Origin of the sequence: Streptomyces sp. NPDC059743 (assembly GCF_042732975.1) — a bacterium.
Classification (GTDB): Bacteria; Actinomycetota; Actinomycetes; order Streptomycetales; family Streptomycetaceae; genus Streptomyces.
On the sequence record NZ_JBHWGS010000003.1, the window covers coordinates 450898 to 508568 of the forward strand.

General features: G+C 69.4%; 53 protein-coding genes (1 of these 53 running past the window's edge). 31 read left to right on the forward strand and 22 right to left on the reverse strand.

Going from position 1 to position 57671, the window contains the following annotated elements; all coding sequences use genetic code 11:
• Positions 1 to 75: 75 nt before the first annotated feature.
• Positions 76 to 1290 carry a hypothetical protein gene (locus ACFV6H_RS07735; RefSeq protein WP_385539570.1) on the reverse strand — a complete coding sequence of 405 codons (1215 nt, stop codon included), beginning with the start codon at positions 1288 to 1290 and terminating at the stop codon, positions 76 to 78.
• Positions 1287 to 2204 (reverse strand): phosphatase PAP2 family protein, encoded by a 918-nt coding sequence (locus tag ACFV6H_RS07740; protein ID WP_384975232.1) that lies wholly within the window; start codon positions 2202 to 2204, stop codon positions 1287 to 1289. Before ACFV6H_RS07740 ends, ACFV6H_RS07735 begins: the two co-directional genes overlap by 4 nt.
• Positions 2205 to 2403: 199 nt before the next feature.
• Here ACFV6H_RS07740 and ACFV6H_RS07745 point away from each other — a divergent pair, with 199 nt between their 5' ends.
• Positions 2404 to 3003 (forward strand): TetR/AcrR family transcriptional regulator, encoded by a 600-nt coding sequence (locus tag ACFV6H_RS07745; protein ID WP_384975233.1) that lies wholly within the window; start codon positions 2404 to 2406, stop codon positions 3001 to 3003.
• Between the two features lie 520 nt (positions 3004 to 3523).
• Complete coding sequence (locus ACFV6H_RS07750; protein ID WP_385539573.1) at positions 3524 to 4624, forward strand: hypothetical protein; 1101 nt, start codon at positions 3524 to 3526, stop codon at positions 4622 to 4624.
• 142 nt (positions 4625 to 4766) lie between these two features.
• On the opposite strand, the gene ACFV6H_RS07755 is transcribed toward ACFV6H_RS07750, so the two are convergent.
• From ACFV6H_RS07755 to ACFV6H_RS07790, 8 genes are all read right to left on the reverse strand, one after another.
• Positions 4767 to 6272, reverse strand: a complete 1506-nt coding sequence (locus ACFV6H_RS07755) for a cytochrome P450 (RefSeq protein ID WP_385539575.1) — start codon at positions 6270 to 6272, stop codon at positions 4767 to 4769.
• Between the two features lie 134 nt (positions 6273 to 6406).
• Positions 6407 to 7033, reverse strand: coding sequence for an ATP/GTP-binding protein (locus tag ACFV6H_RS07760; RefSeq protein WP_385539577.1), 627 nt, complete (start codon positions 7031 to 7033; stop codon positions 6407 to 6409).
• Complete coding sequence (locus tag ACFV6H_RS07765) at positions 7014 to 7388, reverse strand: DUF742 domain-containing protein (protein ID WP_385539579.1); 375 nt, start codon at positions 7386 to 7388, stop codon at positions 7014 to 7016. The genes ACFV6H_RS07760 and ACFV6H_RS07765 overlap by 20 nt, the downstream gene beginning before the upstream one ends.
• The gene (locus tag ACFV6H_RS07770) at positions 7385 to 7801 is read right to left on the reverse strand and encodes a roadblock/LC7 domain-containing protein (RefSeq protein WP_093592176.1); all 417 of its coding nucleotides are present in this window, start codon (positions 7799 to 7801) and stop codon (positions 7385 to 7387) included. Before ACFV6H_RS07770 ends, ACFV6H_RS07765 begins: the two co-directional genes overlap by 4 nt.
• Positions 7798 to 9477 carry a sensor histidine kinase gene (locus ACFV6H_RS07775; RefSeq protein ID WP_385539582.1) on the reverse strand — a complete coding sequence of 560 codons (1680 nt, stop codon included), beginning with the start codon at positions 9475 to 9477 and terminating at the stop codon, positions 7798 to 7800. The genes ACFV6H_RS07770 and ACFV6H_RS07775 overlap by 4 nt, the downstream gene beginning before the upstream one ends.
• Before the next feature lie 345 nt (positions 9478 to 9822).
• Positions 9823 to 10221: a roadblock/LC7 domain-containing protein gene (locus tag ACFV6H_RS07780; protein WP_384975237.1), complete on the reverse strand. Its 399-nt coding sequence runs from the start codon at positions 10219 to 10221 to the stop codon at positions 9823 to 9825.
• Between the two features lie 137 nt (positions 10222 to 10358).
• Positions 10359 to 11237 carry a hypothetical protein gene (locus ACFV6H_RS07785; RefSeq protein ID WP_385539584.1) on the reverse strand — a complete coding sequence of 293 codons (879 nt, stop codon included), beginning with the start codon at positions 11235 to 11237 and terminating at the stop codon, positions 10359 to 10361.
• The gene (locus tag ACFV6H_RS07790; RefSeq protein ID WP_384791388.1) at positions 11234 to 11593 is read right to left on the reverse strand and encodes a hypothetical protein; all 360 of its coding nucleotides are present in this window, start codon (positions 11591 to 11593) and stop codon (positions 11234 to 11236) included. Before ACFV6H_RS07790 ends, ACFV6H_RS07785 begins: the two co-directional genes overlap by 4 nt.
• A gap of 169 nt (positions 11594 to 11762) precedes the next feature.
• On the opposite strand from ACFV6H_RS07790, the gene ACFV6H_RS07795 reads away from it, so the two are divergent.
• Both ACFV6H_RS07795 and ACFV6H_RS07800 read left to right on the forward strand, forming a co-directional pair.
• Positions 11763 to 12128, forward strand: a complete 366-nt coding sequence (locus ACFV6H_RS07795; protein ID WP_384791385.1) for a hypothetical protein — start codon at positions 11763 to 11765, stop codon at positions 12126 to 12128.
• Positions 12129 to 12249: 121 nt separating this feature from the next.
• Entirely contained in the window at positions 12250 to 13161 is a 912-nt protein-coding gene (locus ACFV6H_RS07800) for a helix-turn-helix transcriptional regulator (protein ID WP_385539587.1), read from the forward strand.
• An 84-nt stretch (positions 13162 to 13245) separates the two neighbouring features.
• On the opposite strand, the gene ACFV6H_RS07805 is transcribed toward ACFV6H_RS07800, so the two are convergent.
• On the reverse strand, positions 13246 to 13410 hold the full coding sequence (locus ACFV6H_RS07805) for a hypothetical protein (RefSeq protein ID WP_385539589.1): 165 nt from the start codon (positions 13408 to 13410) through the stop codon (positions 13246 to 13248).
• A 145-nt stretch (positions 13411 to 13555) separates the two neighbouring features.
• Here ACFV6H_RS07805 and ACFV6H_RS07810 point away from each other — a divergent pair, with 145 nt between their 5' ends.
• A complete protein-coding gene (locus tag ACFV6H_RS07810; RefSeq protein WP_385539591.1) occupies positions 13556 to 14710 on the forward strand; it encodes a D-alanyl-D-alanine carboxypeptidase family protein in 1155 nt (384 codons plus the stop codon).
• A gap of 61 nt (positions 14711 to 14771) precedes the next feature.
• Here ACFV6H_RS07810 and ACFV6H_RS07815 read toward each other — a convergent pair whose 3' ends face one another.
• The 6 genes from ACFV6H_RS07815 to ACFV6H_RS07840 form a co-directional block, all read right to left on the reverse strand.
• Positions 14772 to 15605, reverse strand: coding sequence for a pentapeptide repeat-containing protein (locus ACFV6H_RS07815; RefSeq protein ID WP_385539593.1), 834 nt, complete (start codon positions 15603 to 15605; stop codon positions 14772 to 14774).
• An 81-nt stretch (positions 15606 to 15686) separates the two neighbouring features.
• Positions 15687 to 18353 (reverse strand): ATP-binding protein, encoded by a 2667-nt coding sequence (locus ACFV6H_RS07820; RefSeq protein WP_385539595.1) that lies wholly within the window; start codon positions 18351 to 18353, stop codon positions 15687 to 15689.
• Between the two features lie 171 nt (positions 18354 to 18524).
• Entirely contained in the window at positions 18525 to 19622 is a 1098-nt protein-coding gene (locus ACFV6H_RS07825) for a HesA/MoeB/ThiF family protein (RefSeq protein WP_385539597.1), read from the reverse strand.
• A gap of 47 nt (positions 19623 to 19669) precedes the next feature.
• The gene (locus ACFV6H_RS07830) at positions 19670 to 20956 is read right to left on the reverse strand and encodes a M14 family zinc carboxypeptidase (protein ID WP_385539599.1); all 1287 of its coding nucleotides are present in this window, start codon (positions 20954 to 20956) and stop codon (positions 19670 to 19672) included.
• A gap of 470 nt (positions 20957 to 21426) precedes the next feature.
• Positions 21427 to 22632, reverse strand: a complete 1206-nt coding sequence (locus ACFV6H_RS07835) for an esterase-like activity of phytase family protein (protein WP_384790638.1) — start codon at positions 22630 to 22632, stop codon at positions 21427 to 21429.
• A 192-nt stretch (positions 22633 to 22824) separates the two neighbouring features.
• Positions 22825 to 23766 carry a hypothetical protein gene (locus ACFV6H_RS07840; protein WP_385539602.1) on the reverse strand — a complete coding sequence of 314 codons (942 nt, stop codon included), beginning with the start codon at positions 23764 to 23766 and terminating at the stop codon, positions 22825 to 22827.
• 421 nt (positions 23767 to 24187) lie between these two features.
• Between ACFV6H_RS07840 and ACFV6H_RS07845 the strand changes: the two genes are divergently transcribed.
• The 14 genes from ACFV6H_RS07845 to ACFV6H_RS07910 all read left to right on the forward strand — a co-directional run bounded on the left by ACFV6H_RS07845 (position 24188) and on the right by ACFV6H_RS07910 (position 38560).
• Positions 24188 to 25279: an amidohydrolase family protein gene (locus ACFV6H_RS07845; RefSeq protein WP_385539604.1), complete on the forward strand. Its 1092-nt coding sequence runs from the start codon at positions 24188 to 24190 to the stop codon at positions 25277 to 25279.
• Positions 25280 to 25285: 6 nt separating this feature from the next.
• On the forward strand, positions 25286 to 26338 hold the full coding sequence (locus tag ACFV6H_RS07850) for a hypothetical protein (protein ID WP_385539606.1): 1053 nt from the start codon (positions 25286 to 25288) through the stop codon (positions 26336 to 26338).
• Positions 26335 to 27021: an RraA family protein gene (locus tag ACFV6H_RS07855; RefSeq protein WP_385539609.1), complete on the forward strand. Its 687-nt coding sequence runs from the start codon at positions 26335 to 26337 to the stop codon at positions 27019 to 27021. The genes ACFV6H_RS07850 and ACFV6H_RS07855 overlap by 4 nt, the downstream gene beginning before the upstream one ends.
• Positions 27018 to 27704, forward strand: a complete 687-nt coding sequence (locus ACFV6H_RS07860; protein WP_384790652.1) for an RraA family protein — start codon at positions 27018 to 27020, stop codon at positions 27702 to 27704. Before ACFV6H_RS07855 ends, ACFV6H_RS07860 begins: the two co-directional genes overlap by 4 nt.
• Positions 27701 to 28336, forward strand: a complete 636-nt coding sequence (locus ACFV6H_RS07865; protein WP_385539611.1) for a 4-carboxy-4-hydroxy-2-oxoadipate aldolase/oxaloacetate decarboxylase — start codon at positions 27701 to 27703, stop codon at positions 28334 to 28336. Before ACFV6H_RS07860 ends, ACFV6H_RS07865 begins: the two co-directional genes overlap by 4 nt.
• 6 nt (positions 28337 to 28342) lie before the next feature.
• Positions 28343 to 29326 carry a PDR/VanB family oxidoreductase gene (locus ACFV6H_RS07870; protein WP_385539613.1) on the forward strand — a complete coding sequence of 328 codons (984 nt, stop codon included), beginning with the start codon at positions 28343 to 28345 and terminating at the stop codon, positions 29324 to 29326.
• A 101-nt stretch (positions 29327 to 29427) separates the two neighbouring features.
• Positions 29428 to 30603, forward strand: coding sequence for an ABC transporter ATP-binding protein (locus ACFV6H_RS07875; protein WP_385539615.1), 1176 nt, complete (start codon positions 29428 to 29430; stop codon positions 30601 to 30603).
• Entirely contained in the window at positions 30600 to 32483 is a 1884-nt protein-coding gene (locus ACFV6H_RS07880) for an ABC transporter permease (RefSeq protein WP_385539616.1), read from the forward strand. The genes ACFV6H_RS07875 and ACFV6H_RS07880 overlap by 4 nt, the downstream gene beginning before the upstream one ends.
• A 17-nt stretch (positions 32484 to 32500) precedes the next feature.
• Positions 32501 to 33598: an ABC transporter substrate-binding protein gene (locus ACFV6H_RS07885; protein WP_384790666.1), complete on the forward strand. Its 1098-nt coding sequence runs from the start codon at positions 32501 to 32503 to the stop codon at positions 33596 to 33598.
• 18 nt (positions 33599 to 33616) lie between these two features.
• Positions 33617 to 34726 (forward strand): ethanolamine ammonia lyase-activating protein, encoded by a 1110-nt coding sequence (locus ACFV6H_RS07890; RefSeq protein ID WP_385539619.1) that lies wholly within the window; start codon positions 33617 to 33619, stop codon positions 34724 to 34726.
• 2 nt (positions 34727 to 34728) lie between these two features.
• Positions 34729 to 35067 (forward strand): hypothetical protein, encoded by a 339-nt coding sequence (locus ACFV6H_RS07895; RefSeq protein WP_384790672.1) that lies wholly within the window; start codon positions 34729 to 34731, stop codon positions 35065 to 35067.
• Positions 35057 to 36214, forward strand: a complete 1158-nt coding sequence (locus ACFV6H_RS07900) for a Rieske 2Fe-2S domain-containing protein (RefSeq protein ID WP_385539622.1) — start codon at positions 35057 to 35059, stop codon at positions 36212 to 36214. The genes ACFV6H_RS07895 and ACFV6H_RS07900 overlap by 11 nt, the downstream gene beginning before the upstream one ends.
• Positions 36214 to 36954 (forward strand): class II aldolase/adducin family protein, encoded by a 741-nt coding sequence (locus ACFV6H_RS07905; protein WP_385539624.1) that lies wholly within the window; start codon positions 36214 to 36216, stop codon positions 36952 to 36954. Before ACFV6H_RS07900 ends, ACFV6H_RS07905 begins: the two co-directional genes overlap by 1 nt.
• A gap of 4 nt (positions 36955 to 36958) precedes the next feature.
• The gene (locus ACFV6H_RS07910) at positions 36959 to 38560 is read left to right on the forward strand and encodes an ethanolamine ammonia-lyase reactivating factor EutA (protein WP_385539626.1); all 1602 of its coding nucleotides are present in this window, start codon (positions 36959 to 36961) and stop codon (positions 38558 to 38560) included.
• A gap of 69 nt (positions 38561 to 38629) precedes the next feature.
• Here ACFV6H_RS07910 and ACFV6H_RS07915 read toward each other — a convergent pair whose 3' ends face one another.
• Positions 38630 to 39439, reverse strand: a complete 810-nt coding sequence (locus tag ACFV6H_RS07915) for an IclR family transcriptional regulator (protein ID WP_385539628.1) — start codon at positions 39437 to 39439, stop codon at positions 38630 to 38632.
• A gap of 57 nt (positions 39440 to 39496) precedes the next feature.
• Here ACFV6H_RS07915 and ACFV6H_RS07920 point away from each other — a divergent pair, with 57 nt between their 5' ends.
• The 10 genes from ACFV6H_RS07920 (at position 39497) to ACFV6H_RS07965 (ending at position 51715) form a co-directional block, all read left to right on the forward strand.
• Positions 39497 to 40765 carry an FAD-dependent oxidoreductase gene (locus ACFV6H_RS07920; protein ID WP_385539630.1) on the forward strand — a complete coding sequence of 423 codons (1269 nt, stop codon included), beginning with the start codon at positions 39497 to 39499 and terminating at the stop codon, positions 40763 to 40765.
• A gap of 57 nt (positions 40766 to 40822) precedes the next feature.
• On the forward strand, positions 40823 to 41986 hold the full coding sequence (locus ACFV6H_RS07925; RefSeq protein WP_385539632.1) for a cupin domain-containing protein: 1164 nt from the start codon (positions 40823 to 40825) through the stop codon (positions 41984 to 41986).
• Positions 41983 to 42873: a fumarylacetoacetate hydrolase family protein gene (locus ACFV6H_RS07930; protein WP_385539634.1), complete on the forward strand. Its 891-nt coding sequence runs from the start codon at positions 41983 to 41985 to the stop codon at positions 42871 to 42873. Before ACFV6H_RS07925 ends, ACFV6H_RS07930 begins: the two co-directional genes overlap by 4 nt.
• 155 nt (positions 42874 to 43028) lie before the next feature.
• A complete protein-coding gene (locus tag ACFV6H_RS07935; RefSeq protein WP_384975264.1) occupies positions 43029 to 44189 on the forward strand; it encodes an ABC transporter substrate-binding protein in 1161 nt (386 codons plus the stop codon).
• Between the two features lie 88 nt (positions 44190 to 44277).
• Complete coding sequence (locus ACFV6H_RS07940) at positions 44278 to 45339, forward strand: cupin domain-containing protein (RefSeq protein ID WP_385539637.1); 1062 nt, start codon at positions 44278 to 44280, stop codon at positions 45337 to 45339.
• 45 nt (positions 45340 to 45384) lie between these two features.
• Complete coding sequence (locus tag ACFV6H_RS07945) at positions 45385 to 46500, forward strand: hypothetical protein (protein ID WP_385539639.1); 1116 nt, start codon at positions 45385 to 45387, stop codon at positions 46498 to 46500.
• Positions 46501 to 46700: 200 nt separating this feature from the next.
• Complete coding sequence (locus ACFV6H_RS07950) at positions 46701 to 46910, forward strand: ferredoxin (RefSeq protein ID WP_093594174.1); 210 nt, start codon at positions 46701 to 46703, stop codon at positions 46908 to 46910.
• The gene (locus tag ACFV6H_RS07955; RefSeq protein WP_385539641.1) at positions 46900 to 48267 is read left to right on the forward strand and encodes an NAD(P)/FAD-dependent oxidoreductase; all 1368 of its coding nucleotides are present in this window, start codon (positions 46900 to 46902) and stop codon (positions 48265 to 48267) included. Before ACFV6H_RS07950 ends, ACFV6H_RS07955 begins: the two co-directional genes overlap by 11 nt.
• A gap of 82 nt (positions 48268 to 48349) precedes the next feature.
• Positions 48350 to 49573 carry a cytochrome P450 gene (locus ACFV6H_RS07960; protein ID WP_385539643.1) on the forward strand — a complete coding sequence of 408 codons (1224 nt, stop codon included), beginning with the start codon at positions 48350 to 48352 and terminating at the stop codon, positions 49571 to 49573.
• Positions 49574 to 49660: 87 nt separating this feature from the next.
• Positions 49661 to 51715, forward strand: a complete 2055-nt coding sequence (locus tag ACFV6H_RS07965; RefSeq protein ID WP_385539645.1) for a heavy metal translocating P-type ATPase — start codon at positions 49661 to 49663, stop codon at positions 51713 to 51715.
• 30 nt (positions 51716 to 51745) lie between these two features.
• On the opposite strand, the gene ACFV6H_RS07970 is transcribed toward ACFV6H_RS07965, so the two are convergent.
• The 4 genes from ACFV6H_RS07970 to ACFV6H_RS07985 form a co-directional block, all read right to left on the reverse strand.
• The gene (locus tag ACFV6H_RS07970) at positions 51746 to 52984 is read right to left on the reverse strand and encodes a GDSL-type esterase/lipase family protein (RefSeq protein ID WP_385539647.1); all 1239 of its coding nucleotides are present in this window, start codon (positions 52982 to 52984) and stop codon (positions 51746 to 51748) included.
• Positions 52985 to 53092: 108 nt separating this feature from the next.
• Positions 53093 to 53839 carry an FAD:protein FMN transferase gene (locus ACFV6H_RS07975; RefSeq protein ID WP_385539807.1) on the reverse strand — a complete coding sequence of 249 codons (747 nt, stop codon included), beginning with the start codon at positions 53837 to 53839 and terminating at the stop codon, positions 53093 to 53095.
• Positions 53840 to 53933: 94 nt separating this feature from the next.
• A complete protein-coding gene (locus ACFV6H_RS07980; protein ID WP_385539650.1) occupies positions 53934 to 54371 on the reverse strand; it encodes an FMN-binding protein in 438 nt (145 codons plus the stop codon).
• Between the two features lie 44 nt (positions 54372 to 54415).
• A complete protein-coding gene (locus ACFV6H_RS07985; RefSeq protein WP_385539652.1) occupies positions 54416 to 55855 on the reverse strand; it encodes a ferric reductase-like transmembrane domain-containing protein in 1440 nt (479 codons plus the stop codon).
• Positions 55856 to 56155: 300 nt separating this feature from the next.
• On the opposite strand from ACFV6H_RS07985, the gene ACFV6H_RS07990 reads away from it, so the two are divergent.
• Positions 56156 to 56890 carry a response regulator transcription factor gene (locus tag ACFV6H_RS07990; protein ID WP_385539654.1) on the forward strand — a complete coding sequence of 245 codons (735 nt, stop codon included), beginning with the start codon at positions 56156 to 56158 and terminating at the stop codon, positions 56888 to 56890.
• Between the two features lie 59 nt (positions 56891 to 56949).
• Positions 56950 to 57671: the 5' portion of a sensor histidine kinase gene (locus ACFV6H_RS07995; protein WP_385539656.1), read on the forward strand. The gene runs 754 nt beyond the window's last position; the window shows 722 of its 1476 coding nt (coding positions 1-722); the start codon lies at positions 56950 to 56952; its stop codon lies beyond the right edge, outside the window.

A 57671-nucleotide genomic window follows, 5' to 3' on the forward strand; every position in this document is an offset into this window, starting at 1 on the left:
TGGTCGGACACCAATCTGCCGATCACCGGCCGTACAGTCCATCGAGGATTTCTTAAGCGGCCCGACAGCGCAGCTTCACGGCTCGGCTCGGCAGCGTCTTCGGCGCCGCCGAGCGCGTGGTTCGGGTCCGGGAGTCCCGCCGTCAACGGGCCCATGAGGGCTGGGGATTTGCACGACGAAGCCGCCCGGGAAGAACATCATGGGAGGCGGCACGGCCAGGAAGGTGGCCACCGGCTCGGCCGACCGGGTGAGGGCACTGTCCGGCGCGGGCATCGCGGGCATCGCGGGCATGACGGGCGCGATCCGTTCGCCGGAAGCGGTCTGTTCACCGGAAGCCGTCAGCGCGGCGGGCCCGGACGCCGGCTCCGGCTCCGACTCCGGCTCCCGCTTCGACACCGGCGCCGTCTCCATCAGCAGCCGTGCCGCCGGCGTATGCGTCAGCAGTACGACTCCGCGCGCCGCGACCACCGCGCCGACGAGCGCCGCGGCGATGCCCAACGCGCCGCCCTGGAGGCGTTCGCCCAGCAGTGTCAGCCCTATGACCGCCGCGCCGACCGGATTCGCCAAGGTCAGCACCGCGAGCGGAGCGCCCAGGCCGCCGTGGTAGGCGGTCTGGGAGAGCAGCAGACCGCCGACCGCGAAGCCCGCGACCAGCACCGCCACGATCATCACCTGCCACAGCACCAGCCCGTCCCCACCCGATCCCGGACCGCCCGGCATGCTGCCTCCGGCGGCGGCGACCGTGATCGTCTGGGTGAGGGCGGAGGCGACGCCCGAGGCTATGCCCGAGGCCGCCGCGTGCGGAAGGCCGGGCCGGGCTCCCGGCCTGGCCAGCAGTGCGACCAGCGTCAGCGCCACGCCCCCCACGCCGAGGGCCTCCGCCAAGCTGAGCGACTCGTTCGGCTCCGTGCCCGTGCCCGCCGCCGTCAGCAGGATCGCCGCGAGGCCGACGAGCGTGAACGCCGTGCCTCGCCACTCCTCCCGGCTGACCTGCCGCCCGGCGCGGCGCGCGCCCAGCGGTACGGCCGCGACCAGCGTGAGCGCGCCCAGCGGCTGGACCACGGTGAGCGGCCCGTACGCCAGGGCCACCACATGCAGCAGCCCGCCGCTCGCGTTCAGCCCGACCGCCCACCACCAGGCGCCGCTGCCGAGCAGGGCGCGCAGTCCGGCCTTCGGTGCGGTACGGGCGGCGAGCCGCTCCTGGGCGACGGCCGCGGCGGCGTACGCGACGGCGGAGAGCAGCGCGAGTGTGACGGCGACCACCGTCGCACCGCTCATCGGGCTGCTCACGGCGCCGTTCCCGACGCGGCCAGCGGGACACCGGACATCCGCGCCGGCGCCGGTGCCGGCGCTGGTTGGATTTCCTTCGCCGCTCCCGGCCACCCGTCCGCCGCCGTGCCCTGGACGCCCGGACCGGACCGTACGCCGTGGCCGGACCGTACGCCAGGACCGGACCGTACGATCCGGGAGCCGCGACGCCGGCCCGGCGCCCGTACGCACACCAGCACGACGGTCAGCAGCGCGACGGCCACGACCGCGTCGAGCCAGTAGTGATTGGCGGTGCCTATGACCACGAACAGCGTCGTCAGCGGATGGACCAGCCAGAGCCAGCGCCATCGGGAGCGGGTGGCGGCGATGAGACCGACCGCGACCATCACCGCCCAGCCGACATGGAGCGAGGGCATCGCCGCGAACTGGTTCGCCATGGAGTCGGTGGCGGGCGCCGCGCTGTAGGCCGTCGGCCCGTACACCCGGCCCGTGTCCACCAGACCGGTCGCGGTGAGCAGCCTCGGCGGCGCGAGCGGCATCAGCACATGCAGGACGAGCGCGGCACCGGTGAGCGTGGCGAGCACCCGGCGGGCCCAGACGTAGTGGCCCGGGCTGCGCCAGTAGAGCCAGCAGAGGAAGAGCAGCGTCGCCGGGAAGTGCACCACCGTGTAGTAGGTGTTCGCCCACTGGACGAGCGTGCCGCCATGGAGCAGCACGCTCTGGACGGTGCCCTCGTCCGGGAGCCGGAGCGTGCGCTCCCAGTCCCAGACCCGGTGGGCGTTGCGGAACGCCTCGGCGGTGTGGCCGGTGGCGGCCTGCCTGCCGAATTTGTAGACGAGGAAGAGTCCGGCGACGAGCAGCAGTTCGCGTACGAGGGGCGGTCGGGCGGGAGTGTCCTGCTCCCGTTCGGCGGGCCCAGTGCGGGCGTGTATCACCCGACCCCCTTGCAAGGACAGCACGTCGCGCATGACGGCGTGGTGGTGCGGCGACGCGGTGAGGACCACGCCCTATCGATACGCCAGTGTACCGATACGGATTCGTATCGGTACACTGGCGTATCGGAACCCTCGGAAAGGCAGCGGAAAGGCGGTCCGAGGGCGGGAATTGGACGCGGGAACGGGACAGGGAGAGACGATGAAACCGCAGCGCCGCTCCAAGATCACACCGGAACGGGAGCTGGAGTTCTACGAGGCCGCTCTGGATCTGCTCAGGGAGAGCGGTTACGAGGCGCTGACCATGGAGGGCGTCGCCGCGCGCTCACGCTGCGGCAAGTCCACGCTCTACCGTCAGTGGCGCACCAAGCCGCAGCTCGTCGCCGCCGCGCTCCGTGGCACGAGCTGTGTGAGACTCGCGGACATCGACACCGGCACCCTGGCGGGTGATCTCCGGATGGCGGTCTGCACGGCGGCGACCGGCGCGGGACGCGACACCGCGCTGCTGCACGCGCTCAGCCATGCCGCGCTCCAGAATCCGGAGCTGCTGCGGGCCCTGCGCGAGGCCGTCATCGAACCGGAGGTCGAGGCGATCGAGACGATGGTCCGCCGCGCCGTGGAGCGCGGTGAGATCGCGGCGGACAATCCCGCGAACGAGTTCGTGGCCGCCCAGCTCATCGGTGTCGTGCGCGCACGGCCGATGCTGGCCGGCCGGAACGCGGACGAGCCGTATCTCATCCGCTTCCTGGAGGCCGCGGTCTTTCCCGTGCTCGGGCTGGAGGTCACCACCTCGCCCGCATGAACGGCGGACCGTCGCCCGAACGGATGACGACGGTCGGCCCGCGCCGCACCGTGGGGACGGGGGCGGCGCGACTCCCGGTCCGGTGGGCCCCTCACTCGCTGAGGGGCCCACCGGCATATGGGTCCGCGCGACGCCCACGCAACGCCCGCGCGACGCCCACGCGGGCAGTCGAGCCCGTCGGGCCGTACATCCGTCTCATACCGGCCGTCTCCTGCCGACCCCGCGCAATGGCGTACCGGGAACGATCCGGACATGTCCGCGTCCCATACAAGCCGTTACGGGAGCACTTCCCGGCCGGCGGGACTTTCACCACGTCGGCGGCGCCCGCCCGCCGACGGCCGATCCGAGTTGATCGACTCAGCTCACGAGCCGTCAATTCCGGCCAGCCGGTGGCCAGTTGCATAGTTGTTGACGATCCGACATGGGCATATACGCTCCTCCCGAACGCCACCACGCCATGTCCGTACGTCGTTTCTCCGCACGTCACTTTTCCGCCCCTCGCCGTACCAGGAGGCCGATCATGACCTGTGTCTCGGATGTTTCGAGCGTCTCGGAACAGCGCTTGGTCCAGCAGCTTCCGGCCGTACCGTTCTACTGCCCGGTCCCGCCCGCCCGGCATCCGTCGGTGGAGGCGCTCAACGACCGGACCGTACGGTGGATGCTCAAACAGCGGCTCGACAGCGACGAACATCAGCTCAAACGCCTCGCCGTCTGCGACTTCGGCGGTCTGACGGCCTCGACGATGCCGTACGGAGAGCTCGGACCGCTCACCCTCATGGCCAAGTTCCACGCCGTGCTCTTCTCGCTGGACGACGGTGTGTGCGACGAGTCCGAGGCCACGGCGGATCTGCTCGCCCAGGAGACCTCACGGATCATGCGCGCCGTGGAGGCGCCGACGGCACAGGGACCGCGTGACTCGCCGCACACGGCGGCGCTGCGGCGGCTGCGGCTGGAGGCGGAACGGTTCGCGTCACCGCGCCAGTTGCGTCGGCTGACGGAGGCGATGCGTGTCTACACCTCGGGCCTGGTGTGGGAGGCGTCCTGGCGCCGCAATCCCGAACTGCCCTCGCTGGACGACTACATCACCCTGTGGATGCGCGCCATCGGGATGGCGCCCTCCACGGCGATGATCGAGGTCGTCGGCGGCTTCTCGGTGGCCGACGAGGATATGCAGGATCCACGGATACGCGCGCTCACCGAGATCACCTGGACGCTGGTGAGCTGGGACAACGATCTCTACTCACGGAACAAGGAGCTGCTGCGGGCCGGTGACAATCTCAATCTGATCGATGTCCTCTGCCAGGAGGAGGGACTCGACCCACGGCGTGCGCTCGTCCGTGTGGTGGCGATGCGGGACCGGGTGATGGTGCTGTTCGAGCGGCTGGCCGCGCAGGTGCTGAAGGAGGCGGACAGCGATCTGCGCCGGTACATCAAGGGACTCGGCCAGTTCGTCCGCGGCCATCTCGACTGGGCGTCGATCTGTCCTCGCTACTCCGTGCCGTCGGGACCGAAGGCGGCGCCCGGCGGCTGGTGGAAGCAGCGGCCCGCCGACGACAGCCAGGAGCCGCTGCCGATCCCCACGATCTCCTGGTGGTGGGATCAACTGGACCCGGCGTACTGACCGTACGGCTCGCACCGGTCCGTACGGTCAGTAGCGCCGGCCGTACGGCAGCGACACCGCCGTACGGGTCTGTGTGACGGACCGGGCCTTAGCTGAGCGCCTTAGCTGAGGCCTTAGCTGACGGTCCGTCAGATATGATCGGTCAGTGTCCGCGCCACCAGCGGATCACCGCTCGCCAGGCGCGCCGCGGCGCGTTGGCCGGAGCCTGCTCCGGACGGATCGCGGCGGTGGCCGGGACCTCCTGCGGCACCTCCGCCTGCTGCGACTGCGACTGCGATTGCAGCAGCGGCTGAGGTTCGGAGACCGGGACCGGCCTGGGCGAGTCCACCTGCCACTGCGGACGCCGGGCGCTGGGCGTCGCGTTCGGCGGACCGGTGACATCCTGCGGCGGCCGAGGAGCGAATGTCACGGGCAGTTCGAGCAACTGACGGGACATCAGCGCCGCCGAGTAGCGCAACTCGCGCTCCTCCACGGCGAGCTGGAGATCGGGCAGCCGCAGCAGCAGCGCGTCGATCCCGGTGTCGGCGATGGCGCGTCCGATGTCCTGGCCCGGGCACTCGTGCGGGCCGCCGCTGAAGGCGAGATGCGCGCGGTTGCCCTGCATGGAGGCGGTGGGATCGGGACGTACCACCGGGTCCGCGTTGGCCGCCGCGATACCGACGATCAGCGCGTCGCCCGCCTTGATGCGCTTGCCGCCCAGCTCGGTGTCGCCGACCGCCCAGCGGCCGAAGATCGTGGTGAACGGAGGCTCGTCCCAGAGCGTCTGCTCGACCGCCTCCGGCAGCGTCATATGGCCACCGCTCAGCCGCGCCCGGAAGCGTGGATCGGTGAGCACCATACGGAGCACATTGGCGAGGAGATTGGCGGTGGTCTCGTAGGCTGCGATGAGCACCAGCCGCAGATGCTGGCCGACCTCGTCGTCGGTGAGCCCGGCCGGATGCTCCGTCAGCCAGGTGGCGAAGTCCTCCTCGGGAGTGTCGCGCCGGCGGGCCACGAGCCTGCGCAGCACGGCCATCACATACTCGTTGCTCTCGTTGGCTGTCTCGGTGCCCTTGATCATGTCGCGAGCGGCCTGCACCAGGCGCTCGTTGTACTCCTCGGGCATACCGAGGATCTGCGCCATCACCATCATCGGCAGATGCTCGGCGAAGCGGCTGACCAGGTCGGCCCTGCCGTCCTGGCAGAACTCGTTGACCAGCCGGTTGCTGTAGCGGTTGATATGGCGGCGGACACCACGGTGGTCGATACGGGCGATCGAGTCGGTGACCGCGCCGCGCAGCCGCTCGTGCTCCGCGCCGTCGGCGAAGACACAGATGGGCTGCCAGGTGAAGACCGGCGCCAGCGGATGGCCGGGAGGCGCGGTGCCGTCGTGCTGGGCGCGCCAGCGCCGTGAGTCCCGGGAGAACTGCGACGGCGTACGCGTCATATGGAGATTCTCGCTGTGCCCGAGGACGAGCCAGGCCGGTACATCGCCATGGAGCAGTACGGGCGCGACGGAACCGTGTTCGGCGCGCAGCTTCTCGTACAGACCCATGGGATCGTTCTCGGCCTCGGGCCCGTACAGCCGGCGCAGACCATGGGCCGGGCAGCCGGGCGGCGGCGCCTGGTGGCCGTCGGTTCCGGACGGATGGGAAAAAGGCGTGGTCACGGGCGTTCACTCCAGGGAGCGGGCAGAAAGGGATACGGGTACGGGGACGTGCCGGACCGGGCCCGGCAGGTCAGGTCAGGTCAGGTCAGGTCAGGTCAGGTCAGGTCAGGTCAGGGCACTGCGGCGCGCCTCGGTCAGTCCGCGGGCATCGCCAGCGCGTGCAGATAGCGCATCAGTGTCAGCAGGGCATCGCGGCAGGAGGCCCGCTGCCGTGCGTCGCAGTCGACCATCGGGACCTCGTCGGGCAGGTCCAGTGCCTTCCGCAGCGCTTCGACGGGATGGTGCGGCGCGTCGGGAAAGGTGTTGACGGCGACGACGAACGGTACGCCGCGCTCCTCCAGCCGTCCGATCACATCGAAGCTCACTTCGAGACGGCGCGTGTCCACCAGCACCACGGCTCCCAGGGCGCCTTCGAAGAGGCCGTTCCAGAGGAACCAGAACCGCTCCTGGCCCGGAGTGCCGAAGAGATAGAGCACGAGCCGCTCGGTGATGCTGATCCGGCCGAAGTCCATGGCGACGGTGGTGGCGGTCTTGCTCTCGACACCCGAGTTGTCGTCCACGCCGACGCCGGCCTGCGTCATGGTCTCCTCGGTGGTGAGCGGGCGGATCTCGCTGACCGAGCCCACCATCGTCGTCTTGCCGACGCCGAAGCCGCCCACGATCACGATCTTCACCGCGGAGGTGGCCGTGGTGGGCAGGAGGTCCTCGCTCCTGGGGCCCGTGATCGTGGCCGCGGTCGCTTCACAGTCTCTGGAGTCCATGCATCACCGCTTCGAGAAGGGACCGGTCGGGAAGCGCCGCGCGGACGACGGGCGCCCGCGACTCGACCAGTCCGGCCGCGAGGAGTTCGGTCAGCAGCGCGGTCACCACGCTGAACGGGAGAGTGAGATAGGCCGACAGCTCGGCCACGGACAGCGGTGCCCGGCAGAGCCGCAGAATGGCGGCCTGTTCCGGCTGCACCGTCGGTGACGGTTCGTCACGTGCCACGATCATGGTGACGAGATCGAGCGATGCGCGTTCGGCGCCGTCCGGTCCTCCGGTGATCACATACAGCCGTTCCGGGTCCCCCACATCCGCCTCGGGGTTTCTGCGTTCCCGCTGAGGAGGCGTACTCATCCGGCCTGCCCGTCGTGTCCCTCGTGGCGCGGCGGACTGGTGAGATGGGCGCCGATACGGACGACCATGTCCCTCATCCGGGCGCCCACCAGGCCCGCGTCGACCGTCTCGTCCGCGAGCACCGCGAGATACGCGCCCTCGCCGGCCTCCATCAGATAGAAGAAGCCGCCGCCGACCTCGATGACGACGAGCCGCATCCGTCCGTCGCTGTGCGGGATCTCGGCGGCGACGGCGGCGGCCAGGCTCTGGAGTCCCGCGCAGGCCGCGGCGAGCCGGTCGGCGACATCCGGGTCGCCGCCGTGCCGGGCGATCCGGAGGCCGTCCGCGGAGAGCACCACGATCTGCTGGATCTGCGGTACTCCGTCGGCCAGTTCCTTGAGCATCCAGTCCAAATTGGCCCGCTGCTGGATCACTTCAGCTCTCCCTTGCCCCGCACGTCATCGGATTCGCCACGGTCGCCGGGCCCGGCCGGCGCGTCTCCCGCTGCGGCGGGAGGCTCCTGCGGAATGCCGTTGACCGCCTTGGTGAACGCTTCGAGCCAGACGCCGGGCCCGGGTTCGCCGCCTGGCCCGGAGGCACCGCTCTGCCCGTTGCTCCCGTTGCTCCCGTTGCTCCCGTTGCTCCTGGGCGCCGGGCTGTGGCCCGAGTTACGGTCCGGGCCGCGACCCGGGTCGCGTCCCGGGCTGCGGAGGCCGAGATTGTGGGAGCCGAGCGGTGCGCGGCCACGGCTGCGCCGCTGCGGCAGCCCGTTCTCCGTCCACTCCGTCACCACCGGAATGTCGTCCTCCGTGGCCGACGCGACCGGCGGGAGCGGCGCGGACCGCTGTGGTCCGGTGACCGGCCTCGGCACCCGCTTCTCCGGGCGCAGCATGTCCTTGGTGGGCAGATCGACGGAGCTGCCACGAGGCCCGGCGGTGGCGCCGATGCCATGGGCGATACCGGGCGCGGGCCCGGTGGTGACGACATCGCGCGGCACGATGAGTACGGCCCGGACACCGCCGTACGCCGACTGCCGCAGCGAGACCTGCAAGTTGTACATCTGGCAGAGCCGGCCGACGACGGCCATACCGAGCCTGGGCGTCTCACCGAGGTCGTTGAGGTCGATCCCGGCCTGGGCCTGGGCGAGCATCCGTTCGGCCCTGGCGCGTGCCTCCTCGCTCAGACTGACACCGCCGTCCTCGATCTCGATCGCGATTCCCGTCTGCACCTCCACCGCGGTGACATGGACACGAGTCTGCGGCGGTGAGTAGCGGGTGGCGTTGTCGAGGAGTTCGGCACAGGCGTGGATGAGCGGTTCGACGGCCGTGCCGATGATGGCAACCTTCGCGATGGAGTGCAGATCGACCCGCTGGTACTCCAGGATCCGGGACATCGCTCCGCGCAGCACGCTGAACAGCGGTACGGGCCTGGGCCATTGGCGGCCGGGACGGGCCTTGCCGAGCACGGCGATACTGTCCGCGAGCCGGCCGATCAGCGCGGTGCCGTGGTCGATACGCAGCAGATCGTCGAAGACATCGGGATTGCGGCCGTGGTGCTCCTCCATCTCCCGCAGCTCGCTTGCCTGTTGGTGCACGATCGCCTGGACGCGGCGGGCGATGTTGACGAAGGAGCGCTGCGCGGAGTCGCGCATGGCCTCCTCGTCGTCCACGATCTGGAGTACGGAGCGGAGCAAGGAGCGCTGCGCGGACGGGAGTTCGCGGTACCGCTCGTCGCCGTCCACGACCGCGCGCATCACCTCCGCGGGTGACTCGCCCTGGCGGAGCCGGTGGATCGCGGCGGGCATCAGCTCCTTGCCCAGCCGTACGGTCTCCTCGTCGTGCTCCGCGAGCCGCCGCTCCAGCATCGTGAGCCGGTGGGCGTAGTGCTCATGGAGTGCGCCGATGGTCCTGCGGCGCCGGGACAGTCCGACCGCGCACCAGCTGACCAGGACCGTGGCGGCCGTCCCGTACAGCACGAGCGGCAGCCGCGCGGTGTCCGCGGACAGGACCACCACGACGGCCGTCGCCGCCGCCATCAGGGCCGCGGGAAGCAGCAACGCGCGGACGGCGGGAGCCGCTTGATCATTCGGGGGTGCTTCGAGACGAACCATGTAAGCCCTCTGGCGGTCGATTCAGATCGGGTCATTCGCACGTGTACTTCACATGGCGAACATATGCCTGATTACGTGTCAACTCGGCGCGCTCCGCGAGAGCTTAGCCCGATCGGATAAGAGCCTCGGCATATTCCCGTAACCGCCTGCACGCGCCACCGCCTCGGGCATAGACTCGCGCGTTTACACGCTGCGCTCCGTCGGGCGCACAGCGAGTAATGGCTTCGGTGCGTGCTTCGCGCGGGCTTCCGTGCGTGCTTCGTGCGTGCTTCCGTACGGGAACGACAGCGGGGCCGTCCCCCGTAGGGAACGGCCCCGGCTCTCGGATCACTCTTCTCGACAGGATCAGGCAGGCACATCTCCTTCGAGAAGGCCCGCCAACTCCTCGGCTATCGCCGGAGTCTCCCGCTGGAGCGCGGCGACATCGAGTCCCTCGTCGCCCAGGATCGACAGCAGGGCCCGCTCCCCCACCGACAGGACGACGACATGACCGCCGCCACAGCGGACGACCACATCACGCAGCGCGCCCGTACCGGCCTGCTCCGCCATACGCGCGCCGAGCCCCAGCGTCGCCGCCGCCAGCGCGGCGACGGCTTCCGGCTGGGCCGTGTCCGTATCGGCGGCCACCAGCAGCCCGTCGGTGGTGGAGAGGACGCTCTCGGACACTCCCATCACCTTCTCCCGCAGCGACGCCAGGACATCAACGAGTGAGGCAAGTGAAGTGACGGACGGACCTGCATACATGGTGTGCGCTCCTTGATGACGTTCCGGCTGGGTCCTGCCGAGGTGCTGCCAAGGTCCTGCCGAGGGATACCGCACGGAGGCTCCGGGTTCTCAACTCCGCACAACTCACTCAAACATGGGCAAGTACGGTTGCGTTGTCAGGAATCTAAGCCATCGGAATGCCCGGATTCCCCTGAACGACGGGCGACGGCGGTACGTCGTGGCAGTGCGCCCGGTGGTGTCCGGGCCGTGGTGGTCACGCGCTGCCCGCCGGGAAGGATGCGTGGCGCGGTGCTCGGGCGGTCGGCCGGGAGCCCGTTCTCCCACTGGACGAGCTCAAGACCGTTCATACGGATCAGGTCCACCATGACTCCGAACAGGCCGCGCCCCAGAGTGAACGCGAGATCCCGTGGCGTACGGCGGCCGTTGGCGATGGCGAGCAGGGCCTGATAGCGACCGGTGAGCTGGCCCGCCACCCGGTCCGCGCGGGCCGAGGGCCGCATCCTCGCCCTGGCGAGATCGACGGGCGAACCCCACAGCCGGGAAACGAGCGCCAGCCGGCGCGTCGTCTCCTCCGCGACGGTCCGCGGCTCGATGCCGCGCGGAGCGAGAACGGCCGGCGCGACCGCGCCCACCTCCCAGCCCTCGGGCCGGGCCAGGGACATCGCGAACGCGCCCTCGAAAACCGTTGCCACACAGAGTATTTCCAGTTCGGCGGCGCCGATCAGGCCCTGCCCGACCAGTGCCGCCGCATGATCGTCCCCATGCCGGACGGCGGTCAGCCCGGCCGCCCAGCCCTCGTCGTCGATACGGCCCGACTTCAGCAGGACGGACTCGGCCGACGGCGTTCCCGGCGTCTCGATCGCACCGATCAGCCCGTCCCGCAGATGGATCGTGCCGCCCGGCGACGCGGAGACCGTCACCGTGCCGCTGAATCCCTCCCGTTGGAGCCGCAGCAGCAGCGCGGGAACATTCCGGGGCGGCGCGCCCTCCTGTGGCGAACCGTGGCCGTCGAGGCCGTCCGGGCCGCCGGTCATGCCAGCACTCCCGCCGCGTGACCGTCGAGCTGCCGCATCGCCAGCGCGAGATTGGTACGGCCGCGGTCCAGCGCGGCGACCAGAAGCAGTGGATCGCCGGTGCGCCGTACGGACTGGATCACGTGGTAGCGGCGCGCGGTCGTCACGATCACGCTCTCCAGTTCGCTCCCGGCTCCGGCCTGTCCCACCCGGTCGGTGATCACGGCCACCAGCTCGGCCGTCCCCACGCCGTCCCCGGTCTCCAGCGCGTCTCCGACCACGCAGTAGGTGAGCCCGGTGACCGCGTCCACCAGAGCGGCTCCCGTGACACCGGGAGTCCCCAGAAGCCGGGAAAGGGACGCTTCGATCGCTGACACGTGTACCCCTTCATTTTGAGCCACATCCATCAGTATCCTAGACCGCAACTTGCGCTTTAGTGACCGATCTTGACGCCTTTGATCCCTTGGCTTTCCGCCAAGGACGGGCGACCGCCGTCTGCTTGAAGAACCTGAAGAACTCGAAGAACTTGAGGAAAAGGACCACGCCATGAACCTGGAAACCGCGCTCAAAGAGGCCATGACCATCGACGGCGCCCTCGGCGTGGCACTGGTCGACTACGAGAGCGGTATGTCGCTCGGCACCCTGGGCGGAGGCCGTGGCCTCGATCTGGAGGTCGCCGCAGCGGGCAACACCGAGGTGGTACGCGCGAAGGCGCGCACCCTCGCCACACTGGACATGGACGATGCCGTCGAGGACATCCTGATCACTCTCGGCAAGCAGTACCACCTGATCCGCCCGCTCGCCGCCAGCCGCGGCTCGCTCTTCCTGTACATCGCGCTCGACCGCGCCCGCGCGAACCTGGCGCTGGCCCGCCATGGCCTCAAGCGGATCGAGACAGCTCTGGACATCTGACGCTCGCCTCGGGCGCTCCTCTCGGGTGCTCACCTCGGGCGCTCTCTTCAGGCGCTCTCCTCGGAAAGACCGGGCGCAGCGCTGTCGGGCGAGGGCCGACAGGCGCGCTGATACTGACCGTATGACCCGACACGGAGAGCTGGGCACGGCTCTGCAGCGCTGGCGTGAACGCATCGCACCGGCCGAGGCCGGGCTGCCCGCGGGCGGGAACCGCGAGGCGGGCGGGCTGCGGCACGAGGAGCTGGCCCGGCTCACCGGACTGTCGGTGGACTATCTGGTGCGGCTGGAGGAAGGGCGGGCCACCTCGCCCTCCGTCCAGGTCCTCACCTCGCTGGCGCGCGCCCTGCGGCTGTCGGAGGACGAGCGCAGACATCTTTTCCTGCTCGCCGGACAGTCACCACCAGGTCTCGGACGCGTTCCGGAGGCCGTGCCGCCCAGCGTGCGGCGGCTGCTCGGCCGGCTCACGGGAACTCCGGTCGGTGTCCATGACGCGGCCTGGAATCTGATCACCTGGAATCCGCTCTGGGCCGCGCTCCTCGGGAACCCGTCGGCGCTCCCCGGGCGCGATCGCAATGCCGTCTGGCAGCACTTCAGAGGTCTGCCCACCAGAATCAGCCAGACCGAGGAGCAGGAGGCGCGGTTCGAGGCGGCCCTCGTCGCCGATCTCAGAGCCGCCACGGTGCACTACCCCACCGATGTACGGCTGCGGTTTCTGATCGGCGAGCTACGGCGCGTCAGCGGCCGGTTCGCCGGACTGTGGAACTCCCGTATCGCCGGTTTCCATGACACGGGCATCAGGACCGTCCACCATCCCGATGTCGGACAGCTGACGCTGGACTGCGACACGCTCACCGTTCCGGGATGCGATCTCCGAATCTCGGCCTACTCCGCCGCGCCCGGGACCGCCGCCGCGGACAAGCTCAGGCTGCTCGATGTGATCGGCACCGAGCGGATGCCCGACCGGGCTCCCGATCCGGCGTGGCACCCCGGGCAGGACCCGGCGTCACCCGATCGGGTGCCTGGAGGTCGTTGAACGCTCATCGGTGTTCGGGCACCGGCCGAGGGCGGGGATACGGCCGGTCGGCTCATGCGGCGATGCGCCGGGCGCGGTCCGTTCCTACCGTGGCGGAATGATCACCAGATCCGTGACGCGCTCCGCGTTCTCCGCGACGGTGGCCTTCGCCACCGGTTTGCTGGTCCTTTCGCCCGCGCCCGCACCGGCCGTCGCGGATTCCCGAACCGAACCCTCCGTACGGGCCGAAGGCCTGCCGGGCGCCGCCACAGCCTCCGCGTCTCCAGCGTCCTCAGCCTCTCCAGCGTCTCCCCCCGCGTCACGGGCCTCCTCTTCCCCGTCTCCCACCGCGTCCTCAGCGTCTCCCGCGTCTCCTTCGCCACGCCGCTCGCCGCGTCCCTCGAAGCGCTCTTCGGTGGTCCCCGCCGCTCCGGCCGCTCCCGCGGGCGCCGTCGAAGGCACTCTGTACCGCTCGGGCACACAGGTGCGGCCCAAGCGCGGCACTCCGGCGCCGCCCAATGTCTCCGCGCTGTCCTGGCTGGTCGCCGATGCCCGTACGGGTGATGTGCTCGCCGGGCACGAGGCACACCGTCCGCTGCCTCCGGCCAGCACCCTGAAGACACTGTTCGCCGTCACCGCCCTGCCTCATCTCCCCAAGGACGGCGAACACGAGGTCACCGAGGCCGAGCTGGACGATGTCGGCGAGGGCAGCAGTGAGGTGGGCGTCGTCGCGGGCGAGACGTACGCGGTGGAGGACCTGTGGCGAGGTGTCTTCCTCAGCTCGGGCAATGACGCGGTGCACGCGCTCGCCGAGATGAACGGCGGCTGGGAGGCGACGGTCAAGCAGATGCGGGTGAAGGCGAAGCTGCTGGGCGCGTACGACACCCATGTGGTGTCCCCGGACGGCTATGACGCCGACGGGCAGGTGTCCTCCGCGTTCGATCTGGCGGTCTTCGGCCGTACGGGCCTGACGCTGCCCGAGTTCGTCGAGTACAGCTCGACCGTCGACGCCCAATTCCCGGGCTACGGAAGCACTTTCGGCATCGTCAACACCAACCGGCTGCTCACCGGCGAGGACGGTGTCGAGGAGTATCCAGGGCTGATCGGTATCAAGAACGGCTACACCTCGGAGGCCGGCTACACCCTGATCGCGGCGGCCAAGCGCGGCGGCCGGACCATTCTGGTCACCGTCATGAACCCGCAGTGGGGCGGCGTGCACGAGGTCTACGAGGAGGCCAGATCGCTGCTGGACTGGGGCTTCCGCGCGGTGGGCCGGGTAACTCCCGTGGGCTCGCTCAACCCGCCGCCCGCGCCGCTGCCGCCGAGGCTGCCGATGAAGGACGGTCCTGTTCCCGGTCCGGTCGCGAGGGCGCTCGCCGCCGCCGCGGCACCGGTCCCGACGCCCGAGCCGTCACCGAAGCCGGCGGCGGCCCACGCCGCGCCCGCGCGTGCGGCCGAGGAGGAGCCCGGGTACGGGTACTTCATGCCCGTGCTCTTCATCGGCTCGGCCTGTCTCGCGGCCGTCGCGCTCTACTTCCTGCGCCGTGTGACCCGGCGCCGGGCGCTGTGAGGGCGGAGGGCGCGCCGTCGCCGGAGGGCACACCACCACCGGAGGCCACTGCCACCACCGTTTACCAGTGTGCGGGCCGGGTGAGGGCCGTGGGCAGTGCGGTGGTGGCATCGCCCTTCGCCGCATTGACCTGTGTCTGGACCAGAAAGAGCGCTCCGGTCAGATCGGCGCCCCGCAGATCGGTGTCCCTGAGGTCCGCGCCGATCAGATCGGCCAGCCGCAGATCGGCGTCCCGCAGATCGGCCGCGATCAGACACGCGCCACGCAGATCGGCGCCTCTCAGATCGGCGCCCTTGAGCTTCGCGCCGAGAAGGTCGGCGTTTCTGCGGTTCTTCTTTCTGCCGGAGACCTGGGCGCGTACCAGTTCGCTCGTCCGCAGCAGAAGCGGATTGACCGCCGCGCGCCGGGCCGCCATGTCCAGCTCCAGCAGGGCGTCGGCGTCGGTCAGAGTGAGCTGTTCCGTCGTGTCGAGCGCGTCGCGGAGCTCGCCGTACAGCGGGCGGGCCGACTCCAGTGTCAGGGCTTCGCCGAGATACCAGAGCAGCTCATGGAGCTGTCGCATCACCGGAAGCACGGCGAACATCCGCTCGGCGCTCCCGGGCGCCCGCCGCCAGTCCTGTCCGGCGAAGGTGATCCGGGAGACCTTCTGACCCGCCCCGAAACAGTCGTACACCGTGCATCCCCGGTAGCCCTGCTCCCTGAGACGCTGGTGGATTCCGCAGCGGAAGTCCGTCCGGAGATGCTGACAGGGCTCTCCGGCGTCCTTGTCGACGGGAAAGTCGGCCGAGGCCGAGAGCGTCAGCGCCACACAGCACAGCCCGAAGCAGTTCCCGCAGTCGGCGCGCAGAGCTGAGCCGGGCCGGTCCGAGTGCGGGTCGTCGGGCTGTACGGGCAAAGGTTCCGGTCTCCTGTCAGAGGTACGCGAAGCGCTACGGCACCGATACTGCCGGACCGGGTCCGCCCGGGCCACTGGTTTTCAGCGTCGTACGTGTGGAGCCTCCAGCGCCCGGCGCGCCCGTGCGGCGAGACCGTCGGCGCCACATCGCCCGGCCAGCTCCAGTCCGCCGGAGATTTCGGCCGGGAGGCCCGCCGCCATGCCGTACTCGACACGGGCGAGGGCCAGTTCGTACCGGGAGGGCGACGCTTCGAGATGCCCGACGGCCTGCGCCAGCAGCTCGGTCCGCGCCCGGCCCTCCTTCAGGGACGCCACACAGCGCAGCGCGACCCCGATGGCGGTGTGCGTACCGAAGCGTTCGGCCCGGTCACGGGCGTACGCGGCGAGCTGGGCGGCGCGGGCCGGATCCTCCTCGGCCAGCGCGTACGCGAGGTCGCACGCCCAGGGAGCCATCACGATGTTGTGCCGTCCGCGCTCCATCAACGCCAGCCCGGCCGCTTCCAGTTCGGCGACGGCCTCCTTCTTGCGGCCGAGTGCGAGCAGCAGGCGGCCACGGACGGAAGGCGCGTCGGGAATGACGATCGAGGAGGAGTACGGCGGGACGAACGCATGGCGTTCGGCCGCCTCCCGCGCCTCGTCGGCACGGCCGCGCGCGAGCAGTGTGTCGATCAGCATGGAGGCCGCGTCCCAGTGCATCGGCAGCCCGTTCCCGACCCGGTCGGCCAGCCGCAGGCTCTCGCGCAGATACGCCTCGGCCTCGGCGAGATCGCCGCGTCTGCGGTGGAGATAACCGACGAGCGCGTGGGCGAAGGCGAGATGGCCGCCGCTCCAGCCGGAGATCTCGAAGGCCCGCAGGCCCTCGGTGAACAAACTCTCGGCGCGGTCGAGCCGGTCGGCGAAGGCGTACGACAGTCCGAGCAGGGCCGGCGGTTCGAAGCCCCAGGCCGTGTCGGTCCAGCCGACTCCGGCCGCCAATCCGCCGTTCAGCAGGGCGCGTTCACCTATCTGGACGATCTCCTCGGCGCTCTCGCCGCGGGCCGTGCCGTCGAAGGCGCGCAGCATCAGCAGCACACGCTCGGTGTTGTCACGGCCGGTGAGTCCGGCGGCCACCCGGTCGAGACGGCGGGAGCGCCCAGGGCCGTCGTCCTCGATGGCCTGCACTCCCTCCCATAGGAAGTGGGCCGCCTGGAGCCGCATTCTGGCCGGGCCCTCTGCCGTACGGGCGACCTCCGCGGCCACCACATGGGCGGCGTCGCCGGTCTGGTTGTTGTGTGTCAGGGCCTGTGAGAGCCGGAACACCACATCGACACGGAGATCGTCGTCGAGCTGCTGGGTGTCGAGCGCCGCGCGCAGATGGCCGACCGTGGTGGCCGGTGAGGTGAGCAAGGTGGCACAGCCCAGCTCGTACAGCACTTCGGCCCGCACACTGAGCAACGGTGGTTCCTCCAGGGCGCGTTCGAGACAGCGCCGCGCGGCGTCCGGCGCGCCCACCGCGAGATGCTCGGCGGCGGCTTCGCGGAGCTGCTCGACCAGTTCGGCGTCGCCGTCCGGATGCACTTCGAGGAGGTGCGGCGCCGCTGCCGCCGGACCACGGCCACTGCGGGTGACCGCCCATGCGGCGAGGCCGTGCAGGGCGGTACGGACAGCGGAGGGAATGGCGCGGTAGACGGCGCCCGCGATCAGCGGATGGACGAACTCCATCGGGTCCACGCCCACCAGGATGCGCGCGGCCCGCAGCCGTTCGGCGCACCCGGCGGCCTCTTCATGGCTCATACCGGCCAGCGAGACGGCCAGATCGAGGGAGATGTCCGTACCGAGGATCGCGGCGGCCCAGGCGAACTTGGTGGTGGCCGGGCCCAGTTCCTCCAGCCGGGCGATCAGTCCTCTGCCCCGCGCCGAGGCACCGAGGGCGCGCAGCTCACCGGCGGACTCCTCGACCGGTTCGAGTCCGCAGTCCCCGACCTTGGCGAGCAGTTCGACGGTCTCGTACGCGTTGCCGCCGGTCACCGCCCACACCTCGCGGCAGAACGGATCGTCCGCGTGCTCGCCCAGCGCGGCGCGGGTGAGACCGGCCGTGGCGTCGGAGGTCAACTCCCGCAGACTGACCCGCAGTTTGGCCGCAGCACCGAGTGTCCGAAGATACTGCTCGGTCTCGCCGACGGCCTCCTCCGTGCGGTACGCGACGACCACGAGGACGGGCAGACCACCGGCCGGACGCTCGGCGAAGGAGGCCAGCCACGCGAGTGTCTCCAGATCGGCCCACTGCGCGTCGTCGACGATGAGGACCAGCGGTCCATGCGCCTCCACGAGCCGTTCGACCAGCGCGTCCAGCCCGTCCCTGACGCCCTGCGGATCGGCGTGCTGTTCGCCGGGCGGCGCTATGCCCAGTGCGGGACCGACGATCTCGTACCGGTCGCCGAGCAGTTCCCGTGCGTCCGGAGCGCCTTCGCCGTCCCGCTCGGCCATCGTCACGGCGGGCAGGAGCAGTTGCCGTACGACATGGAACGGGACGGAGGTGACGGTCTCACCGCCGCGCGCGGACCACACCGTACGGCGTCCGGTCGCCATCCGGCGTACTTCGGAGAGCAGCGCCGTCTTGCCGAGTCCCGCCGCGCCGCGGTAGACGAGCAGCCCGCCGGAGGGCTCTTCCGCACAGAGCGTGTCCACCGCGCGTGCCGCCGCCGCGAGTTCGGGCTCGCGCTCCAGCAGAGGGAGGGCGATCGAGTGTTCCGGCCGGTGCACCGGCATCCCTCCTTCTCTCGAACAGTGCGCAGGTCAAGTGTCGAGGGTAGCCGCGGAGTGCCCCGAGTGGACCTGAATCCGCACGAATTCGGCCGTTCGACTGCGCGTCGGACCGGACCGGGAGTACGGGCCATCGCCGTCCGTGTGTTCGCCTCTGTTCGTCAGGCGCGATCTTCGTCAGGCGCGCGGAGGTGTTCCACAGGCCGGGCAGTCCGGTCTGCGCTCGAAGCGCTCCTCCAGGGGCTCGGAGAGCGCCATGAGATTGAGGCCGAACCGGAAGCCGGGCTCCATCTCCGGTACGCCGGTCAGCAGCGCGATCGCGGCGTACACGAGGAGATGGCCGGAGAGCCCGGCGGTGACGGCGTTCACGGGGTTCCACTCCATCCTGGGCGAGGCCGCCTCCTCGTCCTGGCCCGCGCCGAGCCGCAGATCGCGCCGCTCGACCTCGCCCGCGCGGTGGCACTCCCAGCAGGCGCCTCGGCCGGGAGCATGGACGCCGACCGTGACCAGCGGACCGCGGTAGCCCGCGTCGAGCCAGGGAATCCCGGCGGCGAGACAGACCCGGTTGGCCCAGCGGCGGATCTCCGGCGGCCGGTCGGCGCAGAGCAGCAGCAGATCGTAGCCGGGCGCGAGCAGCGCGGCGAGATCGTCGGGGCCGTGCACCTCGCGCCGCTCCGCGGTCAGCGCCACCCGCGAGTTGACCGCCTTCAGGGCCGCTGCCGCCGCCGCTGCCTTGGGCCGGCCGATGTCACTCTCGTGGTAGAGCGGCTGCCGGTTGAGATTGGAGAGCTCCACGACATCGCCGTCCACACAGTGCATCCGGCCCACGCCCGACGCGGCGAGACCCTGGGCGGCGAAGCCTCCGGTGCCGCCGAGGCCGAGCAGCAGAACCCGGGCCGACCGTAATCGCGCCTGGAGCTCCCACGCCGTCGCGCGCGGTGAGAGATCCATCCAGCGCAGCAGCGTCACACCGCGGCTGTAGCGCTCGCGGTCCTCGTCGGTGAGCGCGGCGGAGGGCTCCGCTCCGGCGTCCTCCAGGAATCCGGCCTCGTACAGATCGTCCATCGCCTCGGTGACCGAGCTGGGCTCGACTCCGGGATGGCGGGCGAGCACCTGCGTGACCGCCTCGGCGGGAGCGCGGGTGCCGTCGAGCGCCTCGGTCAGTGTCCAGATCCAGCCGTCCGGATCGGTGACCTCGGCGCCGATTCCGTACACGACACTGCCGATCCGTACGTTGCCGTCCACCGTGCGGTACGCCCGGTGTTCGGGCTTCACCCGTGGCCGCCGTAATCCGGACACCGGTTCCGGACGCCCGTCGGGTGTCATGCCCGTACCGCCCTCGGCTCCCTGGACCGCTCGGCCAGCTCCGCGGCGGCCAGCACGATCCTGAACTGATGTTCCGCCTGGTCACGGACCGGAATCCAGCGGGCGCGGCAGTCGGCCTCGAAGGCGGCGCAGCGCTCGGTGAGGAACCGGTCCAGGGTGGAGCGTACTTCGGTCAGCGGCTCCGGGAGAGCTTCCGGAGGAAGAGTCTGGTGCAGCAGGCCCGCCGTACGGACGACGAGCCGTCGCGCGGCGATCCGCAGCGCCGTGATCCGCGCCCGGTTCATCGACGGCAGACCGGCCGCTTCCGGGGCCCACTCGTCGGCCAGTCCGGGACTGACGGCGAGATATTCGTCCACCGGCGCGAGCAGCGGGCCCGCGGTGGCGAGGAGGTGTGGCCGTACCTGCTCCAGCAGACCGGCCAGCGTCCGCGCGTCCTGCCGGAGCGTACGGCTGATGGTCTCCAGCGCGCCGTACGGATCGGGATGCGGTGAGGTGTCGCCGACTCCGTCGGCAGCCCACATCGGCGCCTCGACCACGGCGGTGACGGTGCCGTACGGATGTGGATGGAACCAGGTGGAGGTGGCGGTGGCGGCGGGCAGCGAGACGAACTGATCGGTCTCCTGCGGCCGTGGCATGTCATAGACACCCGGTCCCGGACTCGGCCAGAAGAACGCGTCGTACGGGCCCAGTTCCACCGGGATCCGGAGATCGGCGGCGGACTGTGCCAGCTCGTCGGAGAGTCCGGGCAGCGCGCGGGTGAGCTGTACGAAGCTGCCGCCCACGTCCACGCCGTGCAGCGAACACTGGAGATAGGGCCGCAGTTCGTCCTGGAGACCGAGCAGGGCCCGGGTCTCCGGCATGGGCTCCGCGCCGGGCTCGGTGGGCAGCCACTCGGGCTGTCCTGCGAAGCCCGGCCGGAAGAAGTTCCGGTAGTGCTGGGCGAAGGTCATCGGGCCCTTGAGCCACCGCTCGTTGCGGCGGGCTCCGTCGGGATCGAGACAGAGGACGAAGTGCCAGGCCGTGTCGGTGAACCGGGCGGGCCGGCCGGTCCGCAGCAGATACCGGGCCAGCCGCAGCACCGTGAGCCCTCCGACCGGTTCATTGGCATGCGGCCCCGCGACCACCAGCGCATGCCGGCTGCCCCGCCCCACGGACATCAGCCGGATCGGCTCCCCCGCCCGTGAGGTCCCGATGCACCGCAGAACCACCCGGTCGGGGTGCGCCGCGGCCAAGGCCGCGGCGCCGGAGGTCAGTTCATCGACCGTTGGATATCGCCCCGGCACGGCGACCCGTTCAGGAGCCGGTGGAATTGCTGTCGCCCGTTGTCTCTTTCCTGTCCAGCCGACGGATCTTGATCGTGGTCTGCTTGCGGCGTGAGGTGCTGTCGCTCTTGACCGTTCCGCTCATGAGCCGCTCCTTCGACATCACGGCGCCCAACTCCGCGTTGTGCACCTGATGTGATGTTCCGTCACGGAATGGGAGTGCGTCAACACCTGTGAAGGAGGACTCTTCATACGCCATCGCGACGGAACCGCGGCCCTTGGACATACGGACTCCTCGGCCACCGACTCGTTGCCCCAACCACGGGGATCGATACCTGCCGAGGGATAACGAAGGGATGACATAAGCCCTTCGGATTCGCATCGGGGAACCATGGGCATGCCATGGCCACCACTGCCCACCGCACGGCCGCCGCACGGTCACCGGGTGGCCCGCCGCCGACCGGATCAACGGTCGGCGGCCGGGCGCCGGTTCAGCGGAACGCGCGCCTGTCGGCGTTCAGCGGGTCCGTGAGACGGAGGGTGATGAACTCGTTGTTGTCCGCCTTGCCGGGCGTACGGCCCGAGGAGCCCGGGAAGTTGTTGTCGTTCATGACGGCCAGGGTGCGGTCGTCGATCAGCACGACGTCCTCGATCGTGGTGAACGGGAAGCGGAAGGTCTTCCCGAAGCCGCCGAGGCCCTTGGGGTTGGCGATGTCGAGCAGATCGGCGACCAGGGTCTTGTCCATGACGCCGTCGTGGTTCCGGTCGCGGTTGTCCGCCAGATAGATGCGCTTGAACTTGGCGGAGTCGCCCTGGCCGCCGTCGCGCTCGATCACCAGGAAGCGGTGGTCGTCCAGGGCGATCGCGTCACCGATGGCGTTGTCGGTCGACTCCAGGCGGTAGATCCAGCGCTTGCCGGTGTAGCGGCTCGTCCGCAGGTCGAACTCGCTCATCCGCAGATCGCCGGGCGTGCCGTCCGCCACCCAGCCTTCGAGCAGCGGGTAGAGATGACGGCCGTCGACGCCGCGGGCCATGCCCTCGAAGCCCTTGCTGCTGGGCAGGTTGGGGGCCGCGCCGTTCAGATACGGGTTCTCCGGCGCCTGAACTCCCTTGAGCGGGATGGGAGCCTGGAGAAGACGGCCCTTCGAGGAGAAGTGCAGCAGGAACGGGCCGAACTCGTCGCCCATCCAGTAAGTGCCGTCGGAGGCACGCACGATGGACTCGACGTCGAAGTCGGAGCCCGTCAGCACCCGGTCGGCGCGCGTGAGCGCGAACGGCACATGGCGGTTCGGGTCGCTCAGATAGAAGCCGCCGAGCACCTTGACCTTGCCGGTGCGCGTGTCCGGCTTGACGTGGTGGACGCGGAGCAGGAAGTCGGCGCTGTTGGCCTTGTTGCCGAAACCGTTGTCGGACAGCACGTCGTAGGTGCCGTCGTGCCGGTTGAGGATGCCGCTGAATCCCTGGACGGGCTGGCCGGGGAACGGCGCGGCGATGCCGTTGACGGGCGCCGTGCCGAGGGCCGCGCCGGAGACCGGGCTGCCAGGTACGTAGGTCTCGGCCGGCAGCGAGGCGAATCCGGTCAGGGTGGCCCGGCCGAACTCGGCGGGACGGTGGTGGTGGTCACGGTCGGCCACCGCGGGCGAGGCGAGACCGACGGTCAGCGCGACCGCGCTCAGTGTGATCAGGAGCTTGTTCATGGCACGGACGGTAGAGACGGCGCATGACGTATGCGCCAACGGCAGGCTACCCACGCACGAGCGGCAGACGGCCCGCCGACCGGCCGGCCCCGGGTCCCGGTTCGGGTCCGGGTCCGGGTCCGCGAGGCAGGCCGGCCGCCGCTCGTGTCCGCCGCTCGTGTCGTGCCGTCAGAACGTCAGAACACCGTCGTATCAGGACAGGTAGGCGTTACGCGTGTAACTCAGGCTGAACGTACCGGTGTTCTTGAAGTACTTGCTGATCAGATAGGCCGGGTCGCCCGCGATGGAGCCGGGCTGGAGGTCACTGCCGTCGTTCGAGTCGTCCCAGGCCCAGGGAGTGTGCGCGGCGTTGTCCGTGCCATTGTCACCGGCGAAGGTGCCCCAGGCGGCGTACGGAGGATTCGAGTTGCGGCGCTCCCAGAGACCGCCGGAGGAGAAGATGTCCACCAACGCGTAGGACGCGGCACGGTCGTTGCCGCCCGTGGGCACCGTACCGGCGGTGCGGCTGGGACGGTAGACGATGCCGTCGCCGCCCGGGAAGCTGCCTCCGCTCCAGTTGTACATCCCGTGGCCCTTGGCTTCCTGGAAGACGGTCGGGTGCTGGGCACCGTCGTGGGTCTCCATGAGCAGGGTGCCGTCGATGTTCTCGCGGTTGCCCTGGAACGGGCTGCCCGCCGGGATGTACGAGTAGTAGTTGTTGTGCGCCTGGGTGACGGCCGCCTGAAGAGTGCCGTAGGTGCTGCCGTCCTTGAGGACGACCTCGACGACGCCTTCCATGTCGTTCTCGTGCGAGGACAGCTTCCAGTCGCGCGGGTGGTAGAAGGCGTAGGTGATGTACCAGTGGGTCGAGGTCTCGACCACGGAGTAGTACGCCGTACCGGTCAGCCGGCGCGGATCGACGTCGAGGTTCTCCCAGTTGTTGAGGGTGTTCCAGTCGCCGTCGTAGTCCACGCGCGAGAGATAGTCGGCGGTGTAGTGGCCCGACGCGCTGTCCTGGTAGTGGACCGGGGCCCAGCGGTAGGCGAGGTCGGCGTCGCTGGGCCCGGCCGCTTGCGCCTGGACGGGCGCGGCGAGGAGTCCCGCGGAGAGGAGGAGGGTGACAAAGGCGGCACGGGCGGATCGCCGGAGCTTCACGGATTCTCCAGAGGTCGGACCCGGTCGTCGAACGACCGAGGGCAGTCCGGTGTGCGAACGGTCGTTACTTTCCGGCCGCCCGATGACGCACACCCCGTCACCGTCATGACGTGGACATGAAGATTATGGGACCGCTGAACACATCGCGGTAGCGCCGGCGAGCCCGGAGGCGAAGACCGGGACTCGCCACCTCCGGAGTGACGCATGTGGCCGTTTTGTGATGGCGAAGTCCGTACGGAGGCGGTGCACGGACGGAAATGTCGCCTAATGTGACGCTCAACCGGTCTGCACCCACGCCTCAGCGCACCCTTTGTCCCCACCGCGAGGCCCGACCCGGCAGCGAGGCGCCCTCGATGGCGGACCCATATACCTCTATGCGGAATTCTCGCACTACCTATTCCGTATAGGGCGCAGCGTCCTTATGGTTCAGGACACCCGGACAGGAGCCTCGGCGGCTCCACCGGCCACGGCGGGCATCGCCCGTTCCGGCCACAAGGAGGGCAGCGCCATCTATATCGACGTCCACGGGCATGTCACGGCCCCTGACAAGCTCTACGCGTACAAAGCCGGACTCCTCTCCCATCGCGGCGCTCACGGGCGCGGGCATGCGGGAGTGACCGAGCAGCATGTCGTGGAGGCGCTCAACGCGCCGCATCCGAGTTTCGGCAAGATCTCGCATCTGCAGCATCTCGACGAGGCCGGGGTGGACATCCAGTTCATCTCGCCGCGGCCGTTCCAGATGATGCACAGCGAGAGCCCGGCCAAGCTGGTCGAGTGGTTCACCGCGGAGACCAACGACGTCATCGCGATGTGCTGCGCGGCCGACAGCCGCTTCCGCGGTGTCGCGGGGATGCCGCAGTCGATGGAGCTCGATCCGGCCGCGTGGACCCGGGAGCTGCGCCGCTGCGTCAATGACCTGGGCTTTGTCGGCGCGACGCTGAACACCGACCCGTACGAGGGACTGCGGCAGCCGCCGGCCATCGGCGACCGTTTCTGGTACCCGGTGTGGGAGGCGCTCTGCGAACTCGACGTCCCGGCCATCATCCACTCGGCCGCCTGCCGTCCTCCGGCCCGGGAGAGCTACTCGCTCCACTTCGTCCAGGAGGAGACGCTGGCGGTGGCCGGACTGCTCCAGTCCACCGTCCTGGACGACTTCCCGGAGCTCAAGATCGTCGTGTCGCACGGCGGCGGGGCCGTCCCGTACCAGAAGGGCCGCTTCTATCCCGCGGCCCTGCGGGCGGGCACCACCTTCGAGGAGCGCCTGCGCCGCCTCCACTACGACACCTGCCTCTATACGCGCGACTCGATCGAATTCCTTCTGCGCACCGTCGGTGTCGACCGCTGTCTGTTCGGTACGGAGAAGCCGGGCACCGGCTCGGTGAAGGATCCGGAGACCGGCCGCTGGATCGATGACATCCATCTGCTCATCGAGGACATCGACTGGCTGACCGACGACGACAGGACAGCGCTGTTCGAGACGAACGCGGTCGAGCTGTTCCGTCTGGAGGTGTGAGGAGGCGTGAGCGACCTCGTACTGGGCGTGGGCACCTCCCACGGCCCTCTGCTGAACACACCGCCGGAGGACTGGGGCCTGCGGGCCGCGGCCGACCGGGCCAACAGGGCGCTGGTCTACCGCGGTGCGGAGTATCCGTACGACGACCTGCTGGCGCTGCGCGCACCGGGCTTCGCTGCCGAATGCGAGCTGGAGGTACGCCGCCGGCGCCACAGCGCGTGCCGTGAGGACATCGAGGAGCTGGGCCGGCGGATCAAGGCCGCCGCACTCGATGTCCTGGTGGTCGTGAGCAGCGACCACAAGGAGGTGTTCGGCGATGAACTGCTTCCTCAGTTCGCCTTCTACTGGGGCGACACGATGCGGCACGAGCCGTTCACCCAGGAGCAGCTCGACGGTATGAAGCCCGGGCTGGCCATCGCCGAGGTCGCCAATGTGCCCGCCAGGAGCACCGTCCGTCCCGGGCACTCCGCGCTGGCCAGGCATCTGATCGAGCAGACCTCGGCGGCGGGCTTCGACCCGGCCGCGTCCCGTGCGCTGCCGCCCGGCGAATGGGGCAATTCAGGCATCCCGCACGGTTGGGGCTTCATCTTCGAGCAGGTGCTCGGCGGCGGTGAGACACCGCCGACCGTGCCGGTCTTCGTGAACACCTTCTGGGAGCCGAACCCGCCGTCCGCCGCCCGCTGTTTCGACTTCGGCGTCGCCCTGGGCGAGGCGATCCGGGCTTTCCCGGCTCCGCTGCGGGTGGGGATCGTCGCCTCCGGCGGGCTGAGCCACTTCGTCATCGACGAGGAGCTCGACCGCGCCTTCATCACGGCGCTGACCGGCCGGGACAGGGACTATCTGCGCTCGCTGCCCGACGCGGTACTGCGGTCGGGAACCTCGGAGATGCGCAACTGGATCGTGGTGGCGGGAGCGTTGCACTCCTCCTCGCTCACCGCCGAACTGGTGGGCTACGAGCCGTGCTACCGCGCCGAGGCGGGCACCGGCTGCGCGATGGCCTTCATGAGCTGGCAGGACGAGACCACCGCTTCGGCGGGCGCTCGTAAGGACGGATCATGACGGCGCCGGACGGAGCGCGGACGCCCACCCTGGTGGAGCGGCTGCGGGCGCTGGACTCCTGTGCCGTGTCGGACGCGCTCGACGCGTACGGCCTGTCCACGGTGGTGCTCGGGCCCGCGCCGGTCTGGCCGGTGCCGTATGCCGTCGCCGGGCTGGTCCGTACGGTCACCGTCGGCCCGCGCCGGTCCGACCGGCCCGCCGGCCATGTCGCCGCCGCCGCCGTGGACATCTCGGGACCGGACGATGTGCTGGTCATCGCCAACGACGGACGTCCGGACGTGTCCTGCTGGGGCGGGATACTCAGCCGGGCCGCGCTCGCCCGGGGCATCGCGGGCGTGGTGGTCGACGGCGCCTGCCGGGACGCGAGCGAGAGCGCCGAGCTCGGTCTGCCGGTCTTCGCACGGGCCGTGGTGCCCGTCAGCGCGCGCAGACGTGTCGTCCAGTACGCGATGGACGAGCCGGTCGGGTTCGGCGACATCACCGTGAGCCCCGGCGACTATGTCGTCGCCGACGGCAATGGTGTCGCCTTCATACCGGGCGCCCATGCCGAGCGTGTGATCGCCTTCGCCGAGCGCATCGTCGCCCGCGAGGCGGCCATGGCCGACGCGGTCGCCCAAGGGCGGCCGGTCGCCGAGGTCATGCATGACAGTCAGTTCCCGACGACCGAGGAGTCCGGCGCGTGACCGACGAAACCGCCGCCCGTGAGCCGGCCTCGGCCGACGGCACGGCGCATCCCCTGTACGGCTACTCGACCGCCACGGTCGCCGACGCGCTCGACCGCGTCGGCAGGGACGGCTGTCTGCTCGGCATCGGCCCACTGTTCGACGGCGCGCGGATCTTCGGGCGCGCCTACACCGTCTCGTACACCACGGCCGGGCACCCGGCCGGCACGGTGGGCGACTATCTGGACGACATGCGGCCCGGCGATGTGGCGGTGCTCGACAACGGCGGCCGTACCGACTGCACGGTGTGGGGCGACATCCTCACCGCGATGGCGGACGACCGCGGTATCGCGGGCACGGTGATCGACGGAGTCTGCCGCGATGTGCGGCGGGCGCTCGATGTGGGCTATCCGCTCTTCACCCGCGGCCGTTACATGCGCACCGGCAAGGACCGGGTCGAGGTCCGTGACGTCCAGTGCCCGGTGAGCGTCGGCGGTGTCCGGATCGCGGCCCGTCAGCTCGTCATCGCCGACGCCGACGGCGCGGTCACCGTACCGCCCGATGTCGAGGACGACGTGGCGGAGATCTGCCACACCATCCATGAACGCGAGTCGCGCATCGTCGACGACATACTCGCGGGCCGCTCCCTGGCCGAGGCGCGGGCCGCCCACGGCTATCACCTGCTGCAGAGGAACCAGGCATGACGACCGCCCCGACCGATCCCACGGACACCGCCGTCTTCCTGCGGCTGGGGACCGCGACGCTGTACGAGGCGTCGAAGCTGGACTGCTTCCTTCCGCCGCGTATCCGGCCGGTCTGGCCGGGCGCCGCCGTGGTCGGCCGGGCGCTGCCGGTGACCACCGCGCCGGCCGACAATCTGCCGCTCCACATCGCGCTCGAACACGCCTCGCCGGGCGATGTGCTGGTGGTCGACGGACAGCGGGAGGAGTGCGGTTACTGGGGCGAGGTGCTCACAGCGGCGGCACAGGCGCGCGGAGTGGTGGGACTGGTGATCGACGGCGGTGTGCGGGACGTGGACCAACTGCGTGAGCGTGGTTTTCCGGTCTTCAGCTCCTCGATCGCGGTGCGTACGACGGTCAAGAACGACACGGGCACGGTCGGCGATCCCATCACTCTGGGCACCGCCGCCGTCAGCCGCGGAGATCTCGTCGTGGCCGACACCGACGGCGTTGTGGTGATTCCGCAGGCGTCGGTCGCGTCGGTACTGGAGCGCGGCAGGGCGCGCGAGGCCGCCGAGGCGGGCTATCTGAGCCGGATCGCCCAGGGCGAACTCACCCTGGACATCTACGGTTTCCGACCGGCCGGCACGGACTGAGCCGCCATGAACGATCTGGATCCACTCGCCGGCCGGCACCTGCTGGTCGAGCAGGTTCGTCTGGAGGCCGCGGGTGTCGTCTCGCTGACCTTGGTCGATCCGGACGGCGCCGAACTGCCGCCGTGGGCACCGGGCGCGCATATCGATCTGTTCCTGCCCAGCGGCACGGTCCGTCAGTACTCGCTGTGCGGTCCGCCGGACGATCGCCGCTCGTACACCGTCGCGGTGCTGCGTGAGGAACACGGCCGCGGCGGATCGGCGGAGGTGCATGACACCGCGCTGGTCGGCCGGTTGCTGCAAGTCCGTGGGCCACGCAACCACTTCGCCCTCGTCGGCGCGCCGCACTATCTCTTCCTCGCCGGCGGCATCGGTGTCACACCGATCCTGGCGATGGTCCGTCAGGCCGCCGCGGACGGCGCCTCATGGGAGCTGTACTACGGCGGACGCTCGCGCGCCGGCATGGCGTTCACCAAAACACTGTCGGCCGTCGACGCCGGTCGCGTCCATATCGTGCCGCAGGACGAACAGGGCATGCTGCCGGTCGCCGCGCTCGTCGGTGCCGCGCCTCCTGGCAGCACGGTCTACTGCTGCGGCCCGGAGGGCATGGTCCAGGCGGTCACCGAGGCCTGTGCGCGGGCCAGGCCCGTCACGCTGCATGTCGAACGCTTCGGCGCGCCGCCGGGCGGCGGGCCGGCGGACGCGCGGAGTCCGTCGCCCGGCGCGGGCCACTTCACCGTAGAACTGCGGCGCAGCGGACTGACCTTGGACGTCCCGCCGGAGCGCACACTGCTCGACGTGGTCCGCGAGGCCGCGCCCGATGTGGCGTTCTCCTGCGAGGAGGGCTACTGCGGCTCGTGCGAGACGAAGGTGCTCGCCGGTGTGCCCGAGCACCACGACACCGTGCTCTCGGACGAGGAACGGGAACGCGGCGACACCATGATGATCTGCGTCGGGCGGTCGGCCTCGGAGCTGCTCACACTGGACCTCTGACGGTCCCTATTCCATATCGAAGAACTTAGAGAACAAGTATTTCTCTATGAGGTATTCCTGGTTAAGGTCGCGTGAACCAGGACTGATCCGAGGAGTGCAGGATGTCGATGAGGGCGACCACACCGGACCGCCTCGAGGGCCGGATCACAGGCCCGGTGGACCAGGCTTCCGGTGAGCCCGCCGTACAGCTCCGGCTGTCCGGTGTGACCAGGAAGTTCAACGACGTCGTCGCTGTCGACCAGATCGACCTCGACGTCAAGCGCGGCGAGATATTCGCCCTCCTCGGCCCGAGCGGCTGCGGAAAGAGCACCTCGCTGCGGATGATCGCGGGCCTGGAGAAGATCGACCAGGGCTCGATCTCGATGCGTGACAGATCACTCGCCGATGCCGGCCGTGGCACCTTCCTGCCGTCGGAGAAGCGCAATATCGCGATGGTCTTCCAGTCCTACGCCATCTGGCCCCATATGACCGTCGCGCAGAACGTCGCCTTTCCGCTGCGTATGCGCCGGGTGAAGCGTGCCGAACGGCGCCGCAGGGTCGAGGAGATCCTGACGGTCACCGGTCTGGAGGCGCTGGCGGACCGGCCGGCCACTCTTCTCTCGGGCGGTCAGCAGCAGCGGGTCGCACTCGCACGGGCCCTTGTCTACACGCCTGACCTGCTGCTGCTGGACGAGCCGCTGTCGAACCTGGACGCGAAGCTGCGTATCCAGATGCGCCGCGAGATCCGCAGACTGAACCGGGAACTCGGCATCACGATGCTCTTCGTCACCCACGACCAGGACGAGGCACTGTCCCTGGCCGACCGTCTCGCGGTGATGAACAAGGGCAAGGTCGAGCAGGTCGGCCGGCCCATGGACCTCTACGAGCGCCCGAAGACGGCGTTCGTACGTGACTTCCTCGGCCGGCTGATCGTCGTGGAGGGCGTGCTCACGGGAGACGCGTCGCGACGCCGGGTCCTGCTCGGCACCGGCGGCGAGTCGGCCGGTGAGATCCACGGCCCCGATGTACCGGCGGAACTGGGCGACGGCGACCGGGTGGGCGTGTATCTCAGGCCCGAGGACGTCGACATCAAGCCGGCCGCTCCCGGCGGCCCCGCGCCCAACCAAGTGGCCGCCCGGGTGCTGTCCTCCGTCTACCTCGGCGACAGCTTCGAGTACGTACTCGACATCGCCGGATCCAATGTGCTGCTCAGCGCGCCGCGCAGGGTGGTGCACCAGCCCGGTGACCTGGTCGTCGTCGAGGTCGATCCGCAGCGCGCGATGGTGTGGCCGCTGTGACCGGCCTCCTGCCGCCGGTGGCCCCGGACGCCGTCGAGCCGCTGCCCGGTCCGGTGAAAAGGCTGATCAGCGCGCGCCGTTCGAGCGGCTCCCGGCTGACCGGCACCGTCGTACTGCTGCTGGTGGCCGCCGTCACCGTCGTCCCCATCACACTGCTGCTGCTGAACAGCCTCAATGTCGCCGATCCCGGCGATCCGGCCACCTACGGCCTGGACAACTGGCGGCAGGCCTTCGCCAACGGCGCGATGTGGGAGTCCGCCTGGAACACACTGCGGCTGGGCGTACCGAGAGTGCTGCTCGGCATGGTGATCGCCACGGTCGTCTCCTGGCTGATCGCGCGCACCGATATGCCCGGCGGCAAGATCATCGAGGTGTTCCTGTGGTTCTCGTTCTTCATCCCTTCACTCTCGATGACCCTGGGCTGGATCTTGCTGCTCGATCCGGCCAACGGTGTGGTCAATCAGGTGATCAGGATGGTTCCGGGGCTGGGTGATCTGACCCAGGGCCCGCTGAACATCTACAGCTACTGGGGCATCATCTGGACGCATCTGACCGCCACCACCGTACCCATCATGGTGATCCTGCTGGTGCCGGCGTTCCGCAGGATGAGCCGCTCCATGGAGGAGGCCGCGCAGACCTGCGGCGCCAGCCGGCTGCGTACCCTGGTGAGTGTCACCGTGCCGATGATGCGTCCGGCCATCATCGCCGCCACGCTGCTCAGCTTCGTCTACTCGCTGAAGACCTTCGAGATCGAGCTGCTGCTCGGCACACCGATCGGGCTGAACGTCTACTCCACCCAGATCTACAACTGGCTCCAGTCGTCGCCTCCGCAGTTCGGCACCGCGACCGCGCTGGGCTCGGTGTTCATCCCGATCCTGATCATGCTGGCGATCATGCAGCGGTTCGCCGTACGGAGCCGCAGTTACGTCACCATCGGCGCGCACACGTACAACGACGAGCCGATCCGGCTGGGCCGCGTACGCCGCTGGGTGGTCGCCGGAGTGCTCTCGCTCTACGCGATCATCACCGTGGTGCTTCCCATGGGCGCGATCGTACTGGGCTCGTTCATGCGGCGGTTCGGATTCTTCCAGCTGACCAATCCCTTCACCACGGAGCACTGGTCGGCGCTCTTCAACGACAACCTGTTCGCCTCCTCGGTGCGCAACACACTGATCATCGGTCTGATCGCCACCCTGGTCGGTGTGCTCGTCTACTTCGTCATCGCCTTCGTCATCGTCCGCAGCGAACTGCCCACCCGGGGCGGTGTCGATGTGATGGCCTGGCTGCCGGCCGCCGTACCGGGCATGCTGCTGGGCCTCGGACTGCTCTGGGTCTATCTCGGCACTCCGCTGCGCACCGTGCTGTACGGCAATCTCTTCGGCCTGATCATCGCGCTGGTGATCAGCCATATGGCCACCGGTACACAGCAGTTGAAGGCCGCCATCCTCCAGGTGAGCCCCGATCTGGACCGGGCGGCGCGGATCTGCGGCGCCACTCCGGTGCGCGCGTACACCTATATCCTCTTCCCTCTCCTCGGCCCGTCCGTGGCCGCGGCCGGAGTGCTCACCTTCCACTCCGCCGTGAGTGACGTCAGCACCGTCGTCCTGCTCAGCAGCAACGACTCCCGGCCGCTGTCGATCCTCCTCCTCGAATACAGCACCAGCGGCGTACTCGAACAGGCCTCCGTGCTGGGCGTCCTCATCAGCGCGCTCACCGTCGGTGTGGCGCTGCTGTCCCGGGTGCTCAGCGGCGGCCGGCTGCGCAAGACACGGCCGGGACGCCGTCTCCGGGTGACCGGCGGTACCGCGCCGTCATCCCTCTCCGCAACGAAAGCAGGTGCGTCATCAAAAGATTCATCGCTCACCACAACTGGAAGCTGATATGCGCGGGCGCCGCGGTGGCCCTCGTCGCGACGGCGTGCGGCGACGGCTCGACCAGCACGACGGCTGGCAGCGCTCCCGCTGATGTCAGCAGCTCCTGCCCGGATCCCTCGGGCGCGCTCGTCACCAAGGCGAAGAAGGAGGGCACGGTCGTGATGTCGGGCCCGCCCACCGACACCGTACGGCAGCAGCTGCCCAAGGCGTTCGAGCAGACCTACGGCATCAGCCTCGACTACATCGGCACCAGCGGCAAGGACAACGCGGCCCGGCTCCAGTCCGAGCGGCAGGCCGGGATCTACTCCCAGGACGTGTTCCTCGGCGGCGCCGACACCATGGCCAACACCTACCACGCGCAGAACTGGATCGCTCCGCTGACCGGCGTACTGCCCGCTTCGGAGCTGGACCCGAAGGGATGGCGTGGCGGGACCGTCCCGTTCGTGGACGCGGACAAGAAGATCCTCAGCATCAGCAAGTACGTCAGTGTGCCCATCGTCATCAACACCGACCAGGTGAAGGCGGACGAGATCACCTCCTGGAAGGATCTGCTCGACCCGAAGTGGAAGGGCAAGATCGCCACCATCGACCCGCGGAGCCCGGGCGGCGCGATCTACAACGTGGGTATGTTCCAGGCGGCCGACGGCTACGGCGACGCGTTCGTCAAGCAGCTGTACAAGGACCAGAAGCCGATCCTCATCACCGACTCCCGGCAGGGCACCGACGATCTGGCCAAGGGCAAGTACCCGATCGCCCTGGGGCTGGGCCAGCTCGACGTCGACACGGCGGCGGACGACGGGCTGCCGGTCAAGGTCGTCATGCCGGACCTGCTCCAGACCACCAGCGGTTTCGGCTTCCTGGCCGTCTCCGACAAGCCGCCGCACCCCGAGGCCGCCAAGGTGCTGGCCCAGTGGCTGGCCTGCCCGGACGGCAACAAGGCGTGGAACGACGCGTACGGAAGCATCAGCGCCCGCTCCGACGTCAAGCCGCCGGCCGATCTGCCCGCCTGGCAGGTCCCGCAGGACGGTGTGGACTACTTCAACACCAACTCCTGGGAGTTCCTCACCAAGGGCGTCAAGGACGCGACGGAACTGATCAAAAGCCTCATCGGTTCGAACTAGCGCACAAGGAGACATCAGATGAGCGTGGCCGAGACCGAGTTGCCCACGATCAAGCGCCCGACGGCCTACGAGCAGTGGCTGACCGATGAGGGACTCACGGTCGTGGAAGGGCTGTTCATCGAGGACCTCCGCACCGTCGAGCTGGGCACCTGGGAGCGGCGTGGCTGCCGGGCGGCGGTCGCCCGGCTGGAGGGCACCGAGGATGTCAACGACGCCCACATCATCGAGATCGCCCCGGGCGGTGAGATGGCACCCGAGCGTCATCTCTACGAGGAGATCACCTATGTCGTCTCCGGCCGGGGTTCGACCACGGTGTGGAACTCCGCCGGGACGCGGACGACATTCGAGTGGAACGCGGGCAGTGTGTTCTCCGTACCGCTCAACGCCTACGCGCAGCACTTCAACGGCAGTGGGTCGCAGCCGGCCCGTTTCTACACCGTGACCAGCGCGCCGCTGGTGATGCGGATGTTCCACAACCGCTCGTTCATCTATGACTGCGACTTCGACTTCACCGACAGATTCGGGTCGGACAAGGACGACTTCAGCGGCGCGGGCACGGCCTATCAGTCCCGGGTGTGGGAGTCCAGATTCATCCCCGACGCGGCCGGTATCGAGCTGAAGTCCTGGGCCGCCCGCGGCGCTGGCGGCAGCAACGTCATGCTGGAGATCGCCGACAACAGCCTGTGCGGCCATGTCTCGGAGTTCCCGGTGGGTACGTACAAGAAGGCCCACCGGCACAACGCCGGCGCCCATGTGATCATCCTCGGCGGTACGGGCTTCTCGCTGCTGTGGCGTGAGGGCGAACCGGTACGGAAGGTCGACTGGCGGCAGGGCTCGATCGTGGTGCCGCCGGAGCGGTGGTTCCACCAGCACTTCAACACCGGTACCACGCCCGCCCGTTATCTCGCACTGCGCTGGGGCAGCAAGAAGTATCCGCTGTTCAAGCAGTTCCTCATCGACCGTCCCACCACCGAGGGCGGCGACCAGATCGAGTACCAGGACGAGGATCCGTCCGTACGCGCGACATTCGAGGCCGAGCTCGCCGAGCACGGTGCGAAGAGCCGTATGGACGAGGTCTACGAACGGGCCGCGCGGCTCCAGGACCGGGCCGCCGGTCGGAGCGGCTGACAATGATCAGCCTTGAACGGAGTTTCGACGAGGACTTCTCCCCCGCGGCGGACACACCGACACTGTCGGTCGACTTCTGGAGCTATCTCAACGCGCTTCAGGCACGGCTCGGCTGGTCTCCCGCCGAGGACAGGGCCTGGGAGTACCTGGAGGAACTCGAGCGCGACATCGAGCCGCTCATCGAGGCCCTCCCGGGCGCGGACGCCACACCGTATCTGCGCCGACTGGCCGACACCTGGGCGGCGCGGGGCACCGGGGAGCGCGACGACCTCCGGCGGCGTGTCGCCGCCATGCTGCGGCAGGCACTGCGGAATCAAGAGGAGCATGACCATGATCAGTGAAGCCGAGAACGAATTTCTCACGCGCGTCGGTCCGGGTACTCCGGCGGGCGATCTGCTGCGGCGGTACTGGCAGCCGGTCGCCGTCACCGCGGATCTTTCAACAGAGAAGCGGACCAAGCGGATCCGGGTGCTGGGCGAGGACCTAGTGCTCTATCTGACCGACGAGAACACCTACGCCCTGGTCGCGGAGGCGTGCGCACACCGTCGGGTGTCCCTCTACTACGGCTTTGTCGAGGGCTGCGAGATCCGCTGCCCGTACCACGGCTGGAAGTACGACCGTACCGGTCAGTGCCTTGAGCAGCCTTTCGAGCAGGAGAACCGGCGGGCCCGCGAACGTGCCCGGATCGCCGCCTATCCGGTACAGGCCTACCGCGGCATCGTCTTCGCCTATCTGGGCCCCGGCGACCCGCCCGTACTGCCTCGCTGGGATGTGCTCGACCGGCGCGACGGCCACCTCACACTGTTTGTCGAGGAAGACCTCCAGTGCAACTGGCTCCAGCCGATGGAGAACGCCGTCGACACCGTGCACACCTTCTGGCTGCACGGACACACCATGCGGATGAAGGGCATCGACCGCGGCAGCTACTACTACCGGCCCATCGAGAAGTACTCCTTCGAGCAGTTCGAGTGGGGCATCATCAAGCGCCGTGTCTACCGCGACAACACCGGTGAGCTGGAGGAGGAGACGGGACATCCGCTGGTGTTCCCCAACATCCTGCGGCTGCCCGAGGGCCCGTTGCAGGCGATGCACTGGCGGGTGCCGGTGGACGACGAACACACCATGCTCATCCGGGCCGGTCTGCTGCCGGACAAGCCGGGCGAGGAGCGGGTGCACGACGAGGAACCTTCCGTCGTGCGCGTCCCGTCGGAGATGACGGCCGACGGTGACCACGCGATGAACACCTTCACCAGCCAGGACCGGATGGCCTGGGAGACACAGGGCGCCGTCTACGACCGCACCAAGGAGATGCTCGGCGCGGAGGACAAGGGCATCGCCATGTACCGCAGGCTGCTGCGGCAGCAGATCGAGCGGGTACAGGCCGGAGAGGACCCGATGGCGCTGATCCGCGATCCCGCCCAGGCCGTGGTCACCTTCGACGTGTCCCGTGGCCAGGCCCGGGTGGCCGTGGCCGAGGGCCGGGTGTGATGACGTCCACGGCCGAGCCCGTGGCGGCGGCCGAGCGCATCGCGGCGGCCTGCCGGGTACTCGGCCGGCTGGGTCTCACCCGCGAACCGGCCGGCCACATCAGCATGCTGCTCGCCGACGGGACCGTCGCGATCAAGGCCCGCGGGCCTTCGGAGTCCGGTCTTCGGTTCGCCGGCGCGGAGGATGTCGTGGTGGTGGATCCTGACGGGACACCACGCTCGTCCGCGCCGGGTCTTGAGCCGCCACGGGAACTCGCGATCCATCTCGCGGTGTACCGGGCACGTCCGGATGTCACCAGTGTGGTGCATGTCCATCCGCTGATGCCGGTGCTCTTCGGTATCTGTGATGTGCCGCTGCTGCCGGTGATCGGCGCCTACGACCCGTACGCCCTACGGTTGTTGGACCGAGGCGTGCCCACGTTCGAGCGCAGTGTGCTGGTGACGACTCCGGAGCTCGGGGACGCGATGGCCGCCGTGCTCGGGTCGGGCGCGGTGTGCCTGATGCGCGGGCACGGTGTGACGGCGGTGGGCGCGAGTCCGGAGGAGGCGGCACTGAATGTCATCAAGCTGAGCGAGCTGGCCGAACTCAACTACAGGGCGCGGCTGCTCGGTGAGCCGAGGCCGATCGGGAAGGCCGAGTACGAGGAGATCGTCGGTACGGGCCGGACCCGGCCGGAGCTGATCGACTCGGCGTGGCGCTTCTACCGGCGGCTCGCCGAAGAAGGGGCCGAGGAGGGATGAGGCCATGCCGAACAGCGCCCTGACCGGGACACACCACCACGATCAGCACCACCACGGTCACACCGACACCCATGACGACCACGCCCACGCCCACGCCCACGCCCACGACCATGACCATGACCATGACCATGACCATGGTGTGACCATCGGGACCGACGATCCGGACCATCCGCTGTGGGAGCGCGATCAGATCGTCCTGACCAGTGTCGGCATCGATATCGGCTCCGCCACCAGCCAGTTGCTCTTCTCCCGGCTGACCCTGCGCCGGCTGGGACGTGAGCTGTCCAGCGCCTTCGCCGTCGTGGACAAGCAGATCGTCCATGAGTCGGCCGTCGCCCTGACGCCCTACGCCGAAGGGCTGCGCATCGACGAGAAACGCCTGACGGCCCTGGTCGACCAGGCGTTCCAGGACGCCGGCATCCGGGCCGACGAGGTCGACACCGGTGCGGTCATCCTCACGGGCGAGGCCACCCGGCGCCACAACGCACGTGCCATCGCCGATCTGTTCGCGGCCCGGACCGGGCGTTTCATCTGCGCCACGGCCGGCCATGACATGGAGGCCACGCTCGCCGCCCATGGCTCGGGCGCGGTGGCCAGGAGCGAGCGCGACCGCGCGCGGGTGCTCAACATCGACATCGGCGGTGGCACCACCAAGCTGTCGGTGGCCGAGGCGGGCACCGTCCGGTCGACCGGCGCGCTGCATCTCGGCGCACGGCTGATCGTGGTCGATGCCTCCGGACGGATCGTCCGGCTGGAGCCCGCGGGCCGGCGGCTGGCCCTGTCGCTGGGCCTGGACTGGTCGTCGGGCGACCGGGTCCACGCGGCCGAACTGGCCGAACTGGCGGCGCTGATGGCCGACACCGTCGTCGCCACGGTCAATGGAACTCCCGCTCCGCTCGACGGTCTCGACTGGCTCCGGCTCACCGAACCGCTGACCGAGCACGGTCCCTACGATGCCGTTGTGTTCTCCGGCGGAGTCGCCGAGTACGTCTACGGCCGTGAGTCCCGGGAGTTCGGCGATCTGGGGCCGCTGTTCGGCCGCGCGCTGGCCGAGAGGTCGGGCAGGCTGCCGGGCCCGGTGGAGGACGGTGGCGGGACGATCAGGGCGACGGTGCTCGGGGCGTCCCAGTACACCGTGCGGGTGAGCGGGAACACCATCCACATCAGCGATCCGGACCTGCTTCCGCTGCACAATCTGCGGGTGGTCCGGCCCGAGGTGGAGCTGGCCGAGACGGTCGATCCCTCCTCGGTCGCGGAAGCAATCGGAACACATCTCGCTCGTCTCGATGCCGATCCGGCCGACGCGCTGGCCCTGGGATTCCGGTGGAACGGACTGCCGAGCTTTCCGCGCCTCGACGCTTTTGTCGAGGGCATCCGGCGCGGTCTGAGCGCGCGGATCGCGGCGGGCGGGCCGCTGTGTCTGCTCTTCGAGGGCGATATCGCCAGAACGGTCGGAGGCATTCTGCTCGACCAGGGCGTCACGGTGCCGGTGATCTCCGTCGACGGCATCACGGTCGGCGAGTTCGACTTCGTGGACATCGGCGCGGTGCTGCCCAAGTCCGGGACCGTACCGGTCTCGCTCAAATCGATGGTGTTCTCGCTGTGAACGGCGGGCCGGCGTGGGCCAGACCGCCGCCGTGGCACCGGACGTCCGGCGCGGAGCCGGAAGCCCGGCTCAGACCGTCTCGTTGAGCGCGTCATGCACCGAGAGCTGGGCCTCGACCAGCATCGGCGCGAGCTGCCGGGCCTGGTCGACGGTCTCCAGCCGGGAGTGCGGCACGGCCACGGCGATCGCCGCGAGCGGATAGCCGATGAGGTCGTAGATCGCCATTCCCACGGCGCTGATGCTGCTCTCGCCCTCTCCGAAGTTCACCGCGTAGCCGAGGTCACGGATCCCGTCGAGTTCGGTCTCCAACTGGCCCCATGTTCCTATGGAGTTGGGCGTACGGGTGTCCAACTGGCGGGTGGGATAGCGCCGGCCCAGGTCGGTGGGAGGCAGCGCCGCCAGGATCGCCTTGCCGCCCGCCGTGCAGTGAGCGGGCAGGACGATGCCGGTACGGGTGGCGACACGCACCGAGCGTGAGCCTTCCACACAGTCGATGAACCGTACGGAATCGCCTTCCAGCAACAGCAGACTGGCCGTCTCCTGAGTGTCCTCACTCAGCTTTTCGAGTACGGGCCGGGCCGCGTGCCGGATATCGACCCGGCCGATGGCGGAAAGCCCGATTTCGAGCAGGGCGCGGCCGGGACGGTAGACACCGTTCGGCTTGTCCTGGGTCACGAAGCCCTGCCGGCGCAGTGCGGTCAGCAGCCGGTGTGCGGTGGACCGGGCGACGCCCAAGTCGTCGGCGGCCTCCGCGACACGCAGCGCGCGGCGCTCGCTGATGAGATGCAGCAACTGGAGGGCGTTGTCGACCGATGAGAGGCCGGACTGTGTGGAGTACGGGACGGCGCGGTGGGGTTCTTCGTGGACTGAGTTCTTCATATCGGAATAGTAGCGTCAACTCTTTCGGCGCACGGAATAATCACTAAGGTTTGGGCTATGACATTCGTGTCGAATCATCGTGGGCTGCCTGTGCTCATCCTCGGCGGCGGCCCCGTCGGCGTCACCGCGGCCTGGGCTCTCGCCCGGGCCGGCGTACGGGTCCATCTCATCGAGCGGGAGCCGGAGCCGCGCACGGACTGGCGTGCGTCGACGTTTCATCCGCCGACTCTCGAACTGCTCGACGAACTCGGCCTCGCGGCACAGATGCACACCGAGGGGCTCGCGGTGCCGCGCTACCAGTACCGCGACCGGCGCGCGGGGCTGGTGGCCGAGTTCGACTTCACACTGCTGAAGGAGGAGACGAAGTATCCGCACCGGCTCCAGCTCAACCAGCAGCATCTGGTCCGGATGCTGGTGGAGCGGCTCGCGGACGAGCCGAACGCCACTCTGCACTACGGCATCGAGGCCACGGCGATCCGGACCGGCGACGACGGTGTGGTCGTGGACGGACGGGGACCGTCGGGCGAGACGAGTCTGCGCGGCTGCTTCCTGGTGGCCGCCGACGGTGCGAGCAGCACGGCCCGAGGACTGCTCGGCGTGGAGTTCAAGGGCTTCACCTATCCCGAGCGATTCCTGATCGCCAGCACCTCGGCCGACTTCCGCGCGCTCATACCCGACATCGCCGATGTCAACTATGTCGCCGACCCGGACGAATGGCTCTTCCTGCTGCGCACACCGGAGTCCTGGCGCGCGGTGTATCCCGTGCCGCCCGGCCAGACATACGAGAGCGCCACCGATCCGGCGGAGATGCAGAGCCGCCTCCAAGGCATCGCGGCCCTCCCGGGCGGCTACGAGATCGGCGACCGCCAGATCTACCACGTCCATCAGCGGGTGGCGGACTCGTTCATATCCGGGCCGTGCGCGCTGATCGGCGACGCCGCGCACATCAACAGCCCGCTCGGCGGCGTGGGCCTCAACAGCGGTATCCACGACGCCGTCGACCTCGCCCGCCGACTTGTCCGTATCGTCCTCGACGGTGCGGACGAGGACGCCGAACTGGCGGCCTTCGCCGAGGTGCGCCGCCGGGTCGCCGTCGAGTACGTACAGGCCGACACCAAGCGCAACACCGAGCGGATCAGCGAGCGCGACGAGACCAAGCGGCAGGCCAACCACCAGGAGCTGCGTGCCGTCGCGGCCGATCCCGAGCGGGCACGGGCCTGGTGCCGGCGCGCCTCCCTGCTGGAATCGGTGGCCCGCTTCGGGATCGGCCTGCCACCACAGGAGGTCCGCCGCCGGATGGACGCGGCGGCCCACTCCACTCCATGAAGGAACTGCCGCCGTCGGCCCGGCCGGGCCCGGCGCGGCGCAGGTGAAAGAGGACTCATGACACCCGACAACACACCGCGTGCGCGGACCGATGGCGCGCCGGCCGAGGAAGACGCGCAACTGGCCTCCCTGTACGAGGACCTGGCCGCCGTCGATCTGCATCCGCTGTGGACGATCACCCGTGATCTGCTTCCGCCCGCACCGCGCCCACGCTCGGTCCCCTGGCTGTGGAGTTCGCGCGTGCTGACCGAACTCGCCGAGCGCGCACTGCGGTTGGTGCCGGTGGAGCGCGGTGGCGAGCGCCGGGTGCTCAGCCTCGGCAATCCGGGCCTGGCCGGGCTGCCCTATGCCGCCGGAACGCTGTGGGGCGCCATTCAGTGCCTCGGCCCCGGCGAGACGGCACCGGCACACCGGCACACGCCGGGCGCCATCCGCTTCATCCTGTCCGGGGACGGTGTCGCGACCACGGTCGACGGCGATGTGTGCGACATGCATCCCGGTGACCTGATTCTCACACCGTCGTGGAACTGGCACGATCACAGCAGTGCGAGCGACGGTCCGATGCTCTGGTTCGACGGGCTCGATCTACCGATGATCGAGGCGCTCGACGCGGTGTTCTTCGAGCCGTATCCCGAAGTACGGCAGCCGGACACGGACCCGCACAACCGGTCGGAGAGAGAGGCCGGCCCCGGGCCGCGCTTCGTCAGCGGAGCCGTACGCGATGTGCTGACCGCAGAACACTCGCCGCTCCTGGTCTACCGATGGGCGGACACCGACAGGGAACTGTCCCGGCTGGCCGCCGAGAGCGGCGAACCGCTGGTGAGCCTCGAATATGTCAATCCCGAGACCGGTGCCAGTGTGCTGCCGACCATGAGCTGCGGTATGCACCGGCTGATACCCGGCGCGCGGACCCTGCCCGTACGGCGCACCGGTAACGCGGTCTTCGTCGTCCACCGCGGGTCGGGCTCGTCGGTGATCGAGGGGCAGCGCTTCGACTGGTCGACGGGTGACATGTTCGTCGTCCCGTCCTGGGCCGCGGTCGAGCACACCAGCGCCGAGGGCGCGGACCTGTTCTCCATCGGCGACAGCCCTGTACTGCGGGCGCTGGGAATCCACCGCGAACTGACTCTCGACGCGCCTCAGCAGGTGACCGGTGTCTTCACTCCGGCGGCGCTCCGGCCGACGAGGCCGGATACGGAGAGGGAGAGGCTGAGCGTATGAGACTCGCGATCTTCGACGGCAACCGTCTCGGTGTCGTCGTCGGTGACACCGTGGTGGATGTCACCGGCGCACTGCCGTGGCCGCATGAGCCCGATCCGTTGCTCGCGGGCTGGTGGCGTGGCCTGTGCCGGGATTTCGCGGTGCTCGCGCCCGCCCTGGAGGAGGCCGCGGCCAACGGCCAGCGCCTGCCGCTGGACTCGGTGCGGCTGGCCGCGCCGGTGCTGGCACCGACCAAGATCATCGCCTGCGCCAGCAACTACCGGGAACACGTGGACGAGATGCACTCGGTGCAGCAACGCACACTGGGCCAGGTCGAGTCCTGGATGATGAACTTCGATGTCTTCCTCAAGGCACCGTCGTCGGTCGTCGGGCCCGAGGCCGATATCGTGCTGCCGCGCGAGGTACTCGCGGCAGGCAGCGAGATCCACCACGAGTCCGAACTCGTCGTGGTGATCGGCACCGGTGGCAAGGACATCGCCGTAGAGAACGCGCTGGAGCATGTGCTCGGCTACACCATCGGTCTTGACATCACCGTACGGAGCGCGGCCGACCGTTCGCGGCGCAAGAGCTACGACAGCTTCAGCCCACTGGGTCCCTGGCTCACCACCGGCGACGAGGCCGGTGATCCGGCGGACTTCGACATCCTGCTGACCTGCAACGGCGAACGACGGCAGGCGGTCAACACCGCCTCGCTGATCACACCGATCCCGCAGATCATCGCCTACGCGTCGCGCATGATGACACTGAATCCCGGAGATGTGATCTTCACCGGCGCTCCTCCCGGCGTCGGTCCGATCCTGCCCGGCGATGTGCTGGACACATCGATCAGCCGGCTCGGCGCCATGACACTGCCGGTCCGGGCCGAGGACGCCGCCGGCCCTCGCTGAGGATGCCCTCGCACTCCAGCGCACTCCAGGAAAAAGCCCTTCATTCCTCCTGACGGAATATTCGACACGAGTATTCCTGGAGGGCGAACTTCATCGCTATGGTCCTCACACCCCCCAGCCACATCACTCACTCGCACAGAGAACAGGTGAGGGCCATGTCGATGATGACGAAGGCCGGGCTCATCCTCCCCGCCGCCGCGGTGCTGCTCCTCAGCGCCTGCTCGGGAGGCACATCCACCGATTCCGCGGAAAGCGCCGGTTCCGGCAACAACACCGACGGCAAGAGCGTCTCCGCGGGATGTCCGGACCCCGACGGCGCCCTGGCCCAACGGGCCAAGGAGGAAGGGGAGGTGGTCATGACGGGCACACCGGACGGCAGTGTGCGTACGGACATACCGAAGGCGTTCGAGCAGACCTACGGTGTCAAGGTCACCTATGTCGGCGGCCGTAACAGCGACATCGCGGCCAAGCTCCAGGCCGAGCGCAAGGCCGGCATCTACACCCACGATGTGTTCGGCGGCGGTGGCAACACCATGTCGAGCACCTACTACGGCGAGGGTTGGATCAGTTCCCTCAAGGACGTGCTCGATCCGGCGCTGCTGACCGCGGACAACTGGCGTGACGGCGCGCCCAAGTGGGTCGATCCCGAGAAGGAGAAAATCCTCCAGTTGTCGAACTACGTCGACTCCGGCGTGGTCGTCAACACCGACCTGGTCAAGGACGGCGATCTGACCTCCTTCGAGGACATGCTCGATCCCAAGTGGAAGGGAAAGATCGTGGTGGACGACCCGCGTTCCAACGGCGGGGCCATCTACGATGTGGGCGCCTTCGAGCAGGCCTACGGCAAGGACTTCGTCAAGTCCCTCTATGTGGACCAGAAGCCGGTTCTGCTGACCGACCAGCGGCAGGAACTGGACGACATCGCCCGCGGCAAATTCGCCTTCGGTCTGTCGCTCCAGACCGCGGAGACCGAGGAAGCGCTCGCCGAAGGGCTGCCGCTGAAGCAGCTCAAGCTGACCGGTGCGCCGCCCGTGGCGACCGGCGGCTCCAGCCTGCTGGCCCTCGACAACAAGGCTCCGCACCCGGAGGCCGCCAAGCTGCTGGTCAACTGGCTGGTCTGCAAGGACGGAAACACCGTATGGACGAAGGCCCTCCAGGTGCCGAGCAATCGCGCGGACGTGCCGGTGCCGGCCGAGCTGGGCGCGACCGTCCCGCAGGCGGGCAGCGAGTACTACGACAGCTACGGCTGGAACGTACTGACCAAGGACGTGAAGCGGCTCCAGAAGATGCTGGTCGACCTGCTCGGCCCGCAGTAGCCCCAGCAGCCCCAGCAGCCCGCAGCAGTGTTCGGTCCGCGGTGGCCCGCAGCAGCCCGCAGGAGAAGACACCTTTCTGGAGGCAGTCATGACAGCGCAGCCGCGGCGGGCACCCGCTCCGCCCAGCACGTACGCCCGGTGGTCCCGCGGCCAGGGCATCGACATCGTCCCCGGCTTCCATATCCCGGACCTCCGGGCGGTCCCGCTCAAACCCTGGGCGCGCATGGGCGGTTACGGCTGCTTCATCCACCACGACGCCAGCGACCGCAGCAACGACTGCTATGTGTGCCGGATCCCGCCCGGGCAGCACCTCCACCCCGTACGCCATCTGCACGAGGTGATGATCTATGTGCTCTCCGGGCGGGGAAGTACGACGGTATGGGGGCCCGGCGGGGAGCCGCAGAGCTTCGAATGGCAGCGCGGCTCCTTGTTCGCGATCCCGCTCAATGTCCGCTACCAGCACTTCAACAGCAGTGGCGAGCAGCCGGCGAGCCTGCTCGCCGTGACCAACGCGCCGGTGGTCATCAACCTCTTCGACGAGGCCGATTTCGTCTTCGACTGTCCCTACGACTTCCCGTCCCGCTTCTCGGGAGAGGCCGGCTATTTCAGCGGCGAGGGCACACTGACCGGCCGGCTGTGGGAGAGCAACTTCATCCCGGATGTACGGGACTTCCAGCTCGTCGCGTACCGCGAGCGCGGCGCCGGCGGTACGAACGTCCAGTTCAAGCTGGCCAGGAACACCATGATGGCGCATGTGTCGGAGTTCCCGGTCGGGACGTACAAGAAGGCACACCGGCACTCGCCCGGCGCCCATGTGGTGATCCTCAGTGGCACCGGTTACAGCCTGATGTGGAAGGAGGGCGAGCCGATCCGGCGGTATGACTGGGCGGAGGGCTCACTGGTGATCCCGCCGGGCGAGACCTTCCATCAGCACTTCAACACCGGTGCCACGCCCGCCCGTTACCTCGCCCTGCGCCATCTCAACGCGCGCCGGGACCCGGCGACCGGACTGCCGATGTCCTCCGTCAGCACCCGGCTCGGCGGCGACCAGATCGACTACGCGGACGAGGATCCGGCGGTCCGGCTGATGTACCGCGAGGCGTGCGCCGAACACGGCATCGCCTCGCGGATGGACGAGTTCTACGACTGACGAGCCGCGCGACGCACGAGTTCCGCGACGGAAGAGGAGTGACCGATGGCAGCGTCCGGCCAGGCCCGGGAGACCTTCTACGACACCTGGATGCGCAAGGAAGGGATCCCGGTCCACCGCGGCTACGGTATCTCCGATGTCCGTACGGTGGAGCGCGCCGACTGGGCACGCACCGGGGGCAGGGCGGCGTTCGTCCAGCTGCACGGCATGGAGGGCTTCACCGGCATGCAGATCGGTGAGATCGCCGCCCGCCGGTCGCTGGAACGCCAGCAGCATCTGCACCAGCAGTTCATCACCGTCCTGTCCGGGCGCGGCGCGGCCGATGTCTGGCTGCCCGGCGACTCCCGCAGGACCAGCTTCGAGTGGCAGCCGGGCAGCTTCTTCGCCATTCCGCTCAACTGCGCCTATGTCCTTCACAACACCGGATCGGAGCCGGTGGTGTACATGGCCGTCAACGACGCGCCCATGGTGATGGATCTGTTCCACAACGAGGACTTCGTCTTCGCCAACGACTACCGCTTCACCGACCGGTTCTCGCCCGGCGCGGCGTACTACGCGGACAGCAGGCGCTACGAGAACTACTTCGGCGGTATCGCCGAGACCAACTTCATCGCCGATATCCACGAGATCGCGCTGGACTCCCTGGGTGTCAAGGGCAGCGGCGTGGACGCGACCGTCTTCGAGATGGCCGGCAACACCGTCGCCGCGCACATCACCTCCTGGCCGGCCGGGCGCTACCACAAGGCACACCACCATCTGGGCGGAGCGATTCTCTACGGCCTGCGGTCGGAGGGCTACGTACTCATCTGGCCGCAGGAGGCGGGCAGCCGCCCGTACCAGGCCGGCAACGGCGACCGGGTGGTCCGTGTCGAGTGGGGCGAGGGCTCCGTCTACAGCCCGCCGAGCAAGTGGTTCCACCAGCACTTCAACACCGGCCCGGGGACGGCCAGACAGCTGGCGTTCCGGGGCGGGGTGAAGCATCCGACGGGCATCCGCCGGGCCGGCAACCCGATCGTGGACGGCCGTCCCGGCGTGCTCGTCAGCATCCGGGAGGGCGGCAGTCTGCTGCCGTACGAGGACGAGGACCCACGGATACGCAGTGACTACGCAGACGCGCTGACGGCACGAGGCATCACACCGGACATGCCTCACGAACTCTGACCCGAGTGTCACCACAGTGCTACGGAGCCTGTCCGCCCACGAGGACACTCCGCCCGGCTGGTCCGCGCGTGTGGCTTCTCCTCGCCCGGCGCCCTCGCCGGAGTAACACCGCTCGCGCCGCTTCCCGGCAGGCAGTAGGACGGAGACGGCGGCGGCGGGCGGGCGGCACGGAGGAGCGGATCGGGATGCAGATCGCTGGGATGCAGATCGTTGTCGACCTCAATCGCTGTCAGAGTTACGCGCAGTGCGCGTTTCTCGCCCCTGAGGTGTTCGAGCTGCATGGTGAGGAAGCCCTGATGTACACGCCGACCGTTCCCGACGATCAGCAGGAACACGTCCGCCGGGCGGCGGCGGCATGTCCGGTGCAGGCCATCCTGGTCGGGGAGCGGGCGGGCGCCCGTGTCCGGTGAACGGCGCGACGGCCGGATCGTCATCGTCGGCGCGTCGCTGGCCGGGCTGCGCGCCGCCGAGACGCTGCGCGAGGAGGGCTTCGCCGGATCGCTGACATTGGTCGGGGACGAGCCCCAGCGCCCGTACGACCGGCCACCGCTGTCCAAACAGGTGCTGCTCGGGCGGGTGCGCGCACAGGACGTCGGACTGCCGGGCCGCCGTGAGGTGGACGCGGAGTGGCGGCTCGGAGTGGCCGCCGTCGGCCTCGATCCGATCGAGAAACGGGTGCTCCTCGCCGACGGCGAACAGCTGTCCTTCGACCGGCTGCTGATCGCCACCGGCACTCGCGCCAGGCCCTGGCCGAATCCCGAAGAGGCCGCTCTCGACGGCGTCATGACACTGCGTACCGCCGATGACGCGGCCCGTCTCGCCGAACGTCTCGACGCCGGCCCGCGCAGAGTCCTGGTGATCGGCGCGGGCTTCACCGGCTCGGAGATCGCCTCCGCCTGCCGGGAGCGCGGCTTCGAGGTGACGGTCGCCGAACGCGGGCCCTCGCCTCTGGTCGGCGCGCTCGGCGGTGCGCTCGGCTCCCTCGCCGCCACCTTGCAGCGCGCGCACGGAGTCGATCTGCGCTGCGGAGTGACGGTCACCGCGCTGAAGGGCAGCAAGGGCCGGCTCACCGGCGCCGAGTTCTCCGACGGCAGCCGGATCGAGGCCGATATCGCCGTGGTCGCGCTGGGCGCCGTACGGAACACCGAATGGCTGGCCGACGCCGGACTGGCCGCGGGCCCACGAGGTGTGGCCTGCGACGCGGGATGCCGTGCCTTCAACATGTACGGGATCGTCACCGACGATGTCTTCGTCGCCGGTGATGTGGCCCGCTTCCCGCATCCGCTCTTCGAGTACCAGATACTCGCTCTCGAACACTGGGGCAACGCGGTCGCGCAGGCCGAGGTGGCGGCACACAACATGGTCAGCCCGGGGCCGCGCAGGAGACCGCATCTGACGGTGCCGGCCTTCTGGTCCAGCCAGTTCGGCCTCAACATCAAGTCCGTCGGTGTGCCCACCTTCTCCGACCAAGTGGTCATCGCTCAGGGCTCGTTGCGGGAGCGCCGGCTGGTCGCCGTGTACGGCTACCGGGGACGGGTCACCGCGGCGGTCAGTGTGAACCGGGCCAAGTGGCTGGAGCACTACCAAGGGCTCATCGAGACGGCGGCGCCGTTTCCGCCCGCGCCCGGCGCCTCCGATCCGCCCAACGGCTCGGGTGTGCCCGTCCCTTCCGACGTACCGTCCCCGCAGACGCTCTCGCACGGCCCGACCGTGGCCCTCACCGGCCATCTGCCGGACCGGCGCCTGACGCTGGTGCGGCACGACTGAGTCCGCCCGCCGTCCGCCACCCGCAATCCGCAATCCACCGCCCGCCGCCCGCCGCCCGCCATCGAAGAGGAGTCACCGACCCATGCGCCCGGACACCCTGTTCCAGCGGATCACCGACTACGCGAACCGCGCCGATCCCTATCCGCTCTACGCCGAACTCCGCGAGAACGGAGTGACACGGCAGACCGACGGCAGCTATCTGGTGGGCACGTACCACGAGATCGCCGAGCTCCTCCACGATCCACGGATCAGCTCGGACGTCCGCAACCGTACCGATCCCGACGAGGACATGCTCAGAAGATCCGATCCGCCGGCCTTCATCGGCGTGGACGATCCCGAACACGACCGGCTCCGCCGTATCGCGATGCGGCCCTTCGGCCCGCCGCACTCCCCCGGCCGGATCGACGCCCTGCGCGCGGACATCACACGGATCACCGACGATCTGATCAGTTCGTTCCGCGACAAGGACCGGATCGATGTCGTCGACGAATTCGCCTATCCGCTCCCTGTCACCGTGATCTGCCGGCTCCTGGGTGTGCCGTTCGAGGACGTACCGCGGATCCGCGCCTGGACGAACGCGATCATCGCCAGTTTCGACTTCGCTCCGGAGAAGGAGAAGAAGAACAAGAACCACCAGGAACGCCTTCAGGCGGGCATGGAGGCCCGGAACGCGATGGCGGAGTATCTGGGCGAGCTGGCCGACACCCGGCGCGGCCGTCCGACGGACGACATGCTCTCCGCCCTCGTCAATGACACCGGTCCCGACGGACGTCTGACCAAGGAGGAGCTGAAGAGCACCGCGACGCTGCTGCTCATCGCCGGGCATGAGACAACGGTCAATCTGATCACCAACGGAGCACTCACCCTGCTGCGGCTCCCGGAGGCGCTACGGCTGCTGCGCGACAAACCCGAGCTGATGCCGAACGCCGTCGAGGAACTGCTGCGTTACGAGCCGCCCGTCCATATGCTGCCGCAGCGCACTCCGCTGACCGATATCGAGGTCGCCGACGTCACCATTCCCAAGGGCGCGCGGCTGATCCTCATGCTCGCCTCCGGCAACCGGGATCCGCTGCGTTTCAAGGATCCCGACCACTTCGACCCGACGCGCGAGGACAATCAGCACTTCGGCTTCGGCAGCGGCATCCACAACTGCTTCGGCGCTCCGCTGGCCCGCGTAGAGGCGCAGATCGCGCTGAGCGCGCTCGTCCCTCATCTTGAGGGCTTCCGCCTGGCGGAGGACCCGCCGCCGTACCGGCGCAGTGCGCTGCTGCGCGGGCCTCGGCATCTGGTGATCGAGCGCAAGTGAGTACCTTTGGGTAACAAATGAAGAGGTGTTCATCCTTTCCTATATGGTGGAGGGACCGCTCCATGCCGTCCGTGCAAAGGACCTCCTATGTCCCTCACGCCCGCCTCCGCCTCGACCGTCACCGATCGGCCGGCGCGGGCCGCGACGACCGGGCGGGAGCCCGTGACTCCTCGGCGGCGTACGCGCGTGTTCGCGCTGCCGGAGGTCCGCTGGGCGACCGCCGCGCTGGTCCTGTTCCTGGTCGCGCTGCCGCTCCAGCTCTTCGGCGCTCCGGCCTGGTTCTGGGGGCCGCTGTACGCGGTGGCGTATGTAACGGGTGGCTGGGAGCCTGCCTGGGCAGGGCTGCGGGCCCTTCGGGAGAAGACGCTCGATGTCGATCTGCTGATGATCGTCGCGGCGATCGGAGCGGCGGCGATCGGTCAGGTGATGGACGGGGCGCTGCTGATCGTCATCTTCGCCACATCCGGTGCGCTGGAGGCCCTGGCCACCGCTCGTACGGCCGACTCCGTACGCGGTCTGCTCGATCTCGCGCCCGCGACCGCGACGCGGCTGTTGGCCGACGGCGGTGGCGGTGGCGACGGTGCTGAGGAGACGGTCGCCACCGAGGACCTCGCCGTCGGCGACACCATTCTGATCCGGCCGGGCGAACGGGTCGGCGCGGACGGGCGGGTGCTCGACGGAGCGAGCGAGGTGGACCAGGCGACCATCACCGGTGAGCCCTTGCCCGTACCGAAGCAGACCGGTGACGAGGTCTTCGCGGGCACCCTCAACGGCACCGGCGCGCTGCGGGTGAAGGTCGAGCGGGACGCGTCGGACTCGGTGATCGCCCGGATCGTGGCGATGGTCGAGGAGGCGTCGGAGACGAAGGCGCCGACGCAGTTGTTCATCGAGAAGGTCGAGCAGCGGTACTCGGTCGGTATCGTCCTCGCCACCTTGGCGGTCTTCGCGGTGCCGCTGGGCTTCGGTGCGAACCTGACCGACTCGCTGCTGCGGGCGATGACCTTCATGATCGTCGCCTCACCGTGCGCGGTGGTGCTGGCCACCATGCCGCCGCTGCTGTCCGCCATCGCCAACGCCGGGCGGCACGGCGTCCTGGTGAAGTCCGCGGTCGTCATGGAACGCCTCGGTCAGATCGACGCGGTGGCCCTGGACAAGACGGGCACGCTCACCGAGGGCACGCCGCGGGTCACCGACGTCCGCCCCCTGACCGGCACGGGACCGGCCGGGCACGGACTGACCGAGGACGAACTGCTCAGCCTCGCGGCGGCGGCCGAGCATCCGAGCGAGCACCCGCTGGCCCGTGCCGTCGTCGAGGCCGCGCGCGAACGCGGCCTCGGCATCCCGGACGCAACGGACTTCACCTCCGCGCCCGGCATCGGTGTAACGGCCGTGGTCGACGGCCGTAAGGTCGCCGTCGGCGCTCCCGCACGCCTCCTCGAAGACACCACCGATCCGGACACCGCCGGTGTCGGCGCGATCGTTGGCGAGCTGGAGGAGGGAGGCCGCACGGCGGTCGTCGTCCTGTACGACGGTGTCCCGGCCGGCGTCCTCGGCATCGCGGACCGTCTGCGTCCCGACGCAGCCGCCACCGTCGCCTCCCTCACCGCTCTGACCGGCACCGCGCCCACACTGCTGACCGGCGACAACCCACGCGCCGCCGCCCGGCTCGCCGCCGAGGTGGGCATCACCGACGTACGCGCGGGACTGCTGCCGCAGGACAAGGTCACCGCCGTACGGGAGCAGGAGGCGGCGGGACGCAAGGTGCTGGTGGTCGGCGACGGCGTCAACGACGCTCCCGCCCTGGCAGCCGCCCACACCGGCATCGCCCTGGGCCGCGCCGGCTCCGATCTGGCCCTGGAGACCGCCGACGCCGTCATCGTCCGCGACGAACTCACCACCGTCCCCACCGTGATCGCCCTCTCCCGCATGGCACGCCGTCTGGTGGTCCAGAACCTGATCATCGCCGGGCTGTTCATTTCCGGCCTCGTGATCTGGGACCTGGCCGGCCACCTGCCACTGCCGCTCGGCGTCCTCGGCCACGAAGGCTCCACCGTCATCGTCGGCCTCAACGGCCTGCGCCTGCTCCGAGACACCGCCTGGCACCGCGCCACGAACCTCTCCGCCGACGGAAACAGCCGCTGAACCACGCGAACCACGCACGAGTCGGCGCCGTCACGGCCGCCGCGTGGCGGCGAGCGGGCCGTCGGTGTTGAAGGCCAGGGCAGCGAAGTGTTCGGCGATGCGGTGGTGTGTGGCGGCGTCGGGGTGGAGCTGGTCGGGCAACGGGAGTTCGGTGAAGTCCGTCTCACCGTAGAGCTCGCGGCCGTCGAGGTAGTGCAGGTTCGGGTCGTCGGCTGCCCGCTGCTTCACCAGGCGGGACAGTTCGTCCCGGATGACGTTGAGTGTCAGCTTCCCGGCAGCCCGTTCCGCAGGATCGCCCACGGCCCGGAACTGGAGCCTTCCCGCGCTGAGGTTGCTGAAGTCCGGAACGCTGGGGCCAGGTGTGTCCTCGTGGATGGGGCACAGGATGGGCGAGACGACCAGGAGCGGAGTGGTGGGGTGGCCCTCGCGGACGGTGTCGAGAAAGCCGTGCACCGCGGGCCCGAAGGCGCGCAGGCGCATCAGGTCGGTGTTGACGAGGTTGATGCCGATCTTGACGCTGATCAGGTCCGCGGGCGTGTCGCGCAGCGCGCGGGCGGTGAACGGATCGAGCAGGGCGCTGCCGCTCAGGCCCAGGTTGGTCAGTTCCACACCGCCGAGGGAGGCGGCCAGCGCGGGCCAGGTCGTGCTGGGGCTCGCGGCGTCGGAGCCGTGGCTGATCGAACTGCCGTGGTGCAGCCACTTCTTGCGGCCACCGTCCGGCAAGGGCTCGACGGGAGCGTCGGTGCGCAGGGCGACCAGGTGGGTGATCTCGTTGTACGGCAGCCAGATCTCGACGTCCTTGACGCGGTCGGAGAGGCCGGAGAACCGGACGGTACCGACCGGGCCGGGCCGGGTCTCCGCGGACCCGGTGGTCATGTCCACCATCAGGACATTGCCTCCGGTCACACTGGCCTGCCCGGCCAGCCGGCCGTCGACAAGCAGGTCGTACACACCGTCCGGACGCGGCGGCGCGCCCTCGTAGGCCATCTTGGTGCGGAGTGCGTCCAGCTCGACGGCGGTGGCCCGCGTACGGAACACCAGCCGTACACCGGACGGCTGGGCCTCCGCCATGGCGAGCTGCCCGTCGGAACACTGAGCGCGGGCCCGGGCGGGCAGCCGGTGCGGCAGCACTCCGTGCTCGGTACGCTCCAGATCCAGAGCGCCGCGCACGAGGTCCGCGGTGGCGGGCGTGGTGATGGGCGTAGTGATCCGGTCCGTCGCCCGGACCGCCGCGGAGGCGCCGGGAACGTCGTCAAGCTGGTCGTTCATGGTCGCATTCTGCGGGTCGGATCCATGGTCCGCCCAATCATTTTCCGCCCACCCTCTCGTGGACGAAGGCATAGGGGCATCCCTCTCACTGGTACGCACCTCACTGGTTCACCGGTACACCGTGGCCGCCAGGGACGTTTCGCCCGGGAATCCCGTGGTGCGCCAGGAGCGGCCGTCCGGCGTTACCGCGAAGCCCTCGTATCCTTCCAGGGATTCCAGCCAGTCCCGTGCCGTCGGGCCCATGGCGAAGGCCGCGGTCGAGTAGGCGTCGGTCATCGTGAGGTGGGTGCCGACGACGGTGAGGGACGCGTAGCACTTCGCAGGTGTGCCGCGGTGTGGGTCGAGGATGTGGGCGCCGCGTTCCGCGGTGCCCGAGGTCGCCACGGCCAGGTCGTCGCGGCCGGTGACGACGGCGCACAGTTCGTCGGCGCGCAGCGGGTGGGCGACACCGACGCGCCAGGGCACACCTGGAGCCGACTCGCCCCGCAGCCGCAGATCGCCGCCGCCGTTGACACAGGTGTGATGGGCGCCGGCCTCGTGCAGGATCTGCGAGGCATGTTCCACGGACCATCCCTTGACCAGCGCGGACGGGTCGAGGACACCGCCCGCGAGATGGCTGAACCAGCCGCCGCTGGTCCGTACGGCGCTCTTGCACAGGGCGAGGACCTCGCGTACCTCCGCGGAGCACTCCTCCAGCGCGAGATCGCCTCGCGCGAGCCGGCAGACGACGCTGTCCGGCCGGTACGTGGAGTACACCTCGTCGACGTGATGCAACCAGGCCACCGCCTCGGCCAGCGCCGCTTCGATCGCCGGGGTACGCAGGTCACGTATGTCGAAGGAGAAAACGGTGCCCATGACGTGCTCGACATGGCGCAGACCTCGCCGCATGCCGGGCCGCCGCGCGTCGGATCCCCGCGCGTCGGACCGCGTGGCGTCGGGCCGTCCGGTGTCAGCCACCGGCTCTGTCCAGCGCGCTCTGGAGGGACTGGATATAGCCCTGGCTCGTATAACTGGCACCGGAGACCGCGTCGATGTGCGCACTGTGGGCACTCAGCGCCTCCTGTGTCAGTTGTGGCACGGCGTCGGCGGCGATCTGCCGGCTGCGGCCGTCTCCCGACGGCGTCCGAAGGACCGTGACGGCGGTCAGCCGCCCGGCCTTGACCGTGGCGGAGACCTGCACGGTGCCGTACTGGGTGTTCACGGGATCGCCGGTGTACATACCGTCGGTCAGTGCCGTCCCGCTCGACGCCGGTGCCGGTGCCGGTGTCGGTGCCCGCGCCGACACCGATGTCCCACCGGACGGTACGGCGCTGTGATGCGGCTTGAGGCTGAGCATCAGTACGACAAGGGCGCTGGTCGACGCGGCGGCGAGGACGGCTCTGCGCACAGTGGTTCTCCTCGGGACTCGGGACTCCGGACTCGGCATTCGGATCAGAACTCGAACGACTCGTAGTGGATTTGACGGCGTGTCACCCCGGCTGCCCGCAGGGCGAGTTGGGCGGCGTCCGTCATCCCGGGCGGGCCGCACAGATACACCTCGTGCGCGGCCAGATCCGGTACCAGACGCCTCAGAGCACGCGCGGTCAGCGGAGAGGAATACGCACCGGTCTCCTGGTCGCCGCGCCCGTACCCGCCAGGCTCGTACCCGCCACGCTCGTACCCGCCCGCTTCGCTCACCACGTAATGCACAACACTTCCGCGGGCCTCGGCTATCGCGTCCAGTTCGGCGCGCAGCACAAAGTCCTCCGGACGGCGCGCCCGGTAGATCAGCGTCACCTCGCCCGGCAGCGTCTCGAACAGTGCCCGCAGCGGTGTGATCCCCGTCCCGCCCGCCAGCAGCAGCACCTTCGGAGAGCCGTTCGGCGATCCGTTCCCGGACACGCGCCGGGATCCGCGCCCGGATCCGCGCCGGGCCTCGGTGAACGCGCCGTACGGTCCCTCCGCCCAGACCCGGGTTCCCGGCCGCAGCCCGGCCAGCGCCGCGCTGTGCCCGCCCGCCGCCTTCACCGTGATCCGCAGACGGCCGTCGAGCGGTGGCGCCGACAGGGAGTACGGATTGGCGGTCCACCACAGTCCCGGCGCCAGAAAGCGCCAGCGGAAGAACTGCCCGGGCCGCGCGCCCAGTTCGGACAGACGCTCGCCGGTGAGATGGACGGAGACGACGCCCGGCGACTCATGGCGCAGACCGGCGACACGCAGCCGGTGACGTGAGGCCTGTCGTAGCGGAAGCAGAAAGCGGTACCAGCCGATGAGCGCGGCGACCGAGAGATAGAGCGTGTACCAGGCCAGTTGGGCGGCCCGGTTGCCGACGAAGTCGGCGCCGGTGGCGAGTTGATGGAAGAAGGCGAGGAAGACGGCCAGATAGGTGGCGAAGTGCAGATAGTGCCAGGTCTCGTAGCGCATCCTGCGGCGCGCGGCCCGTGCCGAGACGAACGCGGTGCCGACGAGCAGCAGAAAGGCCGCGGTGGCCTTGAGCATGTCCGGATAGTGCAGGACGAGCGCTGTCGTCTGGTCCACCGCACCGGTGTGCGAGGTGAGGGCGTAACCCCAGATGATCAGCAGGACATGGGCGAGGACCAGCGAGATCGTGTACCGGCCCGCCATCGCGTGCCAGCGCGCCAGCCTGTCCGTGCCGATGCCGTGGTCCAGGACTGGTGTACGGGCCATCAGCGCCACCAGGACCGCGCAGGCGTAACCCGCCAGCAGCCCGGTGATCCGGCCCGCGTCGGTGAGCCAGCCGGCCGCGCCCACGACCGACGCCGTATCGCTCCACCACAGGGCGAGCACACCGGCGGCGCCCGCCCAGATGACGGTCTGAGCGAGCAGCGGTACGACCGAACGCGGACGCCCGAAGTGTACGAACCGCCGCACGCGCCGAGGCCGCCACGTACGCACAGACCGACGCGTACGCTCAGGCCGCCTCGGGCACACAACACCGTCCGTGCCGTGCCGCGCTTGTGCTCGCGCCTGTGCCGCGGTGTTCATCGCGGTGCTCATGGGCCCTCTCTTCGCCGGTGAGTCGTGAGCCTCGCAGCGCAACCTGTGACGACCTTCTCAACGCCGTCGTCCTCGCCCGATTCAGAGGAAACTCAGAGCGGACAGCCGCTCCGGTACCGCTCCTCAGAAGGGATGCTGGGACGCACCATGAACAGTCACAGCCACCCATCCCATGTGCGTGCCCCCACTCATCCGCACAGCGGCGGTGACGGCGGTCCCGTGCGCGTCCTCGTCGTCGACGACGAGCCCGATCTCACCGAGATCCTCTCCGGTGTGCTCTCCGGCGAGGGCTGGCGTGTCCTCACGGCGGCCGACGGCGCGTCCGCCGTCACCGCGGCCCGTGTCTTCCGTCCGCATGCCGTCGTACTGGACCGGATGCTGCCCGACATGGACGGTCTGCGCGTACTGCGTCAACTGCGCGGCGACCTGGAACACGTATGCGTCCTGTTCCTGACCGCGCGCGACGGCGTCGAGGACCGTATCGCCGGGATCACCGCGGGCGGTGACGACTATGTGACCAAGCCCTTCAGCCTGGAGGAGCTGCTGGCCCGGCTGCGCGGCCTGCTGCGCCGGGCGGGTGTGGCACGCGAGGCGGGCGCGGCGGACACCGACCGGCTGGTCGTGGGCGATCTGGTGATGGACGAGGGCGCCCGGGAGGTCACCCGTGGCGGCGATCCCGTCGAACTGACCCGTACGGAGTTCGAACTCCTCCGTCTGCTGATGCGCAACCCACGCCGTGTGCTGTCCAAGGCGCAGATCCTCGATCACGTCTGGTCCTACGACTTCGGTGGCCGCGCGCATGTGGTCGAGCTGTACATCAGCTATCTGCGCAAGAAGCTGGACATGGGCAGGAGCACGATGATCCACACCGTGCGCGGCGTGGGCTACATACTCAAGCCGGGACCCTGATGCCACGGACCTCGATGCGACGGACCCAGATACGACGGATCCTGATCCCACGGACCCAGATGCGACGACTCCGGCGTCCTCACCTCCCCCGCACTCTCCGTGGTCAGCTCACCGCCGGGCTGCTCGTACTGGTCGCCCTGGCCTGTCTGGCGGTCGGTATCACCACGGCGTTCGCGCTCGACGGATTCCTGACCGACCGCCTCGACCAGCAACTCTCCGCGTCCGGCGGGCAGTTCGCGGCCAGCCTGGAACACGAGAGCACACCGGACGCCGACAATCTGCCCGACACCCGTGGGCAGTCGGAAGGTACGTTCGGCGCGCGGCTGCTGGACGGAACGCCCGCACAGGCGGCCGTGGTCAAGGACCGGACGGACGCGACGGTACCGCTGACGTCCGGCGACCGCCGCGCGCTCGCCGCACTGCCCGTCGACGGGAACGGCCACAGCGTGCGGCTGTCGGGCCTCGGGTCGTACCGCGTCACCGCCATACCGGGCGACGACAAGGACGTCCTGGTCACCGGTCTGCCACTGCGTCCAGTCAAGGAGACGGTGCACCGGCTGGAAGGCGTGGAGGCGGCGGTCTTCGGCGTGACGCTCGTCGCCACCGGCACCGTGGGAGCGCTGTGGGTACGGCTGTCCCTGCGGCCACTGCGCGCGGTCACCGCCACCGCGGCGAGCGTCGCCGAACTGCCGCTGGCCAGCGGCGAGGTCGCCATGCCGGATCCCGTCCCGGTCGGCGATCCGCACACCGAGGTCGGCCAGGTCGGCACCGCCGTCAACCG

Coding starts and splice junctions, on each gene's coding strand:
- ACFV6H_RS07745 (WP_384975233.1), top strand. CDS start 2,404: ATGAAACCGCAGCGCCGCTCCAAGATCACACCGGAACGGGAGCTGGAG.
- ACFV6H_RS07750 (WP_385539573.1), top strand. CDS start 3,524: ATGACCTGTGTCTCGGATGTTTCGAGCGTCTCGGAACAGCGCTTGGTC.
- ACFV6H_RS07760 (WP_385539577.1), bottom strand. CDS start 7,033: ATGGACTCCAGAGACTGTGAAGCGACCGCGGCCACGATCACGGGCCCC.
- ACFV6H_RS07765 (WP_385539579.1), bottom strand. CDS start 7,388: ATGAGTACGCCTCCTCAGCGGGAACGCAGAAACCCCGAGGCGGATGTG.
- ACFV6H_RS07775 (WP_385539582.1), bottom strand. CDS start 9,477: ATGGTTCGTCTCGAAGCACCCCCGAATGATCAAGCGGCTCCCGCCGTC.
- ACFV6H_RS07780 (WP_384975237.1), bottom strand. CDS start 10,221: ATGTATGCAGGTCCGTCCGTCACTTCACTTGCCTCACTCGTTGATGTC.
- ACFV6H_RS07785 (WP_385539584.1), bottom strand. CDS start 11,237: ATGACCGGCGGCCCGGACGGCCTCGACGGCCACGGTTCGCCACAGGAG.
- ACFV6H_RS07795 (WP_384791385.1), top strand. CDS start 11,763: ATGAACCTGGAAACCGCGCTCAAAGAGGCCATGACCATCGACGGCGCC.
- ACFV6H_RS07800 (WP_385539587.1), top strand. CDS start 12,250: ATGACCCGACACGGAGAGCTGGGCACGGCTCTGCAGCGCTGGCGTGAA.
- ACFV6H_RS07820 (WP_385539595.1), bottom strand. CDS start 18,353: ATGCCGGTGCACCGGCCGGAACACTCGATCGCCCTCCCTCTGCTGGAG.
- ACFV6H_RS07835 (WP_384790638.1), bottom strand. CDS start 22,632: ATGAACAAGCTCCTGATCACACTGAGCGCGGTCGCGCTGACCGTCGGT.
- ACFV6H_RS07845 (WP_385539604.1), top strand. CDS start 24,188: ATGGTTCAGGACACCCGGACAGGAGCCTCGGCGGCTCCACCGGCCACG.
- ACFV6H_RS07855 (WP_385539609.1), top strand. CDS start 26,335: ATGACGGCGCCGGACGGAGCGCGGACGCCCACCCTGGTGGAGCGGCTG.
- ACFV6H_RS07865 (WP_385539611.1), top strand. CDS start 27,701: ATGACGACCGCCCCGACCGATCCCACGGACACCGCCGTCTTCCTGCGG.
- ACFV6H_RS07870 (WP_385539613.1), top strand. CDS start 28,343: ATGAACGATCTGGATCCACTCGCCGGCCGGCACCTGCTGGTCGAGCAG.
- ACFV6H_RS07875 (WP_385539615.1), top strand. CDS start 29,428: ATGTCGATGAGGGCGACCACACCGGACCGCCTCGAGGGCCGGATCACA.
- ACFV6H_RS07890 (WP_385539619.1), top strand. CDS start 33,617: ATGAGCGTGGCCGAGACCGAGTTGCCCACGATCAAGCGCCCGACGGCC.
- ACFV6H_RS07895 (WP_384790672.1), top strand. CDS start 34,729: ATGATCAGCCTTGAACGGAGTTTCGACGAGGACTTCTCCCCCGCGGCG.
- ACFV6H_RS07900 (WP_385539622.1), top strand. CDS start 35,057: ATGATCAGTGAAGCCGAGAACGAATTTCTCACGCGCGTCGGTCCGGGT.
- ACFV6H_RS07905 (WP_385539624.1), top strand. CDS start 36,214: ATGACGTCCACGGCCGAGCCCGTGGCGGCGGCCGAGCGCATCGCGGCG.
- ACFV6H_RS07910 (WP_385539626.1), top strand. CDS start 36,959: ATGCCGAACAGCGCCCTGACCGGGACACACCACCACGATCAGCACCAC.
- ACFV6H_RS07915 (WP_385539628.1), bottom strand. CDS start 39,439: ATGAAGAACTCAGTCCACGAAGAACCCCACCGCGCCGTCCCGTACTCC.
- ACFV6H_RS07920 (WP_385539630.1), top strand. CDS start 39,497: ATGACATTCGTGTCGAATCATCGTGGGCTGCCTGTGCTCATCCTCGGC.
- ACFV6H_RS07925 (WP_385539632.1), top strand. CDS start 40,823: ATGACACCCGACAACACACCGCGTGCGCGGACCGATGGCGCGCCGGCC.
- ACFV6H_RS07930 (WP_385539634.1), top strand. CDS start 41,983: ATGAGACTCGCGATCTTCGACGGCAACCGTCTCGGTGTCGTCGTCGGT.
- ACFV6H_RS07935 (WP_384975264.1), top strand. CDS start 43,029: ATGTCGATGATGACGAAGGCCGGGCTCATCCTCCCCGCCGCCGCGGTG.
- ACFV6H_RS07940 (WP_385539637.1), top strand. CDS start 44,278: ATGACAGCGCAGCCGCGGCGGGCACCCGCTCCGCCCAGCACGTACGCC.
- ACFV6H_RS07945 (WP_385539639.1), top strand. CDS start 45,385: ATGGCAGCGTCCGGCCAGGCCCGGGAGACCTTCTACGACACCTGGATG.
- ACFV6H_RS07950 (WP_093594174.1), top strand. CDS start 46,701: ATGCAGATCGTTGTCGACCTCAATCGCTGTCAGAGTTACGCGCAGTGC.
- ACFV6H_RS07960 (WP_385539643.1), top strand. CDS start 48,350: ATGCGCCCGGACACCCTGTTCCAGCGGATCACCGACTACGCGAACCGC.
- ACFV6H_RS07965 (WP_385539645.1), top strand. CDS start 49,661: ATGTCCCTCACGCCCGCCTCCGCCTCGACCGTCACCGATCGGCCGGCG.
- ACFV6H_RS07970 (WP_385539647.1), bottom strand. CDS start 52,984: ATGAACGACCAGCTTGACGACGTTCCCGGCGCCTCCGCGGCGGTCCGG.
- ACFV6H_RS07975 (WP_385539807.1), bottom strand. CDS start 53,839: ATGGGCACCGTTTTCTCCTTCGACATACGTGACCTGCGTACCCCGGCG.